This window comes from Sulfitobacter faviae (assembly GCF_029870955.1).
GTDB lineage: Bacteria > Pseudomonadota > Alphaproteobacteria > Rhodobacterales > Rhodobacteraceae > Sulfitobacter > Sulfitobacter faviae.
The window spans coordinates 1,413,154-1,470,473 of the sequence record NZ_PGFQ01000001.1; the positions used below are offsets into that span (position 1 = coordinate 1,413,154).

A 57,320-nucleotide genomic window follows, 5' to 3' on the forward strand; every position below is an offset into this window, starting at 1 on the left:
ACGACTACCAAGGCATCGTGCTGCCCGGTGGCCAGATCAACCCCGACCTGCTGCGCGCCAACGAAGACGCGGTGGCTCTGATCCGCAAGTTCCACGACAGCGGCAAAACCGTCGCCGCTATCTGCCACGCCCCGTGGCTGCTGATCGAGGCGGGCATCATCAAGGGCCGCAAGGCGACCTCCTTTTCCTCCATCGCGACGGATGTGAAGAACGCCGGTGCGCATTACGAAGACAGCGAAGTGGTGGCCGACCAAGGCATCGTGACCAGCCGCTCGCCCGAGGATCTCGACGCTTTCGTCGCCAAGATCGTCGAGGAAATTGAAGAGGGCAAACACGACCGCAAAGCGGCCTGAGCCTTGCCTCTGTGACGAGATTTACCCCCGGTCCTGTGGCCGGGGGTTTTTCATGCGCGGTCGCGCGGCAGACCAAGTTCGGCCAGCACCGCATCGGTATCCGCGCCGATGGCCCGTGGGGGGCTGGGCATCTGTGGCGCGGCACCGTCAAACCGCGGCGCTTGGCCTGATTGCAACACGCCATCGACCCTCATCACATTGCCCCGCGCCGCCATCTGCGGATGATCCGGCGCTTCGGAAAAGCTGAGCACTGGGGCCACGCAGGCATCTGAACCGTCGAAATGCGCCGCCCAGTCGTCCCGGGCGCGGGTGGCAAAGATCGCGGAGAACTCGGCGATACGCGCCTCCCATGTCGTCCTGTCGTTCTGGCTCTCGGCAAGCTCCGCAGGCAGGCCCAACTTCTCTAACAGGATCGCGTAGAACTGCGGCTCCAAAGCCCCGACCGAGATGAATTTCCCATCCGCACAGGTGTAGCAACGGTAAAACGGCGCGGCCCCGTCAAGCCAATTGGCGGCACGCTCTTCGGTCCACGCGCCTTGGGCCAGCATGCCATGGATCAGCCCCATCATCGCAGGCACCCCATCGACCATCGCGGCGTCGACGACTTGGCCCTTGCCTGTCACACCGCGTTCGATCACAGCCGCAAGGATGCCGAACAGCAAGAACATCGTTCCGCCGCCGTAATCCGCCACCATGTTCAAGGGCGGCACCGGGGGCGTATCGGCGCGGCCCATGGCATGGAGTGCCCCTGTTAGAGCCAGATAGTTGATGTCATGCCCCGCCGTCTGCGCCCATGGGCCGGTCTGGCCCCAGCCGGTCATGCGGCCATAGATCAGGGCCTCGGGGCAGTCGTCGGGGCCAAGGCCCAAACGTTCCATCACGCCGGGGCGAAACCCTTCGATCAGCACATCGGCAGAAGCAATCAGCGCCTTCGCCGCGGCGATCCCTTCGGCCGCTTTCAGGTTCAACACCACCGACCGCTTGCCGCGCCGGTTGATGTCCGACGGCTCCGCCGGGGCGGCTTTGCGGTCAACCGTGATGACATCCGCGCCTAGATCGGCCAGCAGTTGCCCCGCCAGCGGCGCGGGGCCAAGGCCGGAAAACTCCACCACCCTGAGCGAGGCCAGCGGCCCTTTGCGCGCCGCCCCGCTCATGCCGCCCCCGGCACCAAGACCTGCCGCGCCCCTTCGGTGAAATCCGTCAGCGACAGCGCCCATGTCGTGCCGGGCCAGCGCAACTCCATCTCGCGTTTGCGCGGACGGTAGACGGCGGTGTAAAGCGTGCCAAACCCGGCGTTGAAGGCCGTGGAATAGAGCGGCGGCTTGAGGAAGGCGCCGATGAACTTCTCCTCCGGGTCGCGGTGCAGACGCAGACGTTGCAACAGGTAGCGCTCACGCTCGACCGTGGCGGTAAAGCGGGCGTGGCTGATCCACTCCACATTCTCTTGATGATTGGTCGCCACCGCGGCGCGGGTGATGACAGCGGGGCGATCAGGGGCCATCATGGCTGTCAGGTAACTGCGCTTTCGGTCGAGTACGGTGACGTTGTAGCTCATATGCGTGGGCACCCGCGCCAGCACCTCGCCCGCCTCCTGCGCGGTTTCGCAGGTCTGCAAGACATAGCGCAGGATCAGCGGCACGCCGAAGCCTTCGCCCACCACACGCCGCCCGCCAAAGGTGAGCGAGATCGACAGCCCTGCATCATTCACCCCGTCGACCAGCCCCCAAAGCCCATCGGAGGTGCCCATGACCTGCCGCCCCTGCCAGCCCGTGCGTAGCACCATCGCGTCAAAGGCATTGGGGTTATAGTCATAGTTGCGCACCATGACCGGCTCTTTCCCCGCCCAGATCGCCTGCGAACAGGCCGACAGATAGGGCGGCGGGCAATAGAAACTAAGGAAGCGCGCCGCGTGATCGCCGCCGCCTGCAAGACTGCAAAGCTGGTCATAAAGCGGCAGCATCTCAGGCATATGCTGGGCCAGCGCACGGCGGCATTGGGCATAGGTCGGGCGCGCGGCCTCCCCTTCCTTCAGCCACCATGCGTGGTAATCAGGCCAATAGGCCGCGAAGAGACCGGCCCATTTGGGGCCGGGCTCGTCTTCGGACAATGCGCGCCAGTACATCGCGGCCTTTCATCTCGTTACAGGATCTTGAACGCCGGATCAGAAAGCTCTGGACCGGCCGAGGCGGTGGGCAAGGGTTTGCCATCCACACTGCGTTTGATCCCATGAATCCACTTTTTCGCGCGTTCGTTCAACTGGAAAGACTTGGTCATCGACCGACCCCGCGTCACGAGGATGCCGATATCGGCCCCTTCGTAGCGATAGTCCCCCGGTTGCAGGATGCGCAGGAAGAAGGCCTCGTTCTCGCTTTCGACCGCGCGGCGGTGATAGTCGAAACGATCAAAGACGACGGTGCCGTCCTCCTTCATCTTATAGATCCCGGTCTCGGGCGCCTCGGTGCAGATGTCGACACTGTCTTCGGTGTGTTTGATGACCATCTGGCTCCAGCCGTCGATATTGTCCGGATCGGCCCAGCGGGCATTCAACTCATCCACGTCGAGGGTGAACTTCTTGCGGCTGAACTCCAGCAGATGGAACAGGAACAGCGGCGCGTCGGCATGGGCGAAGGCCGCGTGGTTGGTCATGGAACTCGCGCCGGTGATCCGCGGGTTCAACTCGCCCAGCCACAAGTCGCCGGTCTTCTTGTCGATTAGGAAATCGAGCTCGAAATAGCCGCGATAGCCCTCTTTCCGCAACTGCTCGCCGAACTTGAAGGTCAGATCGCGCGCCTTCTCGCGGACCTTGGGCGGGAAGGCGGTGGCGAGGATCTCGTTGCCGCACCAGCCGCCGCGATAGGGGGTCAATTCCTTGAAGCCGACCAGTTCGGTCATCAGCGGGCCGACGATGGTGCCCTCCTTGGTGGCGCAGGCCTCGATCGCGGCACCGCGACAGTCGATCCGCTTCATGATCTTAATCTCGCCCTCGCCCACGATCTCGCTCTCGTGGCGGCGGAAATCGGCCTCGGACTTGATGAAGAAGGTGGTATGCCCGCTGTCGCCATAGGCCGATTGCAGCACGAGGTCATGGCCCAGATCGGCTTTCTCGCAGATCTCGCGCAGGTGGTCGTAGCTTTTCACCTCGCTCAGCGTGTTGGGCACGGAAGGCACGCCGGCCTTGTTGCCGATGCGCACCGTCTCGATCTTGTTGTCCATCGACTGGCGCAGCTTGGCTTTCGGGAACCAGACCTCGGCGCCCAGCTCCTTGCTCAGGCGCTCGGTCTCTTCGTCGAACATCAGGAAGACGAACTTGGGCTTGCCCCCGCGGCGCTTGATGAAGTCGATGACCTCCTTGTGCTGCAGCAGGTAGTTGTTGATGTCCTCGATGCTCTGGAACTCCGCATGGGGCTGTTCCGAGGGGCAAAAGACGTTGGGATGCTTGCCGCCGTAGCAGTCGATGTAGCAGATGTACTTGAAATTCTTTACCCATTCATCGAGGCCCAGCAGATTGAAGTTGGTGGCCGAGATGAAATAGACCGGGTCCTCGTTTCGGTGAAAGAACCGGCGGATTTCGGAGATATTCTTGAGAATTTTTGCCATGTCGTAGGTCCTTTTGGTCAAACGGGTGAAGAAGAAAGGTCTTTGCGGCGCACGCGTTTCAATGCCTCCGCGGTAAAGACGCGCAGGCCCAGATCGGGCCGGTATCCGTGGATCTCGCTCACATCGAGCGCGCGCATGAAGTCGAGAATTTCCTGACTGACGACCTGTCCGGGGACGAGGATCGGAAAGCCGGGCGGATAGGGGATGATGAAGCTGGCCGAGACCACCGTGTCGCCCGCGTCCATGACCTCTTGCAAGGATCCGTTCAGGTCGAGGTAGTCACAGTTCTTCTCATCATAGGCGAGGAAGAAGGGCGTGCGAATGTCGCCCTCGGGCGTGTCAGCGGCGCGGAAGGCTTCGTGGAAGCAACTGAAATCCGGCAGCGGCGGGTAGTTCTCCATCAGATTGGTGACGCGCCGGTCGAATGACAGCCGCTCCATCCGGCTGGCATCGTCCAAAAGATCGTCGAGCGATTTGGCGATCTCCACCAGCACTTCGATCAGATAGGCCACGGACGAGCGCGTGGTGCCGATGTTGGTCATGAACAGAACGGTATTGCGCGAGGTCTTGTTGATCTGGATGCCGTATTTGTCCATCAGGATCTGGGTCTTGAAGGTATCGCCATCCCAGCCTGTGCCGCCCACGGCGAGGGTCACGCGGGTCGCGTCGAGCACGAATTCATCCTGCTCCCAACAATCCCACATGTCGGTCCAACCCTGCTCAACGTCATAGTAGCTGGTGACGCCGCTTTCGCGGTGCTGTTCGGGGATCATGTCCCCGGCGGAGAGCACTTTGAAATACTTGCGTAAGAGAGGGTGTTCGCTGATCGCGCGGCGCATCGACATTGCCGCTTCGACCTGCCGTTGGACAAACTCGAACCCTTCGAGTTCGACCTGACGCCGCCCCACGTCGAGCGAGGCGATGATCTGATAGTTCGGCGAGGTCGAAGTGTGGGTCATATAGGCTTCGTGGAAGCTCTGCTCGACCTCGCCTTTGAAATCCTGATCGTTGACATGAATCATCGAGCCCTGCCGCAGCGAGGTCAGCGTCTTGTGGGTCGATTGCGTGGCATAGGCCCGCACCCGCGCCTGCGGCGGGGGATCAGCCGGGTGTTGAGCAGGGTCTCATCATCCGCGTCCTTCAGGGTCTTTTGCTGGGCCTCATAGGCGGCGGCATGGGCCTCGGACTTGAACTTCGCCCGCAGGGTATTGGCCGCGTTCATCGCGGTGCGCTGGCGATATGTGGGACTAAACCGTGCAAAAGCGAACCATGCCTCGTCCCAGAGGAAGATGAGGTCGGGCTTGATCGCCAGACATTCCTCCATCACCCGCTCGACGTTGTAGACCAGACCATCGAAGGTGCAGTTGGTCAGCAAGAGCATCCGCACCCGGTCGAGCTTGCCCGCCGCCCTCAGCTCCAGCAACCGCTCCTTGATCTCGCGCAGCGGCACCGCGCCGTACATCGAGTATTCGTTGAGCGGATAGCTGTCGAGGTAGCTGACCTGCGCGCCCGCGAGCACCATGCCGTAGTGGTGGCTCTTGTGGCAGTCGCGGTCGACCAACACGATGTCGCCGGGCCGCACCAGTGCCTGCACCACGATCTTGTTGCAGGTCGAGGTGCCATTGGTGGCGAAAAACGTCTGTTTAGAGCCAAAGGCGCGGCTAGCCAGTTCCTGCGCCTCTTTGATCGGTCCATGTGGCTCTAGCAGGCTGTCGAGGCCGCCCGAGGTCGCCGAGGTCTCTGCAAGAAAGATATTCGGCCCGTAGAACGCCCCCATGTCCTGAATCCAGTGACTCCGGGTGATCGACTTGCCACGGCTGATCGGCATGGCATGGAAGACGCCGGTGGGCTGTTTGGAATATTCCACCAGCGCGGTGAAGAAGGGCGACTTGTTGCGCGCCTGCACCCCGCGCAGGATATTGAGGTGCAACTCCATGAAGTCTTCCTGATTGTAGAAGACCCGCCGACAAATCCCCAGATCGAGCCCGGCGATATCCTCGACCGAGCGTTCGGTGACCAGATAGGCATCAAGCTCGGGCCGGACCTTGGCGATCATCCGGCAAAGCTCTGGGCCATAGCTCTCAGGCTGAAGCGCGTCGATCTCATCCTGCCCGCCCGCGCGGGCGAGGTAGCGGGTCAGGATCTGTTGATCGACTTTCGATTTCAGCGTCAGGCCGGGGCGGACGACGATGGCTTGAATATTGTGGTTGAACATCACCGCGATCAGCGCGTCTTCGAGGCTGGGCACCACGACGGCTTCGTAGATGAACGGGTCTTCGGTCCGGCGCATGCGGGTGACATTGCTGCGCAGCCAGCGTTCTTGCTGTTCATTCACATTGTCGACGATCAGCACTTCGAAATAGGGTTTCGCCAGCGCTCGCGCCTCGGGCGGCAGCATCGCCTCGTCGTCATGCTCGTCCTGATCCAGACTGTCGCGTTCCAACGGGATGGTGCGGCGGCGGTAAGCGCCGGTGGTCAGCGCACGAGTCACCCGGTTCACGGCAAAGGCCAGATCCTCGAAATTGCCATGGGCGAACTGGCGACGCATGTGGTCAAAAGCGGACATGCCCGGAAAGGCCCAATAGGGCTCAATCAGGGCCAGTGACTCAAACAGCGCCTCGATTTCCTTGCGCCCCTGCGCCGCGTTCTTGCCTTTCGGATCGCGCGACATGGCGGCGGCGGCGGCGCGCAGGGCGCTCCACCGATCCGACCGCAGTTGAATGGCCGAGGAATAGTCGTTCATAGAATGCATCAGTCGTCCTCTGCTGGAGGGCCGACCGATGCGTCAGGTAGCGCTTTGCGCGAACCTAACCCCGGCCTAGCCGCTGGTATTGTCGTTCTGCCCGGGTGTGTCGGGCGTTGTCTGTGGGTCGGGCGTGCCCGCAGCCGGGGCCACGGGCGCCGGTGTCTGGGCCACCTCGGGCGCCGTCCCGGCGGTGGGGCTGGCAAGCGGCTCAGGCGGGAAACCGTTCTTGCCCTTATAGGTCGGGATCTCGGCAGGCACCTGCTGGGCGGGCACATCGACATGCAGCCCCGCGCGGCTGCCCTGTTGCGGGATTTCAAGCGGGCCAAGGGTGTGCAGGAAGGCATCCGCGCCGCTGTCACGGTCATAGACCGGGAAGTCTGTCGGGCGGTCGCGGAAGGATTTGAGCAGTTGGCCCAAGCCCTTCATCCCCGTCTCACGCTGACGGCGCACCATGTTGAGGTCGATCTCGATCGGGAACATATCCTCTTGCCCCGCCGATTGGTGCAGCACCATCGAAGTCGGGTCGACCACGCAGGAGCGGCCCACGCCCCCGGCGCCGAGGCCATTCACGTCGAAGATATAGCACTGGAACTGCGCCGCCGTGGCGCGCGCGATGGCAAGTTCCGCATCGCGGTCGGTGGTGCCGGTCAGCACCGGGTGCAGCAGCACCTCGACCCCTTGCGAGGTCAACTGCCGCGTCGTTTCGGGGAACCACATGTCATAGCAGATCGACAGGCCAAAGCGGCCCACGTCCGGTACGTCGAAGATGCAGAACTCGTTGCCCGCCGCGATCCCGGCCTCATAGGGCCGGAAGGGGAACATCTTGGCATAGCGGCGGACCACTTCGCCTTCGGGGTTGATGACGACCGAGGTGTTATACACGCGGCCATCCTCGGGATGCTTGAGGAACATCGAACCGGGGATCAGCCAGACCCGGTGCCGCCGCGCAGCGGCCTGAAACTGTTCGATCGTCTCATTCTCGGGCGGCAGGGCAAACCGGTCAAGCGGGCCGAAGGGCGCCAGTTCGGAGAACAGCACCATCTGCGTCCAAGGGAAACGCGCCATCAGAATGTCGAGCCGCTGGATCATACCCTCGACATTGGGCTGCAAGGCATTGACGTACATCTGCACGCCGGCAATCGCGAAAGGGGTCATGCGTGAATACTCCGAACTACGCGGCGCAATGGACCATTTCCTTGCCTATCTCCGCGAAGCACCTGTCTTACGCCCTCACGACCAGAACGGAAACAGGGGAACGACGCACAATGCGGTCGGCGTTGGAGCCGACGAGGAATTCGCGCAGGCTGTCGGGGTGCTCGGACCCCATGACCACCAGATCGGCGTTTGATTTCTTTATCGTTTTCAGCGCCTCGCGGTGGATCTTGCCGAATTTCAGGTGCTGCTTCACCTTTACGTCATCAGGCACCTCACGCTCGACCAGCTGTTCAAGCGCCTTGGCCGCGCGGCCCGTGGCCTGTTTCTCGTAATCCGCGGGAAAGAACCCTTCGACCAGCGGCGTGCCCATATCCGGCACGACCGAGAGGATATGCAGCGTGCCTTTGGAGAGGCGGATCATATCAATCGCCTGCGGCAGCGCCTTTTCCCATGATTTCGGGTCGCTCAGATCAACTGTCAGCAGAATGTTATCGAACATGATGCGCCCTCCTCAGGCTGTCGCGGGCTTACGGGGGGCCTGCGCGGCACGGCCCCGTTGCAAGAAGACCACCAGCGCCAGAAGTAGCAGGGCGGGGATGAACATCCAGTACTTGCTGGGTTGCGGCATCGGTTTCAGCACCCGCAGTACCTCTTGATCCCAATCGAGGCCCGCGCCCTGCGCCGGGCTGTCATAGAGGACATCGTCGATGATCATCTTGTCGCCATCCTCGCGGAACATGAGACCCGCGGCCTCCAGCTTCTCGGCCCCAGTCTCACCTTCGCCGATGGGCAGCAGCGCCACGAACTCCAGCGGATCGCCCAGATCGTTCACGCCCGAGATGCGCAGCCGCAGCCGTTCGCCCGCGGGGGTCTCTTCAGCGGCCTGAACGATCTCGGTCGGGGCTTCCTCGCTATAGGGGGGATAGATCATGTCCATCCAAAAGCCCGGGCGGAACAGGGTAAAGGCGATGAGCAGCAGCGCGATAGTCTCGTAGAAACGGTTGCGGGCCAGAAAGAAGCCTTGGGTCGCCGCCGCGAAAAGCAGCATGGCCACGGTCGCCACCACAAAGATGAACAACCCCTGCCCCCATGTGACCCCGATCAGCAGCAATTCCGTGTTGAAGATAAACAGGAACGGCAACGCCGCGGTGCGCAGAGAGTAGAAGAAGGCGACAAGCCCAGTGCGGATCGGATCACCGCCCGAAACGGCGGCGGCGGCGAAACTCGCCAGACCCACGGGCGGGGTCACATCCGCCATGATGCCGAAGTAGAAGACGAAGAGATGCACCGCGATCAGCGGCACGATCAGCCCGTTCTGCTGGCCCAGCGTCACGATCACCGGCGCCAGTAGGGCCGAGACGACGATATAGTTCGCCGTGGTGGGCAGCCCCATGCCAAGGATCAGCGACAGCACCGCGGTCAGGAACAGGATGGCAAGGATATTGCCGCCCGAAAGCACTTCGACCACATCCGCCAGCGCCGAGCCGACACCGGTCTGGCTAACCGCGCCGACGATGATGCCCGCCGTGGCGGTGGCGATGCCGATACCGATCATGTTGCGCGCGCCGGTGACCAGACCGTCGATCAGGTCAAGGAACCCGGCTTTGACATCGTTGACGAACTGGCTTTCACCCCGGAACATCGCCATCAGCGGGCGCTGCGTCAGCAGGATGAAGATCATATAGGCCGCCGCCCAAAAGGCCGAGAGGCCGGGCGACAGGCGGTCGACCATCAGCGCCCAGACCAGCACCACGACAGGCAGGATGAAATGCAGACCGGACCGCGCAGTTGGCCCCGGCATCGGCAGAGTGGTCACCTCGGCGTTGGGGTCTTCCATCTCAAGGGGTTCTTCCTTGCTCGCCACATAAAGCAGGCCGACATAGACCGCCGTGAGGAAGACAAAGATGATATAACCCGCCGTTTCGGGGAAGGCCGGGCGGATCCAGCCCATCAGGTAGTAAACCGCGAAGGACAGCGCGCAGATCGCGATGATTGCAAAGGCGATGCCGATAAGCTGCTGCACCAGCGGCTTGGGCGTATAGGCCCGCGGCAGACCCTGCATCCCGGCTTTCATCGCCTCAAGATGCACGATGTAGACCAGCGCGATGTAAGAGATCACCGCAGGCAGGAAGGCGTGTTTGACCACGTCGAAATAGGGAATGCCGACATATTCGACCATCAGGAAGGCCGCAGCCCCCATGACGGGCGGCATGATCTGGCCGTTGACCGACGAAGCCACCTCGACCGCGCCTGCTTTTTCGGAGTTGAAGCCCACCTTCTTCATCAGCGGGATGGTGAAGGTGCCCGTGGTCACGACGTTGGCGATCGAGGAGCCCGAAATCAGGCCGGTCATGGCCGAGGCCACGACCGCCGCCTTGGCCGGGCCGCCGCGCATGTGGCCCATGAGGCTGAAGGCGACTTGAATGAAGTAGTTACCCGCCCCCGCACGGTCCAAAAGAGAGCCGAAAAGCACGAAGAGGAACACGAAAGAGGTCGACACACCAAGCGCGATGCCAAAGACGCCTTCGGTCGTGATCCACTGGTGGTTCACGATCTCCGACAGGCTGTTGCCCTTATGGGCGATGATGCTGGGCATATAGGGGCCAAGCACGGTGTAGAAGAGAAAGACGCTCGCCACGATCATCAGCGCGGGACCGAGGGCGCGGCGGGTCGCTTCGAGCAGGATTAACAGGCCGGTCACCCCTGCGATATAATCCGGCAGGATCGGCGCGCCGACGCGGTTGGCGATGTCACGGTAAAAGATAAAGAGATAGAGCGCGCAGAAGGTGCCGACGATGGCCAAGGCCCATTCCCAGATCGGAATGCGGTTCTTGGGCGACCCGAGCAGCACTGTCGCGACCACAAAGGCCGCCGGGATCGGGATCCACCAGACCGCGGTGGAATCCTTCGTACTGACCATAAAGAGCGCGGCAAGAACGATGGGAACGATGACGCCAAGCGCCACCTGAAAACTGGTGCGCGTGGCCGGAAACACCATGATGCCAAGGAATACGGCAAAGCCAAGGTGAATGGAGCGGGCCAGCGTATCGTTGAAAAGGCCGATGGGCGAGGCGATGTAGAGTTGGAATAGGGACCAAGCCAAGGCCACCAGCAGCAGCAAGGTGCCCATCAACCCGCTGACAGAACGCCCACCCGTATCAGAAGAAGCGACAAGTTCGTCCAGCTCCGCTTGGCTCAATCCGCCCCGGTCACCGGTCGCGGCGGTTTCAACAGCCGCCGCCTTTTGCTGGTCCTTCTCAGACATATCGTCCCCTGTCGGCTCCACCTTGGGGCGGATGCGCATATTGTTCTTCGGGCCTCTGACGGCAGCGTACCGCCGCCAGAGCTATCATGTCACGGATAGATTACTCGAGCCAACCTTGCTCTTTGTAATACTTCTCGGCGCCGGGGTGCAGCGGCGCGGAAAGACCGCCCGAGATCATTTCCTCTTGGGTCAGGTTCTCAAAGGCAGGGTGCAGACGCTTGAAACGGTCGAAGTTGTCAAAGACCGCCTTGACCACCTGATAGACGACTTCGTCGTCAACATCGGCGGAGGTCACGAAGGTGGCTTTCACACCAAAGGTTTTCACGTCTTCGTCGGTGCCCTTATACATGCCGCCCGGCACGGTGGCCTCGGCATAATAGGGGTTGTCGTCGATCAGACCTTGGATCGCGTCACCGTCCACGGGGATCAGCTTGGCGTCGACGGTCGACACGGCTTCTTGGATCGAACCGTTGGGGTGGCCCACGGTGTAGATGATCGCGTCCACCTTGTTGTCGCCCAGAGCGGCGGCTTGCTCAGCCGGTTTCAGCTCGGAAGCCAGTGCGAAATCGTCCAGCGTCCAGCCTTTGGCGTCCATCACGACTTCCATGGTGGCGCGCTGACCGGAACCGGGGTTGCCAATGTTCACGCGCTTGCCTTTGAGGTCGTCGAAGGACTCGATGCCGCTGTCGGCACGGGCGATGACGTTGAAGGGCTCACCATGCACGGAGAAGACCGCGCGCAGGTTGTCGAACTTGTCACCCTCGAACTGGGAAGAGCCGTTGTAGGCGTGGAACTGCCAGTCGGACTGGGCCACGCCCATGTCCATGTCGCCCGCTTTAATCGCGTTGATGTTGGCGATGGACCCGCCGGTCGACGGCGCGGTGCATTTCAGGTTGTGATCCGCGGTGCCGCGGTTCACCAGACGGCAGATCGACTGACCGACGACAAAGTAAACGCCTGTCTGACCACCGGTGCCGATGGTGATGAACTTTTCCTGAGCCATGGCCGCAGTGCCGGCCACCATGGCACCGGTCATCGCGAGCATTTTGAACATTTTCATAAGATGTCTCCCATTGTTATAATTGGCGGACCACCCTTTAGGCCTCCGCCATTGCATGCACAAGTAGAGCGCCGCAGCCTTCAGGCAATTGACTGGGCAGGGAAATTTCAAACGCGCCGTTCGGGCCGCGAGCAGACATGCCCCTGTGGCGGGAATCCCCGATTTCACGTTAGGTCGGTTTTTCATCGCAATCAATGCGGCTGACACGAAGGGCCGCGAAGCCTACCCGACGGGCTGGGGCAGGTCAGGCAGAACCGGCGCGGCGGCGATCAGCGATTTAGTATAAGCATGCTGCGGCGCGTCAAAGACCTGCGCGGTCTCTCCGGCCTCGACGATCTTGCCAGACTGCATCACCAACACCCGATCCGTCACCGTGCGCACCACCGACAGGTCATGCGAGATGAAAAGATAGGTCAGGTCATAATGGCTGCAAAGATCGGCCAGCAGATCAAGGATCTGCGCCCGGACCGAGACATCAAGCGCGCTGACGGCCTCATCGAACAGGATCAACTCAGGCCGGATGATCAGCGCCCGGGCAATGGCGATCCGCTGGCGCTGACCGCCGGAGAATTCGTGAATGTATTTCCGCGCATCCGCCGGGCGCAGTCCCACGGCGGTCAAGGCTTCGTCGATCGCGCGGGATCGGTCGGCCCCCTGCGGCGGGTTGTCGAGCAGGTGAAACGGCTCGGTCACCAAACGGTCGACCCTGTGGCGCGGGTTGAAGCTGCCGAAAGGGTCTTGAAACACCACCTGCATCTTGCGGCGCACGGCGAGGTTCGGCTGCGTCCCGGTAAAGACCGGCTGGCCATCGACAGTGATACTGCCCTCTTGCACCGGCTCCAGACCCAAAATCGCCCGCGTCAGGGTCGATTTCCCGCAACCGGATTCCCGACCAGCCCCAAACGCTCCCCCGGTTCAGGGTAAAGCTGAGGTGGTCCACCGCGCGGAACGTGCCGGGCGCGCCGAAGAGTGTCTTGCGCGGCAGATGGTAGTCGCGGCAGACGCCTTTGACCTCTAACAGAGGCTGAGGCGCGGGCGGTGCGGGCAGGTTCACCTCATGGCGTGAGGCGTCGAAAAGCATTTTGGTATAGGGATGCTGCATGTTGTGCAGCAGGGCCTGCGTCTCCCCCTGTTCGACGATCTGCCCCTTGCGCATGACGATGATCCGGTCGGCCATATCCGCCACGACGGCAAGGTCGTGGGTAATCATCAACAGCCCCATGCCGTCTTCGCGCGCCAAACGGGTCAGCAGGGCGAGGATCTGCGCCTGTGTGGTGACATCCAGCGCGGTGGTCGGCTCATCGGCAATTAGCAGACGGGGGCGCAGGGCGATGGCGATGGCGATCACCACCCGCTGGCGCTGCCCACCGCTCAGCTCATGCGGATAGCGCGACAGGGGGAAGCGGTCTTGGGGCAGGCCGACGCGGGTCAGCGTATCGGCGGCACGGGCCTCGGCCTCGGCCCGGGAGACGCTGGGTTCATGCACCCGGATGGTCTCAGCCACTTGGCGACCGATGCTCTGCACCGGGTTGAGCGCGGTCATCGGCTCTTGGAACACCATGCCGATGTCATTGCCGCGCATATCGCAAAGCGCTGCCTCGTCCATCTGGGTCAGATCGTCCTCGCCCAGCATGATATGCCCGGTCGTCGTCGCGCCCTTGGGCAAGAGTTGCATCGCCGCCAGCGCGGTCATCGACTTGCCCGAGCCGCTTTCCCCGGTCACGGCCACAATCTCTCCCGGTGCGACGGAAAAAGTCACCCCGTCTAGGATGCGCAGCCCGTGGATCGAGAGCGAAAGATTGGAAACGGTCAGAAGCGTCATGTGCGTGCCACCCTCAGACGGGGATCAAGCAGATCGCGCAGCCCGTCACCCATCAGGTTCAGCCCCAGCACCGTCAGGATGATCGCGAACCCCGGCATCAGGGCCATATGCGGCGCAATGCTGACCATGGTCTGCGCATCGGCCAGCATCCGGCCCCAAGACGGCACCGGCGGCTGCGCGCCGAGGCCGACATAGCTCAGCCCCGCCTCGGCGAGGATGCCGAGAGAGAATTGGATGGTCCCCTGCACGATCAGCAGATTGGCGACATTGGGCAGGATATGCTCGAACGAGATCCGCGCCGCGGATTTGCCCGCCACCCGTGCCGCCATGATGAACTCCCGCTGCCACAGCGACAGCGCCGCACCACGGGTGATCCGAGCGAAAACGGGAATGTTGAAGATGCCGATGGCGATAATGGCATTGATCGCCCCCGCCCCGAAAACCGCCGTGATCAGAATGGCGATGACGATGGCCGGAAAGGCAAAGACCAGATCATTGCCGCGCATGATGACCTCATCCACAAGGCTGCCGCGCCGCGCCGCGGCCCAAAGCCCCAACGGCACACCCACGCCCATGCCAATGCCCACCGCCACCAGCGCCACGGCGATAGAGGTGCGCGCACCGACCATGATCATGCTCAGAATATCGCGGCCAAAGTGATCCGTGCCCATCGGATGCGCCAGCGACGGGCTGCGCAGCTTGTTCGCAATATCAAGCCCGGCATAGTCATAGGGCGTCCAGACAAAGGAGATCAGCGCGGCCAGCAGAAAGACCGAGGTCAGCACGGCCCCAAGAAACAGGTTGCGGTTCATGTGCGGGCCCTCAACCGGGGATCGACGGCGGCATAGGCCAGATCGACAAGGAAGTTCACCAAGATCACCGAAAAGACCAAGAGCATCACGACCGACTCGACCACGATCAAATCCCGCGCCGAGATCGACTGAAACACCAGTCGCCCCAACCCCGGCAGGTAAAAGACCTGTTCGATAATGATCGACCCGGCCAGCAGGAAGGAGAATTGCAAGCCGATGATGGTCAGCACCGGGATCAGCGCATTGCGCAGCCCGTGCCGCCAAAGCGCCTGCCGCGCCGTCAGCCCCTTGGCCCGCGCGGTGCGCATGAAATCTTCGCCCAGCACATCCAACAGGGCCGAGCGCATGACCCGCGCAAGGATCGCCGCCTGCGGCAAGGCCAGCGCGATGGCGGGCAGGGTCAGCGCGTGCAGCCCGACGAAAAGCCCCTTGTCCCATCCGACGAAACCGCCTGCCGAAAACCAGCGCAGGTTGATCGAAAAGATCAGCACGAGGATCATTGCGAACCAGAAGTTCGGCACCGCCACGCCCAATTGCGTCGCCCCCATCACGCCCACATCCCCCGCCCGACCGCGGCGCGAGGCGGCATAGATGCCCGCCGGAAAGGCCACGATGACAGAGAGGAAAAGCGCATAAAGCGCCAAGGGTACAGAGACCCAAAGCCGGTCGCCGATCATCTCGGTCACCGGGGTGCGATAGGTGTAGGAGGTGCCGAAATCCCCCTGCAACATGCCACCGACCCATTCCAGATAACGCTCTGGCCGGGACTGATCGAGCCCCAGTTCACTGCGCAACGCGGCCAGTGTTTCGGGCTGGGCATTCAAGCCCAGCATAAAGGAGGCCGGATCGCCGGGGGCGACCTCGATCACCATGAAAATCACCAGCGACGCGACTGCGAGACTGATGAGCAAGGAGAGAAATCTTTTCAACGCATAGCGCAACATAGCGCGGAGGTTAGGCGGCACGCTCGGAGGGTCCAGAGCCCGCGTGCAGTTTCCCCCGCGAGAAAGAAAAAAATGATCATTTTTTGGATGTTCGGCAAGCTGCGCCCCGAATGATCGCCGAAAGAATCCAGTCAAGGCATGCCCTTAGCCACTCTGGGAGCGGTTTTCGCGGGGCTTATTGCTATGCGCTGGAACCATATCGGTTATGCGGTGTTGTTTTCGGGAGAACAGACAAAACTGGAGAATGAAAATGAAGACGACTTTGAAAACACTTGCGATCGCCGGCCTTTTGGGCACCGTTTCCGCACCCGCTTTTGCCGCCGCTCACATGGACATGGCCACCATGACCTGCGCCCAGTACCAAGAACTGAGCGATGACGACAAAATGAAAGTCGCATCCATGGCAATCGCCGAGCTGGAAGATGGCGGCCACGGTGGCTCCCTGATCACCGAAACCAAGAGCGACGGTTCCGAGCCGAGCGACATCTCCGCTGAAGAAGCGACAGATTCCGAAGAGACCGAAGATTCCCTGATCGACAACACCAAAGCCGTTGAAGATTCCGAAGACGCCGACGTGATGGCCGACACGGACATGCAGCAGGAAATGGAAGACTTCATGGTCGTCTGCAACCAGAACCCTGACGCGCTGGTAAGCGAAGCCGCTGCTGGTATGCGCGGCAAAGACTAATAGGTCTTCGCATCTAATTATAAAGGGCGCGCCTCACGGCGCGCCCTTTTTGGTGTCTCAACATGATCCTTTCAGATCACTCCGCCCAGCTGACGCCGGTCAGATCGGTCGCCTGTGTCGGTGCGTTCACCCAAAGCCCTTCGACCCCAGCCTTGGCAATCGTCGGGAAGGCGAGCTGGAACAAGTAACCGTTCACATAGTCTTCGGCGATGATACGCTGCGCCTTGGCCAGCATCTCGCTCCGTGCGGCGGGGTCTGCCGTCTTGTTGAACTCGGTCATCAGCGACTGGAATTCGGCATTGTCATACTGGAAGTAATAGTCCGGGTTGGCATAGATGTTGATGTCCATCGGCTCGGTATGGCTGACGATCGACAGGCCGAAATCCTTGCCCTTGAACACGGTTTCCAACCACTGCGCCCATTCGACATTGGTGATCTGCGCCTTGATGCCAACCTCGGCCAGCTGCGCGGCGATGATCTCACCCCGCGGCGGGCGTAGGAGGGGGCGGCAGGTGCAATGTCGTCTCGAACCCATCGGGGAAACCGGCCTCGGCCAGCAGCGCCTTGGACTTTTCGGGATCGTAGCTGCTCATCTCCGTCAGGTCGACGTAGTCCGGGTTATGCGGTGCGAAATGGGTGCCGATGGGCGTGCCATAGCCGAACATCGCGCCGTCGATGATCGCTTGCCGGTCGATGGCATGGGCCACGGCCTCACGCACTTTGACGTTATCAAAAGGTTCGCGCTGGTTGTTGATCGACAGGATCGTTTCCCCTTCGGTCGAGCCGATCAGAACCTGAAACCGCGGGTCGGCTTCGAACTGGGGGATATTCTCGGGCGCAGGGAAGCCGGTGAAAACATCGACATCTTCAGCCATGACGGAGGCGAAAGCCGCTGTCGGGTCCGAGATGAATTTGAACGTCGCGCTGGCCAGCGCGGGCGCTTCGCCCCAATAATCTTCATTCCGAGTCAGGGTGATCTTGTCGCCTTGGTTCCAGTTCTCAAATTTGAAAGCGCCGGTGCCGATTGGGGTCTGTTTGATCGTCTCGACAGACTCTGGCGCCACGATCACCGCATCGCCCCAAGCGAGGTTGAAAAGCATGTTGCCGTTCGGCTCGCTCAGTTTGACCTCAACGGTCTGCGGGTCGATGACATTCACCTCGGAAATCGCGGAGTAAAGTGCCTTTTGCGCGTTGGCGCTGTCTTCGGCATTGATCCGGTCGAGGGTGAATTTCACATCCTCGGCATCCATCGTGGTGCCATCGTGAAAGGTTACCCCCTCGCGCAGCTTGAAGGTATAGGTGAGCCCGTCTTCGGAAATCTCCCAAGATTCCGCCAGCCCCGGCACGACAGAGCCGTCGCCCATGAAGCGGGTCAGCCCTTCGAAAACATTGGTATATAGCACCGAGTCGATGGCGCCCGCAGCGGCGGAAGTCGGATCGAGGTGCGGCGGCTCAAGCTGCATGGCGACGGTGATGTCGTCCTTGGCAAGGGCCGTTGTGGCGGCAGCGACCAATGCGGCGCTGGCCACACCGGTCATCAAGCGGTTCAAACGGTTCATGAAAGTCTCCCATATTGGTGTATTTTTTGCGAGGCTAGCCAAAAGCCACGCGGCACGCCAGCCTTCGTTGCCAAGCGCGCGCGAGAAGGGTATCGCGGGTGCTTTGCACGAGCGCGCCGCGCATCGGGGCGACCGTGAAAAGGCATCAGGAGAACATCATGGCCACGCTGGGGATTGATTTCGGAACCTCCAACACCGCGGCGGGCATTGCCGTTGACGGCACGCCGCGTCTGATCCCGCTGGAGGCTGAGGCGCAGACCCTTCCGACGGCGGTCTTCTTTGATTTCGAAGCGCGGGAAATGCGGATCGGTGCCGCGGCATCCGACGCGCTGCTGGCCGGGGCCGAGGGCCGCTATATGCGCGGGTTAAAAAGCCTGCTTGGCACCCGGCTGATGCGCGAACGAAGGGTGCTTTTGGGCGAAAGGCTCGACTTTATCGACATCGTGGCGCGGTTTCTGGCGCGGGTCAAAACGCAGGCCGAGGCCACCACGGGACTGCACTTCGACAGGGCGCTCTCGGGCCGTCCGGTGCGCTTTCATTCCGCCGATGATGCTCGCGATGCACAAGCCCTGACAGACCTGCGCGAGGCCTATGGTCGGGCGGGTTTCGATCATGTGGACTTTATGAACGAACCCGAAGCCGCCGCGATTGCCAATCGCGCGGCCTTGCGTCCCGGGGATCTGGGGCTGGTCATCGATATCGGCGGCGGCACCTCGGATTTCACGCTGTTCCGGCAGCGCGGGAATGATGAGATCGACATTCTGGAAAGCCACGGCATTCGGCTGGGCGGGACCGATTTCGACCGGTCCCTGTCGATCGGGCGGGTGATGCCGCAGCTTGGCATGGGCAGCGAAATTCGCCACGCTTTCGGGGGTGACACCCATATCGCGCCCAATGCGATCTTTAACGACCTGGCCACTTGGGCGAAGATTCCGTTTCTCTATGGGCCGGAGACCCGCAAGGCGGCGGCGGAACTCCATAAGTTCGCCGAACATCCCAAACATCTGGCTCGCTTGGTTAAAGTACTCGACGAAGAGCTTGGCCATGACCTCGCCTTTGCTGTCGAAGCGGGCAAAATCCGTGCCAACGGGGCGGGGGGCGCGGGGGATGCTGATCCGGTGATCGACGTGTCGATGCTCAAACCCCGCGCGACCTTGCCCCTGCCCCGCGATTGGATGCGCAAGCGGCTGTCGAAACTCGGCGTGCAGATGGGGGATGCGGCAGAGGCGACGGCGCAGAAGGCAGGCCTCGGGCCCGAGGCAGTGGACCGGCTGATCTTTGTCGGCGGGTCGAGCCTGATGGCGGTGGTCGAAGAGGAGATGCGGGCGCGCTTTCCACGGGCGGAACTGCATCGCGGGGCAGCGCTGACGGCGATTGTTGAGGGGTTGGCCTTGCGGGCCGGTGGGGATGAACACGGCTGATCCGGCAGGTTGAGAGTGCGGGATCGGTATTTGAGAAAGGATGAAGGTGAAGGGGGGCTCGAAAGGGCCGCTGGTGATGCGGCATGGGGCTGCGGTCTTTTTACTGTGCAGATGGTGGGGGCGGGCTATGTTCATCATGTCCATAGTTTTTAGGAAGAACGCGCATGGCCCCACTGATCCAGAAGAAACCCCGACCTCTGCTGTGCAGGAGGAAGCGGAAGAACGCTCTGTCAGTGATGCGGCGGCGCTGTCGCCCAAGCTGATTTATGAGGTGATCCGCCGCGAGGGGCGCGATGAGTTGAACCGCACCAACCGGTCGCTGATCTGGTCGGGGATTTCCGCGGGGATGCTCATCAGTCTTTCTGTCTTGGGCGAGGCGATTTTCCGGACCTATCTGCCGGATGCGGAATGGCGGTTCCTGCTGGAGAACCTTGGCTATTCCTTGGGTTTCATCGCGGTCATCATGGGCCGGATGCAATTGTTTACCGAGAACACCATCACCACCGTCTTACCGCTGATGCAGGAGCGTAGTTTGGGTGTCTTATGCAGCCTATTGCGGCTTTGGGGTGTTGTATTGGGGGCGAATGTTGTCGGGGCTTTTGCGGCGGCCACGCTGTTTATTTATACGCCTGCGATTCCAGAAAACATTCTGCCCGCCATTATCAGCCTTTCGGAACATGCCACCGGGATGGGGGTGTCGGAGGCGTTCTGGCGGGGCATTCCGGCGGGCGTGATCGTGGCGCTGATCGTTTGGATGCTTCCGCAGGCGGATGAGGCGGCGTTTTTCCTGATCCTGACCTTTACTTGGCTGATCGCGGCGGGGGATTTCACCCATATTGTCGCCGGGTCGGTCGAGATGGCGGCGCTGCTTTTGCATGGCGGCTTGGGGGTCGGTCAGGCGATCTTTGGCTTCTTCCTGCCGGTGCTTGTGGGCAACATCATCGGCGGCACGGTGGTCTTCACCCTTGTTGCCTGGGGCCAGGTCCGCGACGATGTGGAGGACAGTTGAGGCAAAGCGGTCCCGATCAATGGCGGGGCCGAATTGAGAGGAATGGCATTCGTGTTGCGCAGACCCCCGACCCGACCGGCAATCTATTGGGATGCTTTCAAAGCGAGCCTGAAACAGGCGGCGGAGGACAACCTTGCGCTGATCTCGGCCGGGGTGGCGTTTTTCGCCATGTTGTCGCTGTTTCCGGCGCTGGCGGCATTGATCGCGCTTTTGGGGCTGATTTCAGACCCTGTCGTCGTCGTCGCCCAATTGGAGGAAGTGCGCGGGCTGCTGCCGGATGATGTCTATGACATCATTAATACGCAGGTGACCGGCTTGGTCACTGCGCGGGCCGATACGCTGGGTTGGGCCGGTATCGTGTCACTGCTGGTGGCGCTTTGGTCCGCCCGGGCCGGGGTGGGGGCGATGGTGATCGGATTGAACGCCGTTTACAACGAGCGCAACCGCAATGCCGCGAAACACTACCTTCATGCCCTGCTTCTGACGGTGAGCCTTGTGGCGGTGGGCATCGTGGCGCTGCTGGCGGTGGTGATCGCGCCGATCATTCTGGCCTTCATCCCGCTTGGCCCCTTTGGCAATGCGGTGGCCGACCTTTTGCGTTGGACCGTGGCAACGGTGGTTTTGTTTGCCGGGGTTGGGGTGCTTTACCGCTTTGGCCCGAACCGGCGGGCGGCGCGGCTGCCGTGGCTCAGCAGCGGGGCGATCTTGGCGGTGCTGTCTTGGGCGGTGCTTTCCATCGGTTTTTCCTATTATGTGGCCAATTTCGGCAACTACAATCAGGTCTATGGCTCGATCGGGGCGGTGATCGCGATGTTAATCTGGCTTTGGATCAGCAGCTTTCTGATCTTGTTTGGGGCCGCGTTGAACGCGCAGGTGGAGCGGCGGACGCGGCCTGACAGCACCGTTGGCCCGGCCAAGCCGCGCGGGCAGCGCGGGGCGGAGGCGGCGGATACCTATATCGATGTGGCGCAGGACTGACGGTTAGAGCAGCGGGCGTTTTTGGCGGCTTTCCAGATCGGTCATCCCCTCTTTCGCCAAGGCGGCGAGATCGTTGATTTGCAGCACCCTGTCGGACCATGACAGCAACTGACGCTCTTTCAGGGCGCCGAGGGTCTTGTTGGTGTGCACCACCGAGAGGCCAAGCGCATCGGCCAGATCGCGTTGCGAATAGGGCAGCAGCATTTGGTTGTGGGTAACCATCCCGAGCGACTGGCCGCGTTCGAAAATCTTGACCATCGCCCAAGCGATGGCCTGCATCGCGCTGCGTTGGCCGATGGTTGCGAGGACTTCGCCCATGAAATGCTCTTCGATGGCCGCCAGCCAAGTGATGTCAAAGGCGCGTTCGGGGTGGGATCTGAAGAAATTCCAGAACTCACTGCGGTTAAAAACGCAGAGCCGCATATGGGTCCGGGCTTCGACGGAATGGCCCATTTCACCCATGATGCCAGCCTGTAGCCCGATGAAATCGCCGGGGAAGACAAAGCTGATGACCTGCCGGCTGCCGTTCTCTAGCGTCTTGTCGCGGATGCCCATTCCGGTGAGCGCCGTGTAAAGCTGGGGCGAGTTCGACCCTTCCAGCAGGATCGGCGTGCCCGGTTCGACGGTCAACTCACCTGACTTGAACTTCTCCATGAAGCTCACTTCTTCTTTCGACATCGGCAGGAAGGCATCCTTGCGCCGAAGGGGCAATAGCGGCATTGTGTCGTCATTAGATAAAATTTGCCTTCATATGTCTTAGTTTAATGCGCGTGTTTTGCGCACCCCCTACACCGACGACTTTGCTTACCCGGGGGAAGACCATGTCGATCTTGATCTACGAACCGGACCCATTGGTCTGTTCAGACATAAATGAAACGCTTTCTGCCGCGTTTCCGCAATCTCAAATTGAAGTATTGGAAAGCTTTGATCTCAACGCCTTGGTGGACAACGTCAACGACACGGAATTCGCGGTCCTGTCGCTGCGGCGCGAACAGTTGCATCAGCATCTGTCGGAACTGTCGAACTTGCAGGAGTGGTTTCCGATCATCTGCATCATGAACGATACGCCACGGCTGGCAAAGGTAGGCGAGCGGCTGAAATTCATCACCCGCCCGTTTTCCAGCAGCAACCTGCTGGCGGCTGTTAACGGCGCGCTTTCTGACCCGCGGTTATGCCAGCCAGAAATGCCATGACCAGGTTCTTCAGGCCATCCTGATCGGAGGCGGCGGGATCTTCTTGCCGGGACGGCTGCGCAGCGGCCGCACCGTCTGATCCGGCGATGGCGAGCAAGAGAAAGCCCATCCCGAAATAGACAGCGCCGAGGATCAGCGCGGCGGTGAGCGCTGTGGTGACGGTGATGAGGTAAAGCCATGCCGCCAGCGTCAGAAACAGCAGGCCGATCAGCAGAAAAAGCGCGGCCCCGGCGCTGAGCATGGCGGTACGCAGCGCCCGTCGCAGGGAGCCGCGCAGATGTTGCATCACCGAAGACAGCATTTAGCGGCGGGCCGTCACAAGACCGACGAGGAAACCGATGCCTGCGGCAATCCCCAAAGCGGTTCCGGGCTGGGCCTTGAGGAATTCCTCGGCCTGTTGCTGAACTTCCATCGCCTTGAGGCGCCCCGTATCGGCGAAATCATTCGCCGCGTTGCGAGCATTGTCGCGCATCTCTTCCGACTTGGCCTTGCCATAGTCGCCCAGGGTTTCGGTCAGCGATGCGATGTCTTTTTTGAGAAGTGCGATCTGATCCGAAAGATCGTCAATCGTCACCTCTTTTGCGGCAGCGGTTGTGGTCTTGGCCATGCGGACCTCCTGAATGTTTGGGTGATGTTAGGCGGCACGCGCTTATAATGCAAAAGGTTCCCGGCGCGACGTTGCGCGCGGGGAACCCTGTTTTCGTGGCTCAGCTTCAGGCGTTGAGCGTTTCCGTGGAGGAAAAGAACATCGCTTGCGACACGGCCGAGACGACCTGATCCACCGAATAGGGTTTGGAGATCAGGAAGGCAGGCTCGGGCTTGTCGCCGGTCAGCAAACGTTCGGGGAAGGCGGTGATGAAGATCACCGGACGCATGCCCAGCTCGTTCAGCAGGTCGTTCACTGCGTCGATGCCCGAAGAGTTGTCGGCCAGCTGGATATCGGCGAGGATCAGGTCCGGCACATCGGCCTTGCCCAGTTTCACCGCCTCTTCACGGGTGCGGGCGATGCCGGTCACCCGGTGGCCCATCTCGGCCACGATAGATTCAATGTCCATCGCTATGATGGCTTCGTCCTCGATGATCATCACCGAACCCGAGGTGCTGTCGGCCATTTCGCGATGGGCGATCTGGATCAACTCACCCGCTTCGGCCTCATCCACACCGATGATCTTGGCGATTTCCCCGTGAGAGAAGCCTTCGATCGTGTGCAGCAAAAGCGCTTCACGGCTGTTGTTCGTGAGGCTGGAAAGATGGCGCTGTGCCTTGGCCCGTGGGCCGCTTTCGCCCTCTTCCACCGGGGCGCCTGCGCTGGCCCAAATACCGTACAAAACCTTGAAAAGACCCGTCTTTGTATCTACTCCATCGAGCACCGAGCGATCAACCAAGATGGCTTCGAGGGCTGCCGCGGCAAAGGTGTCGCCACTGGTCTGGCTGCCTGTCATCGCCCGCGCGAACCGGCGAAGGTAGGGGATGTTGGCTCCCAGTTCATCGCTGATGCTGGTCTTTTGTGTCGCATCGTTCATCTAGTCGAATCCTTTTTACTTTTCTTGGAACCAAACACGTCGACATTGTGTTTGGTTCCAGTATGCATGCATAATTATTCAAACGAGACGACGATGCCAGAGGTGATGTTAGTGAATTCAGGAAACAAGGACGAGCGCGAGCGCGTCATCGACGACAACCTCAAACGGGTCTTCGATGAGACGCTCGAAGAAGGCATCCCTGATCGTTTCAAGGATCTGCTTCAGAAGTTGAAGGAACAGGATTCAGAAAAAGGAACGTCATGATGACCCGTCCCGATCCGCGCGACGAGCTGGTAGAACATCTGCCGGCCATGCGGGCCTTTGCCATCAGCCTGACACGCAATGGTGCCACGGCAGACGACATGGTGCAGGACACCTTGGTCAAGGCGTGGACCAACATCGAAAAGTTCCAAGAAGGCACAAATATGCGTGCTTGGCTCTTCACGATCCTGCGTAACACCTACTATTCCTCGCGCCGCAAGGCGAAGCGCGAAGTCTCGGATGTGGATGGCGTGCTGACCGATGGGCTGGCCGAAAAGCCCGCGCACGATGGCCACATGCAGATGACCGACTTCCGCAAAGCGCTGGCCCTTTTGAAGGACGAACAACGCGAAGCGCTGCTTCTTGTCGGAGCCTCCGGTTTCTCTTACGAAGAGGCTGCGGAAATGTGTGGTGTCGCTGTTGGCACCATCAAAAGCCGCACCAACCGGGCGCGCGCCCGCCTTGCCGAACTGCTGGGTCACCATGACGACGAGTCGCTTGAAATGACCGATGACGCAACAATGTCTGTCCTATCCGCATCTAAAGTTTCCTCTTTTTAAATATGACATCTGGCTTCTTCAGCGGTGATCTGATGCGTGGGCTGACGATCCGTATCCTGCTGTTTCTGTCTCTCGCGCTTTTGCCCATCGGGCTGATCGCGGTTGTACAGACACGGCAGATCGCGGATCAGAGTCGCCAAAGCGCGGAGCTATCGCTGATCGCCGTGACGGAACAAGCCTCCGCGGCGGAACGCCGGGTGATCCAAGAGGCTTTTGGCGCGGCCGAAGCGCTCACCGCCATTGTGCGGCTCAGGCGGGAAGATCCCGAGGAATGCACGGCCTTCCTTAGGGAATACAAACAGGCGTCAGACATCTATTCGCTTGTGGGTTTCATCGGGCTAGACGGACAAATGACCTGCTCCTCCACGGGGCAGGATCATGACTTTTCGCAGGATGAGAATTTCCAGACCCTGCTGGAAAACCCGGTCCGCCGCGCGATGCCAGTGTTGCAGGGAGCGGTCAGCAACCAAGTGGTGACGCTGATCAACGCGCCGGTCTACGAAGAGCGCGAGTTGATCGGCTTCATGGCACTTAGCATCCCCGAGGATGCGATCAACGCGATCCGCGAGCCCAAGAGCAAACACAGAAGCGTCGCGATGATGACCCTCAATAAGATGGGTCATATTCTTACCACCGAAAACGGGCTAGAGGTGGCCAAGACAGAATATCCCAGCGATGTCGCCCTGTCGCTCTTGACCACCAAAGAGCCCAATGTCTTTCTTTCGCAAAATTCCGACGGCCAAGAACGCGCCTATGTGATCGTGCCGATCGTGCCCGACACGGTCTTCGCGCTTAGCGTTTGGCCCAGCAACACCCCGTTTTTGGACACCGGCGTTTCGACCCGCCTCAGCGCGCTTTTGCCCATCGTCATGTGGCTGGCGAGCCTTATCGTGGCCTTCTGGGCGCTGAACCGTCTGGCGATCAACCATATCCGCAAGCTCGGGCGGCAGATGCGGCGCTTCGCGCTGAACCGTACCCTGCCGCGTGGGACACTCGGCCCCTCGGTTCCCACCGAATTGGTCGAGATGGAGGCTGCTTTTGTCGGCATGGCGGAATCCATCCTACGGGACGAGGCGACGCTGGAAGACAGCCTTCGGCAGAAAAATATCCTGCTGAAAGAGGTGCACCACCGGGTCAAAAACAACCTGCAACTGATCTCTTCGATCATGAACATGCAAATCCGGCAGGCCAAAAGCGAAGATGCGCGTTTCGTGTTGCGCCGGTTGCAAGACCGTATCCTCAGCCTCGCCACGGTGCATAAGAACCTCTATCAGAATGATGATCTGGTCCGTGTCAACGCCAGTGAGTTGTTGACCGAGATCGTGGGCCAGATGCTCTCCGTCGGCCTGGCTTCCGGGTCTGGCGTGAAGGTGGAACAATCCTTTGAGCCGATCAAGATCGACGCCGACGATGCCGCGCCGCTGACCCTGCTGGTCTCTGAGGCGCTGACCAATGCGCTTAAATACGTCTCGACGGTCGAACATGGCAAAGGCTTCATTTCGCTCAAACTGATCCAAACCGGACCAGAGCAGGCGATGCTCGAAGTGCGCAACACCATCGGCAACCCCGAAGAGGTGAAGTCCGGCACCGGGCTAGGCTCGCGTCTAATCCTCGCCTTTACCCGCCAGTTGAACGGCCAGGTCGAGGTCGAAACCAACGACGACATCTATCAGATCAGGGTGAACTTTCACGTCCCGACGGACAGTAAAATGATCTACGATTACTGAGGCCCCAAAGCCCCAATGGAATCTGGCCCGAAACGTGGCGGACCGATCACAGACTCGTCATAGGCGAAAAATTTGTCGGAACCCTTTGGCCTGCGCGCGGTTGAGCACCTGAAACGCAGTGCTAAAAAGGAACACGGAGATGACCACGGAGCTTTTTCTCGGCGGTCTGACCATCCTGACCTTAGCGGCGGTCATCATCTTTGCCCTCACCACGGGCCGAAGGGAACTTCACCCGGATGAGGACCGCGCCGGGCGCGAAAAACAGCAACCGGAGACCCAAAGGTCGAACTACCGGTCAGACTACTAAGACCTGACACCCCCTATCGACCGCCCCGAGCAGAATGCTCGGGGCGGTCGATATTTATGGGGCACCTTTTCTAGAAACTGGGCGGGGTACAGGCGCTGACGATCTCACAACTCTCGGACCCGGTGTTGCGGAACCGATGCGGCAGGCGGCTGTCGAACAGATATCCATCCCCGGCATGAAGCAGGCTGACCGCGCAATCCACCGTCACTTCGATGCTCCCGCGCACCACGACCCCGGCCTCTTCGCCCTCATGGCTCAGAAACTCAGGTCCGGTATCTGCGCCGGGCTCATAGGTTTCATGCAACACCTGAAGCGCGTGATGCGCGGCACTGCCCAACTGGCGCAGGGACACGCCGCCCTGATGGCTTGGCGAGATTTCGGTCAACTCCTCCGCGCGGTAGAAGACTTTGGCGCTGTCGTCTTCTTCCAAAATCGCAAAAAACTCGGCCATGCTGATGGGAATCGCGTCCAACAGGCTTTTGAGCGAGGCTACCGAGGGGCTGGTTCGGTTCTTTTCGATCAGCGATATCGTGCCATTGGTCAGCCCGGCCTTGGCCGCAAGCTCCCGTTGGGAGAGCCCATGTTTCTTGCGGATCGCTCTGAGTTTATCGCCGACGTTCAATGGCTTGTCCTTTGTAGGCCCCCGCGCCGCCGCCACGGGGCACGGCCTTGGGTCAACCGGGGGTCACGGGAATTGTTAGATAGAGGCTGCGATCGCGATTGACAATTATATTAAACGGAATATGGATTTTTTAAACGACACGTCACTGCCCCCTCTCTTTCGCAATAAGGTATCTGTTCCATGCCCAGCACCGTCAAGAAATCACCCCGGAAATCCGCGGCCAAGGCCAAAGCCGCGCCGCAGATCTCCGTGGTCGAGACCAACCCGCGACCCAGCCCGACGGTCAGACCAACGCCGATCTCATCGCGCGCCGCGATGCCGCCGTGCCGCGCGGCGTCGCCTCCGCCGCGCCGATCTACGCGAAATATGCCGAGAACGCCGAGCTGTGGGACGTGGAAGGCAACCGCTACATCGACTTCGTCGGCGGCATTGGCGTGCTGAACACCGGGCACCGTCACCCCAAGGTGGTCGAGGCCGCCAAGGCGCAGGAAGATCACTACACCCACACCAGCTTTCAGGTCGTGCCCTATGGGCCTTACGTCGACCTGGCCGAGAAGCTGAACGCGCTCGCCCCCGGTGACGCGCCCAAGAAGACGCTGCTGGTCACCACTGGTGCCGAAGCCGTCGAGAACGCGGTGAAAATCGCCCGCGCTGCCACCGGCCGCCCCGGCGTCATCGCCTTTACCGGCGGCTATCATGGCCGCACCCTGCTGACGCTTGGCATGACCGGCAAGGTCACGCCCTATAAGAAAGATGTCGGCCCCTTCCCGCGGATGTCTTCCGCGCGCCTTTCCCTTCTGTGCGCGACGGGATCACCGTGCAGGACGCGCTGACCGGGCTGAAAAACCTCTTCCTCACCGATGCCCAGCCCGAACGTGTCGCCGCGATCATCATCGAACCGGTCCTTGGCGAAGGCGGCTACACCCCCGTGCCTTTCGAGATGATGCAAGAGCTGCGCGCGATCTGTGACCAGCATGGCATTCTCCTGATCGCTGACGAGGTGCAGGCGGGCTTTGGCCGCACCGGCACATGGTTCGCGATCGAGCATTCCGGCGTGGTGCCAGACCTGATCACCGTGGCGAAATCCATGGCAGGTGGCTATCCGCTGGCCGGTGTCATTGGCCGCGCCGATGTGATGGACGCGATGGCCCCCGGCGGCTTGGGCGGCACCTATGGCGGCAACCCTGTGGCCTGCGCTGCGGCACTGGCAGCCATCGAGGCGATCGAAGACGAAGGTCTGCTGGCCCGTTCGACCGCGATGGGCGACACGCTCAAAGCCCGCTTTGCCGAGATTGGCGAGCGTTCCGCGCCCTTCCGGTTCTGGGACATCCGCGGCCTTGGCGCCATGGTCGCCGTTGAATTCGTGACCGACTTCGACAGCGCCAAGCCCGATGCCGACTTCACCAAACGCGTCATCGCCCATGCGCTGAAGCGCGGCCTGCTGCTGCTGAGCTGTGGCATGTATGGCAACGCCGTGCGCGTGATGGTCCCGCTGACAGCTTCCGACGCCATCGTCGAAGAAGGGCTCGCTATCTTCGAAGAGGCCGTCGCCGCCGCTGTCGCCGAAGAGCAGAAGTAAACCAAGCGGTCACACCGGACGGATCCGGCGCGCGGGGCAATCTGCGCGCCCATTTTTATGGCGTGCCTCCGGCGGGGGCATCCTGTCCCACCTCGGCCCTTGGCATCCGCCGAGCAAGCGCGCAAACTCCGCCCGAAATCAACGCCGGAGTGACGATGCCCTTGTTAGCCCCCTGCCCCATGTGCACCCTTGCGGGGATGTTTCACGTGAAGAGCCTGCCATGAGCGCGCCGATGCGTCCCGGCCCGCGCAACCTGATCACCGATGTGGCGGGGCTGAAGGTGGGCAATGCGCAGGATGCGCGGTTGAAATCCGGCAGCACCGTGCTGATCGGCGATGCGCCCTTCACCGCCTCTGTCCACGTCATGGGCGGCGCGCCCGGCACGCGCGAGACAGACCTGCTGGCCCCCGACAAGACCGTCGCGGCGGTCGATGCGCTGGTGCTCTCGGGCGGCTCTGCTTATGGGCTGGATGCCTGTTCGGGCGTGGTCGATGCCCTGCGTGCACAGGGCCGCGGCTTCCGCGTGGGGGACGCGCTGATCCCGCTGGTGCCCGGCGCGATCCTCTTCGATCTGCTGAACGGCGGCGATAAGGATTGGGCGCAGACCCCCTATGCCGATCTTGGCCGCCAAGCCTTGGAAGCGGCGGGCGAAGATTTTCAGATCGGCTCGGTCGGCGCGGGCACCGGCGCGCTGAGCGCGATGGTCAAAGGGGCCTCGGCTCCGCCAGTTTGCAATTGCCAGATGGCAGCACGGTCGGCGCGCTTGTCGGGGCCAATCCGGTGGGCGCCGTCACCACCCCGGCGACCGCTACTTCCACGCCGCCCCCTTTGAGATCGACAAAGAGTTCGGCGGGCTGGGGCCGGACCCATCCGCCGGGCTGGGGCTAAGCTTCGAGAGCCGCAAAATGGCGGCCATGTCGGCCCGCGCCAATACCACCATCGCCATCGTCGCCACCGACGCCACGCTGACCAAGGCCGAATGCCAGCGCGTCGCCGTGGCGGCCCATGACGGCATCGCCCGCGCCGTGGTGCCTGCGCATATGCCCAATGACGGCGATCTGGTCTTCTCCCTCTCCACCGCAGCGCGGCCTGCGGGGGATGTGGCGATGATCGGCCATGCCGCGGCGCTCTGCCTGTCGCGCGCCATCGCCCGCGCCATCTATGCGGCCACCCCCGCCGATGGGGATCTTTTGCCTTGTTGGAGCACGTTGAATGCCTGATCTGCCCCTCTCCGATATTTCACTTCATTACGAGGTCGACGGGCGCGGCCCGCCGCTTTTGATGCTGGCCGGGATGCTGAGCGACAGCGCGAGTTGGGGCGCTCTCGCCCCTTTGCTGTCCGATCACTTCACCCTGATCCGACCCGACAACCGCAGCACCGGGCGCACGACCCCTTGGGATGCGGAAACCTCTGTCGCGCAGATGGCGCGGGATGCGCTGGCGCTGATGGATCATCTGGGGCATGACACCTTTCACGTCGTCGGCCATTCGATGGGTGGGCTGATGGCGATGGAGCTTTTTGGCCTCGCGCCGGGTCGCATCCAAGCGCTCAGCATCCTCGCCTCTGCCCCGGTTCGCGCCCCCGGACCATGGCAGTCTTCGATGCGCTGCTCGCCGTGCGCCGCGCGCCGGAAGGGGAGCAGCTTTGGCTGCGCGCGCTCTACCCTTGGATCTTCGCCCCCGGTTTCTTCACTGATCCTGACAATACCGAGGCCGCCCTCGCCGCAGCGCTAGCCTATCCCCATGCGCAGAGCGCGGATGCTATGGCCCATCAACTCGAAACGCTGCGCGGGTTCCGCCCCACGGTACGGCCCTCTGATCTGACCTGCCCGACCAAGGTGCTCCACGGGGCCGAAGACCTGCTGATCCCCCGCGCCGCCGCCGAGAAGGCTTTTGCAGAAATTCCCGATGTGACCCAGACCACCCTGCCCGATGCGGGCCATTCGATCCATTGGGACGCAGCCCCTGCCGTTGCCCAACACCTGCGCCAGTTCCATGACACCGCCGGAGACCCGAGATGAAACAAGACCTTTACGGATTGGAAACTTCTACCGACCGCCCGGAAACCTTGCAGGCGATCAATGACTTCATCCACGGCTTCTTGTCCTACCAACCCAAGGCCGCGGGCATCATCGCCGCCGCCGATGCCGACCCCGACGGCCCGCTGGTCAATGCCTATGCGGCGCTCTTGTGGATGTTCCTCGAACACCCCATCGCCCCCGAGAAGGCCCGCCCCTATCTGGACCGCGCCAAGGCAGCCCCCGGCGCCAATGCTCGCGAACAAGAAGTGATCCGCGCCGTTGGGCATTGGATCGACGGCGATGTGCCCGCCCTCGTCGCCACCTGTGATGCCATCACCGATCAATGGCCGCGCGATCTGGCGATGCTGAAACTGGCGCAATACCACCTGTTTAACACCGGCGATGCCGCAGGCATGCTGCGCATGGCGTTGAAATCCCTGCCCGAGGCCGAAGACATCGCCTATACCCACGGCATGATCGCCTTTGGTTATGAACAATGTCATCTGCTCGACCGGGCCGAGGCTGCTGCCCGCCGGGCGATGGAATTGCGCCATGATGAGCCTTGGGCGCACCACGCCCTTGCTCATGTGATGCTAACGCAAGGCCGTGTCGCCGAAGGCGCGCGTTTCATGGAAAGCGTGGCCGAGACGTGGAGCGATCTGAACTCCTTCATGCGGAGCCACAATTGGTGGCATCTGGCGCTGTTCTACCTGTCGCAGGGCCGTCACGACGATGTGCGTGCCGCCTATGACCAGCATATCTGGGGGCTGGAAAAGGACTATTCCCAAGACCAAGTCGGCGCTGTGTCCCTGCTGGCGCGGATGGAATTCGCGGGTGTCGATGTGGGCGATCGTTGGGGCGATGTGGCCGACCATGTGGCGGCCCGGGGGCGGATACGGTGAGCCCCTTCCTGACGCTTCAATATCTCTATGCCCTTTGCCGCACCGGGCGTCCCGAGGCGGCAGAGATGCTCAGCGCAATCGACGCCCGCGCGAGTGAGACTGCCGCCCATGACCATGCCGCATGGGCCGAGGTCGCACTGCCCGCCGCCCGGGGCATCGCCGCCCATGCCAAGGGGGAGTGGACTACGGCGATCCGCGAGCTTGGCATGGCCCTGCCGCGCATGGGCGAATGTGGCGGCAGCCATGCGCAGCGTGACCTGTTCGAGCAAATCCACCTCGACACGCTGGTGCGCGATGGACGGGCCTCTGCCGCGCAGCAGGTGCTTGAGATGCGCCGCACCTATGACCCCGATGGCGTGCCGCTGAACCTGATGCTGGGCGAGGTCTATGAAAAGACCGGCCTGCCGGATCTGGCGGCCCAAGCCCGCGCGCGGGCCGAACGCACGCTGGCCGGGGCCTAGACCGAGCCGCGCGCTTTAGGCGCGCGGGCCGACGGTGACTTCAAACTCGGAGATGCCGTCGACCCCCCGGTGATCACATCGCCGGGCTGCACCGCCGCGACACCGGCAGGCGTGCCGGTCATGATGATGTCACCCGGCGCCAAGGTCACGGCCTGCGACAGGGTGGCGGTATGCTCCCGCACCGACCAGATCATCTGCGACAGATCGGCCTCCTGCTTCATCTCGCCGTTCACCGCGAGCCAAAGGCGGCCCTTCTCGACCGAGGGGACATCGGCCATGGGCAGGATTGGCGCGATCGGCGCGGAGTTGTCAAAGGCCTTGGACCAGTCCCACGGGCGGCCCATCTTCTTGGCCTGCGCCTGAAGATCGCGGCGGGTGAAATCGATGCCCACCGAGGCGCCCCAAATGTGATCCATCACATCGGCTTCCGCGATATTCGCGCCGCCCTTGCCGATGGCGATGACAAGCTCTGCCTCGAAGTGGAAATCCTCCGTCAGCGGCGGATAGGGCACGGTACAGGGTGTATCCAGCGTGGCATCGGCGGGCTTGGTGAAAAAGAACGGCGGGTCGCGCATGTCATTGCCCATCTCAAGCACATGCGCCTCATAGTTGCGGCCCACGCAAAAGACACGGCGCACCGGAAAACGGTCGCTGGTGCCTTGAACGGCAAGGCTGCTTTGCTTGGGGGGATCAATCACATACATCACGGGTGTTCCTTTTGGCATAATGCCGCCAAGGAACACCCGCGCTTTGTAACAGTCAATGACCCCTTGCGCTTATAAGCCTTTGAGCGGCCACTCTTTCACAGTTCGGCGCCTTTGCGGATGGCCTCTTGCACCTCGGCGATCTCCTCGGCGCTCAGACCATAATCCGCCGCCGCCACCTCGGCGCTGATGTAGCCGCGCAGAAAGTCGCGTTTGACCTGCGCCTTGGGGCGTTCCTCGGCGGGGCCGTAGCCGGCGCCGCCCGGGAAGGCCATCATCACCTTCGCCCCATGTGGCACGAACTGTTTGCCCTTGCCGCGCATCGGCGTGCCGTCATCGCGGGCGATGGTGGTGGGCGCGCCGGGCTTGCCGCCCTGTCGCCCGCGCGCCGGGTGATCGACGCGGTCAAACATGGCCTGCATGTCGAACTCATGCCCCTCGCGTGCGCCGACCACCATGTATTGCCCCAGCCCGCCGCGCTGGCGGCCCGCGCCGCCGCTGTCGGGGCGCAACTCCTTGCGCCAGATGACGACGGGACCGGCATGTTCCGTGGCCTCCACCGGCATGGTCATCACGCCCGAGGGGAAGGCCGTGGCATTGAGCCCGTCATGCTGCGGCCGCGCGCCCGAGCCGCCGGAGTTGAAGGTCAGCACCTCGGCCCGGCGCGCGCCTGCGGGCGCTTGCGCATCGGTGCGGGGGCGCAGGCTGACTTGGAAGTTGCACAGACACCCTGCCCCCTCGGCCGGCACGAGGTTCGGCAGGATCTGATCCAGCGCTGCATAGACCGTATCGGGCACGAAGTGACCCACGATATGCCGCAGCGCCACCGGCGCGGGGTGGACGGCGTTGACGATGGTATCTTCGGGCGCGGTGATCCGGAACGGCTCCAGCGAGGCGGCGTTATTAGGAATTTCCGGCGCGATGGCGCATTTCAGCGCGTAGCAGGCATAGGCCTTGGTATAGACCAGCGGGCAGTTGATGCCCTTCTTGTCGATCCCGCTGGTGCCCGCGAAATCCGATAGGATGTGATCCTCGGCGATGCTCACGGTGACCTTCAGCGTGATCGGCGTGTCGAACCCGTCAATGGTCATCTCGCCTGTCGCCCGCTGGCGCGGCAGGGCGGCGATGCGCTCCAGCGTGGCGCGGCGCGAGTTGTCGAGGATAAAGGCGGCGATGCCGGTGAGATCGTCGAGGGCGAACTCTTCCATCATGTCGATGAGGCGGCGATGGCCGATCTCGTTGCAGGTGGTCAACGCGTAGATGTCGCCGATCAGCTGATCCGGCTCGCGCACATTGCCACGGATGATCCGCACCAGCGTCTCGTCGACCTTGCCTGCATCGGCGAACTTCATGATCGGTAGATAGAGCCCTTCTTCGTAGACGCTCGCCGCATCCGCGCCGAACCCGCGCCCGCCGATGTCGACGATATGCGCGGTGCAAGCGAAGAACCCCACGAGTTTGCCGCGGTGGAAAGAGGGCGTGACCATGGTGATGTCATGCAGGTGGCCCGTCCCCTCCCAAGGGTCGTTGGTGATATAGACGTCGCCTTCGAGGATGTTCTGCCGCCCGATGCGTCGGATGAAATGCGCCACCGCGTCGGCCATGGCGTTGACATGGCCCGGCGTGCCGGTGACCGCCTGCGCCAGCATCCGGCCATCGGTGTCATAGACCCCGGCCGAAAGGTCGCCCGCCTCGCGCACCGAGGTCGAAAAGGCGGTGCGCACCAGCGCCTGCGCCTGCTCCTCGACCACCGAGATGAGGCGGTTCCACATGACCTGATAGGCGACGTTGGAATGTGTCTGTGCCATGGGCTTACCCTTTCACGGTGATGTCGATGCAGCCGTCGGGCTGGCAGATCGCCCGGCGCGAGGCGGGCAGGATGATCGTCGTCTCATCCTCGGTGATGGCGGCGGGGCCTTCGGCGGTCTGGCCCGGGGCCATCTGACCGCGCAACACGACGTCGGCCTCGCAGTATTCAGAAAGCGCCGGGTCGAAAATGCGCCGTGTTAGAGCCACATCCGCCGCATTCCCCGGCGTCTCTTCCGCGACCCGCGCGACTACTTCGGGCGGGGTGGTGGCATTGACCGACCAAACCGTGATCTCGATGTCCAAGCCCTCGACGGTGCGACCGAAAAGCTTGGCGTAATCGGCCTCAAACAAGACCTCGAAACGCGCGGCATCGGGGTTCAGCGCGTCCGCCTCGTCCAGCACGATGGGGATCTCCCAGCCCTGCCCGCTGTAGCGCATGTAGACCTTGTATTCCGACAGGATCTCGGCCCCGGCATCGCAGTTGCGGACAAAGCCCCTGGCCTCGTCGCGCAGTTCCGCCAGCAGCGTCTTGATGCGAGTCGCGTCGAAATCCGACAGCTTCATATAGACCGAGCGGTTGGCCTCGAAGCTGAAGGGCGCGCGCAGGAAACCGATGGCCGAGCCGACCCCGGCCCCGGGCGGCACCAGCAGGCGCTCGACGCCGAGCTTCTCGCACAGCCGCCCGGCATGCAGCGGGGCCGCGCCGCCGAAGGCGATCATTGTGTAGTCGCTGGGGTCCTCGCCGTTCTCCACCGCATGGACCCGCGCGGCATTGGCCATGTTCTCGTCCACCACCTCGGCCAGACCGAAGGCGGCGGTGGCAGCGTCCATGTCGAGTTCCTGCCCGATGACCTGATGCAGCGCAGTCTCTGATTTGGAGGTTTCGAGCCGGATCGAACCGCCGGCGAAATTGTCGGGATCGAGTTTGCCCAGCACCAGATCGGCATCGGTCACTGCGGGCTTCTGACCGCCGCGGCCATAACAGGCCGGTCCCGGCTCGGAGCCCGCGCTTTCCGGCCCCACGCGGATCTGCCGCATGGCGTCCACATGGGCAAGGCTGCCGCCGCCCGCGCCGATCTCCACCATGTCGATCACAGGGATCGAGATCGGCATGCCGGAGCCTTTCTTGAAGCGATAGGTCCGCGCCACCTCGAAGACCCGGCTGGTCTTGGGTGTCTGGTTCTTGATCAGGCAGATCTTGGCCGTGGTGCCGCCCATGTCGAAACTCAGCACTTTGTCGAGCCCATAGCGCGCGGCAATATTGGCGGCAAAGACCGCCCCCCTGCCGGGCCGGATTCCACCAGCCGCACCGGGAATTCGGCGGCGCTTTCGATCGAGATGATGCCGCCGCCCGAATGCATCAGGAAGATGTTGCAAGAAACCCCTCTTCCTGCAGCCGCCCTTCGAGCCGTCCGAGGTAGCTCTTCATCAACGGCTTGATATAGGCATTGGCGACCACGGTGTTGAACCGCTCATACTCGCGCATCTGCGGCGAGACCTCGGAGGAGATCGAGATCATGACGCCGGGCAGACGCTCTTCCAACACCTCGCGGACCATGCGCTCATGCGCGTCGTTCAGATAGCTATGGATCAGCCCGACCGCGACACTTTCATAGCCCGCTTCGGCAATGCGGTCCGCCAGCGCCTCGACCTCGGCACGGTCGAGCGGCAGCAGAACCGCCCCCGTGGCATCGACACGCTCGCTCACCGTGTAGCGCATCTGGCGCGGCAGCAGCGGTTCGGGGAGGTTGAGGTTCAGATCATATTGCTCGAACCGGCTTTCGGTGCGCATCTCGATCACGTCGCGGAAGCCCTGGGTGGTGATCAGCGCGGTCTTGGCCCCGCGCCGTTCGATCAGCGCGTTGGTCGCCAGCGTGGTGCCGTGGATGATCTGCGTGAGATCGGCGGGCGTGATCCCGGCCTTGGCGCAGACCTGATGCATCCCGTCGATGATCGCGTTCTCGGGCGCGGCATAGGTGGTCAGCACCTTGGTCGAGAAACTCTCGCCGCCCTTTTCCAGCACCACGTCGGTGAAGGTGCCGCCGATGTCTACGCCCAGTCGGATGGTTGATGCCATGTCTCACTCCTGTTTGGACGCAGGATAGGGGTGGGCACAGCATCGGTGCAAATTATTATATTCTATGGGTGTGAAAGATTTTTTCGATCCTCAACATCGAAGCTTCGGGCGCAATCCCGGGCCAGTTCGGCAGCGCGGGCGACATAGGCGGGGGTGCGATCCGCGTGATAACGCGCGGCGACTTGCAGCGGGCGCGGGTGCCATTCGGCGGGCAGAATCCGCAGCGCCCCATCGGCCAGCGCGGCTGCCACCATCACACGCGGCATCACCGCCACACCCATCCCGTCGAGCACCATGTTCATCGCCGCCGACAGGCTGCTGGAGGGCACCAAACGGGCCTTGGGGGCGGTCGTGCCGTCGAAATGGCCGATAAGATCGGAATGGGCCTGCGTGTGGCGCGCATGGCCTAGCACCGGATGGCGCAGCATCGCGGAAAAATCGGGTGCGGGGCCGATCTGGGCGGCCAATTCCGGCGCGGCCACCCAGATGTAGTCATAGGTCGCCAAGTCCAGCTGGCCACTCGCCGGGGTCGAGAAGGGTGCGGTTTGCAGGGTCAGGTCGAGCGCATGGGCGGCAAGCTCCTGATCCAGATCGCGCGACAGATCGACGGTAAGTTCGACAGTGAGATTGGGATAGACCTCAGCCAGAGCGCGCAGAAAGGGGCGCAGCCATGTGCTGGCAACCACTTCGGTCACCCCAAGGCGGAGGCTGTCGTCGATCAGGTCGGGCCGCGCGGCGGTCTCGACCAGCGCTTCGGCCTCGCGCAGGACACGGCGGGCTTGGGCCAGCAGGGCGGTGCCCTTTTCGGTGAGCCGGATCGACCCGGCATCGCGCTGCATCAGGGTGACGCCCAAGGTTGCCTCCAGCCCGGAAATCCGGGCCGAGATATTGGGCTGTGTCGTGTTCAGATGCGCGGCGGCGCGGCGGAAACTGCCGAGGTCTGCGACCCAGATCAGCGCTTCAAGCTGTTTCAGCGTGAAGAGATTGCCGATCATTCGCGCCAGTCAAAGAAACCCGGTCCGGCTTCGGCCAGTAGCTTGCGGGCCATCGCCTCACCCGCCGCGGCGCCGTCGGAAATGGCGCAGGTCACGTCATCGCCGATCGCATCAGACCCGTCGGGGCGCAGCACCTGCCCGCGCAGGCGCATCTCGCTGCCGTTGAGTTCGGCCAGACCGGCGATGGGCGTCTCGCAAGAGCCATCGAGCGTGGCGAGGAACGCGCGTTCGGCAGCAAGCTGTTCGCCAGTCTTGCGGTCATGGATCGCCGAGAGCATCTCGGCGGCGCGGCTGTCGTCCTCGCGCCGCTCAACCCCAATGGCCCCCTGCGCGATGGCGGGCAGCATGTCGTCGGGGTGCACGGCGGCCTGCGGCACGTCGTCCATTTGCAAGCGGTTCAGCCCGGCCATGGCGAGGAAGGTCGCCTCGGCCACACCGTCATCCAGCTTCTTCAACCGGGTTTGCAGGTTGCCACGGAATTCGACGACTTCCAGATCCGGGCGGCGCAGTTTCACCTGCGCGCGGCGGCGCAGGCTGGAGGTGCCGACGACCGCGCCTTCGGGCAACTCGCTAATGGATTTCAGATGTGGCGAGATGAAAGCATCGCGCCAATCCTCGCGCGGCAGATAGGTATCGATCAACAGCCCCTCGGGTTGGAGTGTCGGCATGTCCTTCATCGAATGCACCGCGATGTCGATGGAGCCGTCCAGCAGCGCGGCCTCGATCTCGCGGGTGAACAGCCCCTTGCCGCCGATCTCTTTCAGCGGGCGGTCGATGATCTTGTCGCCCGTGGTCTTGATCACAACGATGGTGAAAGCCTCGAACGGCAGATCGAAGGCGGCGGCGAGCCGGTCGCGCACCTCATTCGCCTGCGCGAGCGCCAGAAGCGATCCGCGTGTGCCGATGTTGAGGGGCCGGGCCGGGGTGGGAAGCTGATACGTCATGACGCATCCCTACCCCCGTCGACATGAACTGACAACTGCTGTACCTGCGCTACCTACGGGTTTGCCACAAATAGGAACGCCATAATGACTGCGAACAAGACCATCCTGCGCGCCCTTGCGGGCGAAACCCTGCCGACGCCGCCGATCTGGATGATGCGGCAAGCCGGGCGCTACCTGCCCGAGTATCGCGCAACCCGGGCCGAGGCGGGCGATTTCCTGTCGCTGTGCTACAACCCGGAACTGGCCGCCGAGGTGACGTTGCAACCGATCCGCCGCTATGGTTTCGACGCTTCGATCCTTTTCGCCGACATCCTACTGGTGCCACAGGCGCTTGGCGCCGATCTGTGGTTCGTCACCGGAGAGGGGCCGCGTCTGTCGACGATCACCACCAAGGCCGAGATGGAAGCGCTGAAACCGGCGGACGCCATTCACGACCACCTTGCCCCGATTTACGAGACCGTGCGCATCCTGTCGCGCGAACTGCCCGAAGAGACGACGCTCATCGGTTTCGCAGGCGCGCCTTGGACGGTGGCGACCTATATGATCGCGGGCAAAGGCACGCCGGATCAAGGGCCAGCCCACGCGCTGAAGGACGAGAACCCCGAGGTATTCGATGCGCTGATGGAGCGGATCACGCTGGCGACGATCGAATACCTCGACATGCAGATCAAGGCGGGGGCCGAGGTGGTAAAGCTCTTCGACAGTTGGGCCGGATCGCTGGAAGGCACGGATTTCGACCGCTATTCGACAGAGCCGCTGCGCCAGATCATCAGCGCGCTGAAGGCGCGTCATCCGGGCGTGCCGGTGATCGCCTTTCCGCGTGGAGCCGGGGCGCGTTTCGCCAATTTGCATGCCGCCACCGGGGCCGATTGCATCGCCGTCGATGACGGGCTGAGCGCCGAGTGGGTGGCCGAACATGTGCAGCCGCATGGCTGTGTGCAGGGCAACCTGAAGTCCTCGCATATGGTGACGGGTGGGGATGCGCTGGTGCAGGAGACGCGGGCGATTTGCGATGCGCTGTCGAAGGGGCCGCATATCTTTAATCTGGGGCATGGGATCACGCCGGATGCGGATCCTGAGAATGTGCAGTTGATGATTGATACGGTGCGCGGGACGCGGGGGTAACTAGCCTCATTAGACAAGGGCCATCGCCTGCCCGCGGGTGGGCGATCTGACGGCTGGCATAGCCACTTTATGTTTCAGCCTTGATGTGCGCCCTCGAAGTCACGCCAAACCTTACCAAATCGCCTACCCGGTGGGGCGGGCAGGCGATGGCCCGGCGCCTGCGGCTTGACTCCGGGCCGGGATGGTAACCGTCACCGAAGGGTCAGCGCCTGACCGCGGGTTGGCGTACCGGAGGCTGTCAAAGCCACTTTATGGTTCAACCATGATGTGTGTCCGACACGGGGCGCCCAGCCTAACCAAATCGCCTACCCGTCCGGGCGGGCAGGCGATGGCCCGGCGCCTGCGGCTTGATTCCGGGCCAAGGTGGTAACCGTCACCGCTCGGTCTCGCCGAGACTTGGTTCCGGGACTAGGTTCTGCTTACACCCACTTCGCCATCGGCGGCAGGCTCATCAGAACCGCATCCGGATCATGCCCCGTCTCCAGACCAAACTTCGTCCCCCGGTCATAGACGAGGTTATACTCGGCATAGATCCCCCGGTGGCGCAGTTGCACGTCCTTGTCGTCCATGTCCCACGGAATCTCGCGCCGTTTGTCGACCACGGGCACATAGGCGGGCAGGAACGCGCGGCCCACATCCTGTGTCAGCGCGAAATCCGCCTCCCAATCGCCGCTGTTGCGGTCATCGTAAAAGATGCCACCCACACCCCGCGCGCGTTTGCGATGGGGATGTAGAAATACTCATCCGCCCAAGCCTTCAACTCATCATAGAGCGTGGCCCCATGCGGATCGCAGGCGGCCTTCATCTCGGCATGGAAATGGTCGGTGTCCTCGTCATACTCGATACAAGGGTTCAAATCCGCACCGCCGCCAAACCACCATGCATGGGGGTCCAGAACATGCGGGTGTTCATATGCACCGCTGGCACATGTGGGTTTTGCATATGCGCGACCAGACTGATGCCCGAGGCCCAAAAGCGCGGTTCTTCGGCCATGCCGGGCAACCCCTTGCGCGCGGCCATGGCGGCCTGCGCCCGCTCGCCCAACTCGCCGTAGACGGTGGAGATATTCACGCCCACCTTCTCGAACACACGCCCCCCGCGCATGACGGACATTTCACCGCCACCGGCGTCCGATCCATCGGGGGCAGTACGGGTGGTGTTGCTGACCACGAAACGCCCGGCCTCTTCCTCGCCCACATGACGCGCTTCGATGTGGTGAAACGCCTGAACGATGTCATCGCGAAGCTTGCGGAACCAATCCGCCGCGCGTGTCTTTTGATCTTGCATGTCGTCGGTCATCTCTGGCCCGCCTTTCTGTTATTCCATCGCCCCGCCGCCAAGGATCAGACCTTCGTGTTCGGCCATGTAAATCCGCAGCCAAGGCGTATATGCATCGGGGTGCTGCGCGAGGTCGGCATGTAGATCGCCGAGGGTGATCCAGCGCGTCGCCATCACCTCATCAGGATTTTCCATGATCGTCAGATCCGGCGCGGCATGGGCGAGATAGACCTCAACCACCTCATGCTCGATCAGCCCGCCGCCGACATCGGCACGGTATTCGACCCGGCCCCGGTGCTGCAAGGTCAGCCCGGTGATCCCCAACTCTTCGTCCAAACGCCGCGCGGCGCAGTCCTCGGACGGCTCATCCCAATGCGGATGCGTGCAGCAGGTGTTCGCCCAAAGACCGGGGGTGTGATATTTGCCAAGCGCGCGCTGCTGCATCAGCAGCTTGCCGTTGGAGATGACGAAAACGGAAACCGCCATATGCCGCAAACCGCGTTCATGCGCGGCGAGCTTTTCGACCGGTTGCAGGGTGCCGTCGACCCAGGCGGGGACCATGATCTCCATCAGATGCGGCTTACCGTTGTGTTCATCTCACCCTCGGCGCAGAAGAAATTCACCGGCAGTTATCGGGGGATTTCCCCCTAGTCTCAACCGCTAACCGGCCCGCCCTGCGCCCGTGCTACCTTTTGGCGCAGTGAGCATCCTTTACCCCTTCGCCCCAAACGCTAGTTTCAAGCCAGACAGACAAAGGAACTCACAATGAACATGCGTATCGCGTCGATCTTCGCCATCTACCTTGGGGCCACCCCCTTTGGGCGGAAAGCCATGCCTCCGGTGACGCCGAAGCCGGGGAAAAGGTCTTTCGTAAATGCAAAAGCTGCCACATGATTTCGGATGATGAGGGCAACGATATCCAAAAAGGGGGCCGTACGGGGCCGAACCTTTATGGGATCTACAACCGCGTGGCGGGGTCCGTCGAAGACTACCGCTATGGCGATTCCATCGTGGCTGCGGGCGAGGCCGGGCTGACATGGGACGAAGAGAGTTTCACAGGCTACGTCGCCGACCCCAAGGGGTTTCTGGCCGAGTATCTTGATACGAAACGGGCCAAGTCGAAAATGTCTTATCGTCTGAGAGACGAGGAAGACGCGAAAGACGTATGGGCCTATCTGGTCTCCGTCGGGCCGGAAGTGACCGAGACTGAAGAAGCGGCAGAGCCGACCGAGTAATTCGCGCATTCAGCGCAATGCGAAAGGGGGCCATCTGGCCCCCTTTTTTGTTTTGGATCAGAAGCAGTCGCGCAGCAGTTGCGTGACGTTCTCTTTGTTAAGCTCAATGGGGTTGCCACCGCAGCTGGGGTCTTGCAGGGCCGAGGCCACCAGCGCGTCGATGTCGGGGTCGGTCACCCCAAGGGCAGTCAGCGAGCTGGGGATGTTCAACTCTTCGTTCAGCTTGCCGACGAAATCGTAGAACCCGTCAGAGCCGCCCACGATATCAAGATAGGCCGCCGCCTTGGCCAGCCGCTCCTCGATTGCGGGGCGGTTCATGCGCAGAACCGGCTGCATGACCACGGCGTTGGTGGTGCCGTGATGCGTGTGATGCACCGCGCCGATCGGGTGGCTGATGGCATGGATCGCACCCAGCCCCTTTTGGAACGCCGTAGCGCCCATGGCGGCTGCGGACATCATATGACCCCGCGCCTCAAGATCACTGCCATCGGCATAGGCGCGGGGCAGGTATTCCTTGACCAGACGCATCCCTTCCAGCGCCATGCCTTGGCTCATCGGGTGGTAATGCGGCGAGCAGAAGGCTTCGAGACAATGGGCGAAAGCATCCATCCCAGTGCCTGCCGTGATCATCGGCGGCATGCCGACGGTCAGTTCTGGGTCGCAGATCACGACGGCGGGGAGCATCTTGGGGTGGAAGATGATCTTTTTCTCATGGGTCTGGGAATTGGTGATGACGCTGGCACGCCCCACTTCCGAGCCTGTGCCGGCGGTCGTCGGCACGGCCACGATGGGCGCGATGCCGCCGGCGTCGGCGCGGGTCCACCAATCGCCGATATCCTCGAAATCCCACAGGGGGCGGGTTTGGCCCGCCATGAAGGCGATGACCTTGCCCAGATCGAGACCGGAGCCACCGCCAAAGGCGATCACACCGTCATGGCCGCCGTCGCGGTAGACCTTGATGCCCGCCTCGGCGTTCATCTCGGTCGGGTTCGGGTCAACGTCTGAGAACATCGCGCGGCCCAGACCTTCGGCCTCCATCAGGTCCAGCGTGGACTGGGTGATGGGCAGATAGGCCAGCCCCTTGTCGGTGACCAGCAGCGGCTTCTTGATACCCGCGGCGGCGCAGGCCTCGGCAATCTCTTTAATCCGGCCCGCGCCGAAACGGATGGCGGTAGGGTAAGACCAATTGGCAGTCAGGGACATGTCTCAGGCTTTCTTGAGGTGGTAGGATTTGGGGCGTGTCAGCGCGTGATAGCCCAGTTCAGACAGGCCCGCGCCGCGCCCGGTTTGCTTGCAGCCGGTCCAGCACAGCGCCGGGTCCAGATAGTCGGCACGGTTCATGAAGACGGTGCCGGTTTCCAACCGCTGGCCGATGGCCTCGGCGGCCTCGGCATCGGCGGTAAAGATCGCGGCGCTGAGGCCAAACTGGCTGTCGTTCATCAGCGCAATGGCTTCTTCGTCGTCCTTGACCGGCATGATGCCGACAACGGGGCCGAAGCTTTCGTCACGCATGACGCGCATCTCATGGGTCACATCGGTGAGCACCTGCGGGGTCAAATAGGCACCGCCATCGTCGGCGGGCATTCTATCGATGTGCGCCTTGGCACCAGCGGCGACGGCCTCATCAATCTGCGCGCGAACCTCATTGGCGAAACGCACATTGGCCATCGGGCCGAGCGTCGTGGCCTGATCCAGCGGATTGCCGAGGTTGAGGTTATTCACCCATGCCACGGCTTTCTCGACAAAGGCGTCATAGAGGCTTTCGTGCACATAGATCCGTTCGATCCCGCAGCAGCACTGGCCCGCGTTGAACATCGCCCCGTCCATCACGCCATCAACCGCCGCGTCGAGATTGGCATCGGCCCGGACATAGGCGGGGTCTTTGCCGCCCAACTCGGTCGCGACGCCGGTGAAAGTGCCCGCCGCCGCGCGCTCCATCGCCTGACCACCGCCGACAGAGCCGGTGAAGTTGACGAAATCAAAGGCGTTGTCGGCGATCAACGCCGAGGTGGTCTCATGGCTCAGCACGACGTTCTGAAACACATCCTCGGACACGCCGGCGGCGCGGTAGGCATCGGCGAGGTGTTCACCGACCAGAATGGTCTGCGAGGCATGCTTCAGGATCACCGAATTGCCCGCGATCAGCGCAGGCGCGATGGTGTTGTTCGCGGTCATATAGGGGTAGTTCCACGGTGCCACGACGAAAACCACGCCATGCGGCTCACGCATAATCTTGCGGCTGAAGGCGGCGCTGTCCTCGATCACCTTGGGCGCCAGCGCATCGGCGGCGATCTTGGCCATGTGGCTGGTGCGCTCCTGCAGCCCGCCGAACTCACCGCCGTAGCGCACCGGGCGGCCCATCTGATGGGCCAGTTCCTCGGTCATCCGGTCGGTGGAATTCTCAATCTCTTTCAGCGCGGCCATCACCAGATCGACACGCTCCTGCAAGGGGCGCGCAGCCCATGCCTTTTGCGCGCGGCGCGCGCGGGCGACAGCCTCTTGCGCTGCTTCCGTGCTCAGGGTTTCGCGCTCCGCATAGACCGAACCGTCAATCGGAGAGATACATTTTACCGTCGTCATTCTCAGGCCCTTTCAAAGCCGCGGGCGATTTCCCAATCGGTCACCACCCGGTCATATTCTTCCTGCTCCCATTCCGCCGCGCGGGTGTAATGGGTCACTACATCGTCGCCCAAGACCTCGCGCAGGAACGTCGAGCCGCGCAGGGTCTCGGTCGCTGCCCGCAGGGTCTGGGGGATATCGACAGCGTCGGACTCGCCATAAGCATCGCCGCGTGTGGGCGGGGCAAGCTCCATCTTGTCTTCGATCCCTTTGATTCCGGCAGCCAGCATGACCGTCTGCGCCAGATAAGGGTTTAGGTCCGATCCGCCAATACGGCATTCGACCCGCACGCCCTTTGTCCCTGCCCCGCAGAGGCGGAAACCCGCGGTGCGGTTGTCGACGGACCAGACGGTCTTGGTCGGGGCGAAGGTGCCTTTGGCGAAGCGCTTGTAGCTGTTCACATAGGGGGCGAGGAAATAGGTATATTCCGGCGCATAGGCGATCAGACCGGCCATATAGTGGCGCATCAGGTCGGACATGCCCAACTCGCCCTCGCTATCAAAGAAAGCCGCTTCGCCGTCTTTCCACAGCGACTGATGGACGTGGCTGGAAGAGCCGACGCGGTCCTTGTGCCACTTGGGCAGGAAGCTTGCCGCATGACCCTGCTGCCAAGCGATCTCCTTGACCGCATGTTTGGCAATCGTGTGATAATCGGCGCAATCAAGCGTCTTTGAATAGCGGATGTTGAGCTCTTCCTGACCGGCCTCGGCCTCGCCTTTGGAGTTCTCAATCGGCAGACCGGCGGCGAAGAGATGGTTGCGCAGCGGGCGCATCACGTTCTCTTCCTTGGTGGTCTGAAGGATGTTGTAGTCTTCGTTATAGCCGCTGATCGGCGTGAGGTCGCGGTAGCCGCCCTTGCGGATCGCGTCAAAGCTCTGCTCGAAAAGGAAAAACTCCAGCTCGGTCGCCATCATCGCGTCGAAACCCAGTTCCTTCAGCCGCGCGATCTGTTTCTTCAGCATGGCGCGCGGGGAATGCGGCACCGGCTGGTGGGTGTCGTGATCCAGCACGTCGCAGAGCACCATCACCGTGCCCTCGAGCCACGGCACCGGGCGGATCGTGTCGAGGTCCGGCTGCATCACATAGTCGCCGTAACCCGTCTCCCACGAGGTGGAGGCAAAGCCTTCGGGCGTGGCCATCTCAAGGTCGGTGGCCAGCAGGTAGTTGCAGCAATGGGTTTCTTTGTAAGAGGTCTCGACGAAGTTGACGGCATGGAAGCGCTTGCCCATCAACCGGCCTTGCATATCCACAAGGCAAGCAAGAACCGTATCGACGGATCCCTCTTTGACCAGTTTTTTCAGCGCGTCGAATGTCAGTGTGCCGGGCATGTTCTGTCCACTTCAGGGGTAAGGCGGGGGCGCAGGCAGCGCGCCCCCGGTTGTCGGTTCAGCCGTTGGTGTAGGGCGGACCGGCTTTGTTGATGACTTCGTTATAGTCGCGGAAGATTTGCACAATCTTGGCGTGCACTTCGCCTTCTTCGGCGATCTCTGTCCAGAAGTCCTTGGCCGCGTTTTCAACCTCGGCCCATTCGTCGGCAGGCACGGTGCTGAGCTTGAGCTTGTCGCCCTGCGCCCGCAGACGCGCCTCGCCGCCCCAGTACCACTGGTTGCGGTAGGTGTGGCCTGCTTCGATCCCCGCCATGACCAACTGTTTGAGGTGATCCGGCAAATCGGCCCACTGCTGCTGGTTGACGAAGAACGACCCGATCCAAGCACCTGAGATGTTGTTGGTCAGGAAGTAGTCGGTCACATCGGCCCAGCCGACGGTGTAGTCCTCGGTGATGCCGGACCACGCCATGCCGTCGAGCTCGCCTGTTTGCACGGCGACCTCGGCGTCCTCGTAGGGAATGTTCACCGGCACCACGCCGAACTTCGACAGGAAGCGGCCCGCGGTGGGGAAGGTGTAGAGCTTCAGACCGTCCAGATCGGCGACCGATTTGATCTCTTTGGTGGTGTTGAAGTTGCAGGGGTCTTGGCCCGCAGCCGACAGCCATTCAACGCCGACCTTGGCGTATTCCTCTTTCCAGATTTCGGCCAAACCGTACTGGTTGAACAGCACCGGCACGTCGAGGATGTGCTTGGTGGCAAAGGGGAAGTAACCGCCGAATTGTTGCAGCGGCGTGGGCGAGGCCATGGAGTCGTCATCGGAATGCACCATGTCGATGGTGCCGCGCTGCATGGCTTGGAACAGCTCACCGGTGGGCACGATCTGGTCGGCGTAGAACAGTTCGATCTCCATCTCGCCATTGGCGGCGGCATTGATGTAATCGACCGCGGGTTTGGTCACCTGCTCACCCAGAGCGGCGCCGGCATAGGTCTGCATGCGCCATTTGATCGGCGCTTGGGCATGCACGATAGAGGGCGCGGCGAGGGCCGCAGGGGCGGCGACGGCGGCCCCGGATAGAAACTTTCTGCGAGTGGTCATACGTCTCTCCTTTGTTGAAATGTCAGGCCGTCTTTGCGCGGCTCTCATTGTTATTTGTCGTAGATGTAATCGGGCAGCCATGTCGCGATCTCGGGGAAGACCATGACAAGTATCAGCGCCAAGACCATCACCAGCACGAAGGGCGTGATCGACGCATAGATGTCGCGCAGGGTGATCTCGGGCGGGGCCATGGCGCGCATGAGGAACAGGTTATAGCCGAAGGGCGGCGTCATATAGGCGATCTGCGTGGTGATCGTGTAAAGGATACCATACCAGATCAGATCAAAGCCCAGCGCACCGACCAAGGGCACATAGAGCGGCGCCACGATCACCAGCATCGCCGTATCATCTAGGAAGGTGCCCATGATGATGAAGCTAAGCTGCATCATGATCAGGATCATCCAGGGGCTGAGGTTCATCTTTTCGGTGAACAGGCTCTCAATCGCCTTCACCGCGCCCAGCCCGTCAAAGACCGCGCCAAAGGCGAGGGCGGCGAGGATGATCCACATGAACATGCAGGTGATGCCCAAGGTGTTGCGCACGGAGTTCTCGAAAACTTCGCGGGTCATGCGGCCCTTGAGAACGGCAGCAAAAAATGCCGCCGCAGCCCCGATGGCCGAGCTTTCGACCAAGCTGGTCCACCCGTTGACGAAAGGCACCATCATCACCGCAAAGATCACCAGCGGCAGGATGCCCGCCCGCAGCAGACGCAGTTTCTCGGCACGGGGAATGTCGCGATCCTCGGCCGAGAGGATGGGACCAAGTTCGGGATTCATCCGGCAGCGGATGACGATATAGGCGATGAACATCGCTGCCATCATCAACCCCGGGATGACCCCGGCAAGCCACAACTGCCCCACCGGCTGCCGCGCGATCATCGCGTAGAGCACCAGCACCACCGAAGGCGGCACGAGGATGCCAAGGCTCGACCCCGCTTGGATCACCCCCGTGACCATCCTTTTGTCATAGCCGCGTTTCAGCAGTTCCGGCAGCGCGATGGTCGACCCAATCGCCATGCCCGCCACGCTGAGCCCATTCATCGCCGAGATCAGCACCATCAGGCCAATCGTGCCAATCGCCAGCCCGCCGCGCACCCCGCCCATCCAGACGTGGAACATGCGGTAAAGGTCATCGGCGATGCGGCTTTCGCTGAGGACATAGCCCATGAAGATGAACATCGGCAGCGTCAGCAGCGGATACCATTTCATCAGCTTCATCGCGGCGGCGAAACCGATGTCATAGCCGCCCTTGTCGCCCCAGAGCAGCAGCGCCGAAACCACGGCGATAAAGCCGATGGCGCCAAACACCCGCTGGCCGGTCAGTAGCATCAGCATCATTGACGAGAACATCAATGTCGCAATCATTTCATAGGACATCAGATGGCCTCACCCTTGAGCCGCAGCACGTCTTTCGCGAGCTCGGACAGACATTGCAGCAGCATCAGAAAGATGCCGACGATCATCACGACCTTGATCGGCCAGAGATACGGGCGCCATGCGGAACTGGATTGCTCCATATGGCCAACCTCTTCACTACCGGTGATCAAGCCACCGAAAAAGCTGAACGGCTCTGTCCCCCAGTAGCCCAGCGAATAGGCGGTAGAGCTTACCGCCCCATAGAGCAGCACGCAGAGATAGAAGATCAGGAAGAAAACGGTGAATAGGTCAAACCATGCTTTGCGGCGCAGCGACCAATCGCCATAGAGCAGATCCATCCGCACGTTCGACCCCAGTTGGATCGAATAGGGACCGCCCAAGATGTAATAGCCCACCATGACAAACTGCGCCATTTCCAGCGTCCAAAGCGAGGGGACGAAGAAGGCTTTGCTGACGGTGGACCACAACAGCACCCCCATCAGGACAAATATGCCATACATCATGATCCGCCCGATCCGCCGGTTCATCGCGTCGATGCCCCGGATATAGCCCCGGATGAACCTCATGGTTTGACCTCCTCCATCTCGGGCCGAGCCATGGCGGCACGGAGCCAATTGCTGATCATCTCGGCCATCTGCCGCTGTTCGGCTTCGGTCGTGATGAGGTCGTTACGGATCTCTAGCATGACATGGGGATGACCATGGGCCAGCCCATGCTCTTTCAGCGTATGGGTCACCCCGTCCTGCGGGCCGTAGGGCTCATTTCGTTCGACATTCAGATCCGTGAACTCGGACGCCACCGCGAGCATCGCATCGGCAAGGCGCGTGTCGCTGTCATGCAGAATGCCGATCTCAACGCTGCGCGGTTTGCCATGGTAGATCGGCGTGAAACTATGCACCGTGACGATCGCAGGCGCATTGACCCGTTTGATCGTTGCCGCCAAAGTCTTGCGGAATGGCTCGTAATAGCGCGCCACCCGCTCGGCCCGGCCAGCCTCATCAAGCGTGGCATTGCCGGGGATCGCGAAAATCTCGCTCTGCGCTGGCATCGCGCCCGGGGCTTCGGGCGGGCGGTTACAATCGTAGACCAGACGCGAGACGCGCCCCGCCACCAGCACCGCATCCAGATCCTGCGCCATGGCCCGGGCCACGCCCAAGGCACCGGGATCCCAAGCCACATGGCTTTCGCGGGCCGCAGCATCCAGCCCCAGACCGTCGTAGCAGGCCGGTATCTCACGCGCCGCATGTTCGCAGACCAACACCAGCGGGGCCTGTGCCCCGGCGTTGATCACCTCGACGGCTTCATTCGAAAGATCTGACTGTTCTGACACCCTGTCCCCCTCAGTTAGATCAAACCTCATTCGGGCGGGGGCTTCTGTCAACAGAATAATGTCAAATTTATTACAACGCCGTTCAGTTTGTGTTATTACTCGTCAAAAGAGGGGCATCCATGGCTGAACCGACGCTGACCATTTCCGACCGTATCCAGCAAGAACTGGACCGGCTAACCCGTGCGGAACGGCAACTCGCCCATTCGATTCTGGAAAACTACCCCGCCTCCGGCCTAGGCCCGCTGACGGCGCTGGCGAAGGATGCCAATGTCTCCACCCCCACCGTGGCGCGGATGGTGCAAAAGCTGGGGTTCAAGGGTTACCCCGAGTTTCAGAACGAGCTGCGCGAAGAGCTCAAGGCCAAGGCCAAGAACCCCATCGCCAAACATGACAACTGGACCGAAGGCGCGCCCTCGGGCCATGTGTTGAACCGGTTCACCGACGCGGTGATTGACAACATCCGCCACACGTTGGGCCAGATCGAGCCTGCCACCTTCGACCGCGCCTGCGCGATGATCGCCGACACCGCGCACCCGCTCTATATCGTGGGGGGCGCATCACCCATGTGATGGCCGAATATCTGTTCCTCCACGCTCAGATCATCCGCCCACGGGTGACACATATTCAATCCACATCAAACGCTTGGCCGCATTACCTGCTGGACGTGGGCGAAGGCGATGTCTTCGTCATTTTCGACGTGCGGCGCTATGAGAACAACACGCTGAAACTGGCAGAAATGGCCCATGCGCGGGGGGCCAAGATCATCCTCTTCACCGATCAATGGCGCTCTCCGGTGCATAGCCTGGCCGATATCTGTTTCTCCAGCCGGATCGTCGCGCCTTCGGCTTGGGACAGCGCGGCGGCCACGCTGCTGCTGGTAGAAAGCGTGATCTCGGCCATGCAAGACATCAACTGGGCCGATACGAAGGACCGGGCCGAACGGCTGGAAGACATGTTCGACCAGACCCGTTTGTTCCGCAAATTCACCTAAGCCCCCAGCAAGAAACGCCTTGTCATAAAGGGTATTGGCTTGCCCAAACCCCGCCAGTCGTCTATGGCCAGCACGCCGGGTGTGGTGTCCAGCGCGGTGCCGTGACACGCGCCAAGGCCGGAGGGGGACCGACCATGCGTGATGAAATCTTTTCGCCCAGCGAGCTTGAGCGCCATTATGACCTCGCGCCATCGCCAGCGCTGGCGGCTGAAATGGCCGATATCTACGCCAAGATGGACCGTGTCGTCTCGCCCCCCGATTGGGCCATTCACGCGCCCTATGTCGCCGCGATCAACAAGCTCAAGAAAGAGCGCAACGCGGTCATCCTCGCGCATAATTACATGACGCCCGACATCTACCATGGCATCGCGGATTTCGTCGGCGACAGCCTCCAACTGGCCATCAAGGCGACCGAGGTCGAGGCCGATGTCATCGTGCAATGCGGCGTGCATTTCATGGCCGAGACCTCGAAGATCTTGAACCCCGCGAAAACCGTGCTGATCCCCGACATGGAAGCGGGTTGTTCACTGGCCGAAAGCATCACCGCCGAGGGCGTCGCACAGATGCGCGCGCAGTATCCCGGCGCGCCGGTTGTCACTTACGTCAACACCACGGCCGAGGTGAAGGCGGCGTCGGACATCTGCTGCACCTCGTCGAACGCGGCGCAGATCGTGGCGGCGCTTGAGGCCGAGACGATCATCATGACGCCCGACAAATACCTCGCCCAGAACATCGCCAAACAGGTGCCGCAAAAGCGCATCGTCTGGTGGGACGGCGCCTGCATCGTGCACGAACGCTATACCGCGAAAGACATCGCCGACTACCGCGAGTGGAACCCAGACACCCGCATCATCGCGCATCCCGAATGCCCGCCCGACGTGGTGGCAGAGGCGGATTTCTCCGGCTCGACCAGTGGCATCCTTGACTATGTGCACCGCGAGAAACCGGCCAAAGCGATGCTGGTCACCGAATGCTCCATGGCGTCGAACATCGCCGATGAATTGCCCGAGGTCGATTTCGTCGGCCCTTGCAACATGTGCCCCTACATGAAGAAGATCACGCTGGAGAAGGTGCTCTGGTCGCTGCACACGATGTCCGGCGCCGTCGAAGTGGAGGCCGAGGTTGCCAGCAAGGCGCGGGTGGCCGTGCAACGGATGATCGACCTCTCCCGCGAACTCGGCCTCTGAAGGGCGCGCGCGTGGAGCAGATCACAACCGGCAGGATCATCATCGTTGGGGCCGGTCTGGGCGCGCTCTATGCCGCGCTTTGTCTTGCGCCGCGTCCGGTTTTGCTGATCTCGCCCGATCCTCTGGGGTCAGGGGCCAGTTCCGCTTGGGCGCAGGGCGGCGTGGCCGCCGCGATGGCGCAGGCCGACAGCCCCGAGGCCCATGCGCTCGACACCATCAAAGCCGGGGCGGGTACGGTCGAGCCGCGCGTCGCCGCCACCGTAACGGATGAGGCCCGCGCCCATATCCTCACCCTGACCGATTTCGGCACCGCCTTCGACCGCAGCGCCGATGGCGGCTATGTCATGTCGCGCGAGGCGGCGCATAGCTTTGCCCGCGTCGTGCGCGTGCAGGGCGATCAAGCGGGAGCCGAGATCATGCGCGCCCTGATCGAAAAGGTGCGCGAAACACCCTCGATCCAAGTGCTCGAAGGGGTGCTGGCCCGCGGTTTGGAAAGTGACGGTACCAAGGTCACCGGGGTCGAGATCGAACTGGCACGGCCCGAAGGCTCCGCCCCCGTGATGCTGCGCGGCGCGGGGTCTTGCTGGCGGGCGGCGGGTCTGGCGGGCTTTATGCGCTGACCACCAACCCGGCCCGCATTCGCGGGCAGGTGATCGGCATGGCCGCCCGGGCGGGCGCTCTTACTGCCGATGCGGAATTCGTGCAGTTTCACCCCACCGCCATCGACTGCGGCGAAGACCCCGCCCCCTTGGCGACCGAAGCACTGCGCGGGGCCGGGGCGCATCTGATCAATCGCGAAGGCGCGCGTTTTATGGAGGCGGTTCACCCCCTCGCCGAGCTTGCCCCGCGCGATGTCGTGGCCCGCGCCATCTTTGCCCAGACCCAGACGGGGCTGCGCCCCATGCTGGACACCCGCGCGGCCTTGGGTGCGGCGGTGCTGACCGACTACCCCGCCGTCGCAGCCGCCTGCGCGCGCAATGGCATCGACCCGGTGACCCAGCCCATCCCCGTCGCCGCCGCGGCGCATTACCATATGGGCGGTGTGGCCACGGATGCGCATGGGCGTTCCAGCCTTGCCGGACTGTGGGTCTGCGGAGAGGCGTCTTCGACCGGGCTGCACGGCGCGAACCGTCTGGCATCCAACGGGCTGCTCGAAGCGCTGGTCTTTGCCCGCCGCGCGGCGCAGGACATGCTTGAGGAATGCGAGACGGGCGAGGATGACGCCGTACAACTGCCGGATTTGCCTGCTGGTGAGACACCGAACGAGACCCTCGTCACCCGCCTGCGCGAAACCATGACCGCAGAGGTCGGCGTGCTGCGGGATGCGGCGGGCTTACAACGCGCCTTGACGGCCATCGCCGAGATTGAAGCGGCGCAACCCGATTGTGCCCAGTTGCAAAACATGACCGCCACCGCGACGCTCATCGCCGCCGCCGCCCTCGCCCGCCGCGAAAGCCGGGGCGCGCATTGCCGCACGGACTATCCCGAAACGCTCCCCGAAGCCGCCCGCAGCTTCATGACATTGGCCGAGGCCACGGCCCACCGCTCCAACCCCGAGGACGCCTGAAGATGACCACCGCCCTGCCCGACCTGATCCTTGAGCCGCTGGTCCGTGCCGCTTTGATGGAAGACCTCGGCACCTATGGCGATGTCACGACCCGCAGCGTGATCCCCGAGGGCACGACCTATACCGCCCGGCTGCGCGCCCGCGCCGAGGGGGTCGTCTCTGGCATGCAAATCGCGCGGCTGGCCTTTCACCTTGTCGACCCCACGCTTGAGGTGCGCACGCTGAAAGAAGACGGCAGCAAAATCGCCAAAGGCGACACGCTGATGGAGATCGAAGGCTCCGCCGCTGCGATCCTCTCGGCGGAACGTGTGGCGCTGAACTTTTCCGGGCGGCTCTCGGGCATTGCCACCCTCACCGCGGCCTGCGTGGCCGAGACGAAGGGGACTGAGACCCGGATCACCTGCACCCGCAAGACCACGCCGGGCCTGCGCATGGTCGAGAAACAGGCGGTGTTGCATGGCGGCGGGTTCAACCACCGCTTCTCCCTCTCCGACGCGATCCTGATCAAGGACAACCACATCGCTGCCGCCGGGGGCATCCGGCCTGTGTTGCAGGCGGTCAAGGCCAATGCCTCGCATATGATCCGGGTCGAGATCGAGGTCGACACGTTGGCGCAGCTTCAAGAGGTCTTGGACGAAGGCGGCGCGGATGTGGTGCTGTTGGATAATATGGATACGCCGACGCTCACGCAGGCGGTCGAAATGGCACAGGGCCGCATCGTGCTGGAGGCCTCGGGCAACATGACCCTGCCGCGCTTGGCCGAGGTCGCGGCAACGGGGGTGCACTATATCTCTATGGGCGCGCTCACACATTCTGCGACAACGCTGGACCTTGGGCTGGATTTCTGAACCAACTGGGGCAAATATCGCGCAGCCAGCGAAGGGAGCCCGCCATGTCCGACCTTACCATCCGAACCGTGAGAGACCATGACCGCGCCGATTGGGAGCGGCTTTATCAAGGCTATGCCGAATTCTATAAAGTCGAGCAGACGCCGGAGATGCGCGCGCGGGTCTGGTCTTGGCTGCATGATCCGCTGACCGAGGTCGAAGGGCTGGTCTGCGAAGATGCTGAAGGGCGGGTGATCGGACTGACCCATTTCCGGCATTTCGCCCGCCCACTCGCTGCGGCGACGGGCTGTTTCCTCGACGATCTTTTCGTGGCCCCCGAAGCCCGCGGCAGCGGGGCTGCCGATGCGCTGATCGGAGAGGTGAAGAAGATCGCCCAGAAGCGCGGCTGGAGCCTCGTCCGCTGGATCACGGCCGAGGATAACTACCGCGGCCGTGGTGTTTATGACAGGCTGGCCACCCGGACCAACTGGGTCACCTACGACATCAAGCTGTAGGGTCCGGCGCTTTCTTGGGCGTCTCGGGATCGGTCGGCTTTTCCGGTTCGGTCACCAGTTCCGCATCTTCGATATCCTCCGTCCGCGTGGTCAACGCCCCCTCTGTCGGGGTCGTTTCCGGCGCGCCGACGATCAGGGGCAGCATCTGAACACCGCTCGGCATGGCCACCTCCGACAGCGGCGGCGTCTTCCATTCCAGCGTGTCAAAGCTCTTGCAGTTTTCGCAGATCGGCACCCATTCGGCATGGATGTGGTGGCAGTTCTCGCAAATCCACTGCGGCCCGCGTGAGACGTTCAGCGCGCGGGTCAGCCAGCCTTTAACCACGGTGTCCGGCGCGCCCTCGCCCCGCTCGATCGCCGCCATCAGGGTGACGGACCGGGCCGAAGGATCGGTCTCAACCAGATTGCCAAGCGCCCGGCGCGCTTCGGGGAAGTCTTCGTTGGCGATGTGGAGTTCGGCCAGCAGCATCTTGGTCTCGGGATGGTCGGGCTGAGATTTGGTCAGCGCGCGGAACCGTTTGATCCGCTGGGGCGGTGTCTCATCCGGCTGAATCTCGGCAAAGGCGGCGGCAAGATCGGGGTGCGGCTGCACGCTCCACGCTTTTTGCAGCACTTTGGAAGCATTGCGCGGCTTGTCCTGCGCGATATAGCTGCGCGCGGCCATCACGGCGGCGGGCACCAGATCAGGCGACAGACGGTTCGCTTCAATCGCGGCCTCGCGGGCTTCGACACTGTTGCCCTCGTCAATGACCTCGCGCGCCTCGGAGAGCGCCAGAACGGCGTCGCGGCGCTTGTGCACATCGCGCGGCAGATGGCCGTTTTTATACTTGGCCTGCAGAGTGCCACGCGCACCGGTCCAATCATGTTTCTCGGCCTGCAACTTCAGGAGCGTGTCGCCGGTTTCCTCATGTTTGGGCTTCAGCGCAAAGGCCTTTTCGGCCAGTTTCAGCGCCGTTTCGGTATCTCCGTCGGCCAGCTTCTGCTTCATGATGCCGCGCACACCGACGAAACGGGTCTTTTCGTCTTCGACCAGCTTGCGATAGGTCCGTTCGGCCTTGCGACGGTCCCCCGCCAGCTCTGCCGCCTGCGCGGTCAGCAGATTGGTCAGTGCCGGGCGTTTGAGATAGCGGTCGGCCTTGGCCGCCTTGGCCATCGCGACCTGTCCCTCGCCGCTGGCCAGCGCCATCAACCCGTCCGACAGTGCTTCATAGCCCTTACGCTCGCGGTTGCGGTCAAAGTAGCGCGACAGCGCCGTCTCATCGCCATTCAGAAAATGCCAGACTGCCGAGAGCAGCGACACGATCTTGAGCAACACCCAAACCGCAAGCATCAGCAGCAAAACGGCGATCACCGATTGCAGCGGCCCAAGGGTATATTCCGTGCCCGCCACGGTCAGCTGAATGCCACCTTCGCTTTCCAACAGGAAGCCTGCACCCCAAGCCAGAGCGGCGACCAGCACGACGAAAAGAACGATTTTAATAAGAGACCAGAGCATTTTTCGTTCCTCAGTTGGCCGTCAGGCGTTGGGAGAGTTCATTGGCGGCGGTTTCAGCCGCCTGACGCGCGCGGGCATCGGCGAGCCATTCCGCCATCGCATCCTGCGCGGGGGCTGGCAGCGTGTCGATCTCAGCCAGCGCATCGGTCAAACGGCCATCGCGCACCGCCGCTTCGGCGCGAGACAGGACAGCATCGGCATCCGTCCCTTCGCGCGGCGCGACCGAGCGGGCACCCAGTTGACGTTTCAGGAAGTTG

General features: G+C 62.3%; 45 protein-coding genes and 11 pseudogenes (2 of these 56 only partly in view). 23 read left to right on the forward strand and 33 right to left on the reverse strand.

Annotated elements, in window-relative coordinates:
- Positions 1 to 353 carry the 3' portion of a type 1 glutamine amidotransferase domain-containing protein gene (locus CUR85_RS07345; protein WP_067268192.1) on the forward strand. Its footprint begins 208 nt before the window's first position, so the window shows 353 of its 561 coding nt (coding positions 209-561); its start codon lies off the left edge, out of view; the stop codon is at positions 351 to 353.
- A gap of 50 nt (positions 354 to 403) precedes the next feature.
- Here the strand turns inward: CUR85_RS07345 and CUR85_RS07350 are convergent, their stop codons facing one another.
- The 11 genes and pseudogenes from CUR85_RS07350 to CUR85_RS07400 form a co-directional block, all read right to left on the reverse strand.
- A complete protein-coding gene (locus tag CUR85_RS07350; protein ID WP_067268194.1) occupies positions 404 to 1,507 on the reverse strand; it encodes a CaiB/BaiF CoA transferase family protein in 1,104 nt (367 codons plus the stop codon).
- On the reverse strand, positions 1,504 to 2,475 hold the full coding sequence (locus tag CUR85_RS07355) for a C45 family autoproteolytic acyltransferase/hydrolase (protein ID WP_067268196.1): 972 nt from the start codon (positions 2,473 to 2,475) through the stop codon (positions 1,504 to 1,506). The genes CUR85_RS07350 and CUR85_RS07355 overlap by 4 nt, the downstream gene beginning before the upstream one ends.
- 17 nt (positions 2,476 to 2,492) lie before the next feature.
- Positions 2,493 to 3,950, reverse strand: a complete 1,458-nt coding sequence (locus tag CUR85_RS07360; RefSeq protein WP_067268197.1) for a biotin carboxylase — start codon at positions 3,948 to 3,950, stop codon at positions 2,493 to 2,495.
- A gap of 17 nt (positions 3,951 to 3,967) precedes the next feature.
- Positions 3,968 to 6,702 (reverse strand): annotated as a pseudogene (locus CUR85_RS07365) (aminotransferase class I/II-fold pyridoxal phosphate-dependent enzyme).
- Positions 6,703 to 6,768: 66 nt separating this feature from the next.
- Positions 6,769 to 7,851, reverse strand: a complete 1,083-nt coding sequence (locus CUR85_RS07370) for a carbon-nitrogen hydrolase family protein (RefSeq protein WP_136720276.1) — start codon at positions 7,849 to 7,851, stop codon at positions 6,769 to 6,771.
- Positions 7,852 to 7,918: 67 nt separating this feature from the next.
- Positions 7,919 to 8,350, reverse strand: coding sequence for a universal stress protein (locus tag CUR85_RS07375; RefSeq protein WP_067268202.1), 432 nt, complete (start codon positions 8,348 to 8,350; stop codon positions 7,919 to 7,921).
- Between the two features lie 12 nt (positions 8,351 to 8,362).
- Positions 8,363 to 11,116: a TRAP transporter permease gene (locus tag CUR85_RS07380; protein WP_067268203.1), complete on the reverse strand. Its 2,754-nt coding sequence runs from the start codon at positions 11,114 to 11,116 to the stop codon at positions 8,363 to 8,365.
- Between the two features lie 100 nt (positions 11,117 to 11,216).
- Entirely contained in the window at positions 11,217 to 12,176 is a 960-nt protein-coding gene (locus CUR85_RS07385) for a TAXI family TRAP transporter solute-binding subunit (RefSeq protein WP_067268205.1), read from the reverse strand.
- Positions 12,177 to 12,398: 222 nt separating this feature from the next.
- Positions 12,399 to 13,998 (reverse strand): annotated as a pseudogene (locus CUR85_RS07390) (ABC transporter ATP-binding protein).
- Entirely contained in the window at positions 13,995 to 14,810 is an 816-nt protein-coding gene (locus CUR85_RS07395; RefSeq protein ID WP_067268208.1) for an ABC transporter permease, read from the reverse strand. Before CUR85_RS07395 ends, CUR85_RS07390 begins: the two are co-directional and overlap by 4 nt.
- Positions 14,807 to 15,754 carry an ABC transporter permease gene (locus CUR85_RS07400; RefSeq protein WP_067268211.1) on the reverse strand — a complete coding sequence of 316 codons (948 nt, stop codon included), beginning with the start codon at positions 15,752 to 15,754 and terminating at the stop codon, positions 14,807 to 14,809. The genes CUR85_RS07395 and CUR85_RS07400 overlap by 4 nt, the downstream gene beginning before the upstream one ends.
- Positions 15,755 to 16,004: 250 nt before the next feature.
- On the opposite strand from CUR85_RS07400, the gene CUR85_RS07405 reads away from it, so the two are divergent.
- The gene (locus CUR85_RS07405; protein WP_067268212.1) at positions 16,005 to 16,442 is read left to right on the forward strand and encodes an HdeA/HdeB family chaperone; all 438 of its coding nucleotides are present in this window, start codon (positions 16,005 to 16,007) and stop codon (positions 16,440 to 16,442) included.
- Between the two features lie 76 nt (positions 16,443 to 16,518).
- Here CUR85_RS07405 and CUR85_RS07410 read toward each other — a convergent pair.
- Positions 16,519 to 17,980: pseudogene (locus CUR85_RS07410) on the reverse strand (ABC transporter substrate-binding protein).
- 179 nt (positions 17,981 to 18,159) lie between these two features.
- Here CUR85_RS07410 and CUR85_RS07415 point away from each other — a divergent pair.
- The 3 genes from CUR85_RS07415 to CUR85_RS07425 all read left to right on the forward strand — a co-directional run bounded on the left by CUR85_RS07415 (position 18,160) and on the right by CUR85_RS07425 (position 21,409).
- On the forward strand, positions 18,160 to 19,422 hold the full coding sequence (locus tag CUR85_RS07415; RefSeq protein WP_067268214.1) for an Hsp70 family protein: 1,263 nt from the start codon (positions 18,160 to 18,162) through the stop codon (positions 19,420 to 19,422).
- 136 nt (positions 19,423 to 19,558) lie between these two features.
- Positions 19,559 to 20,431: a formate/nitrite transporter family protein gene (locus CUR85_RS07420; RefSeq protein ID WP_280322507.1), complete on the forward strand. Its 873-nt coding sequence runs from the start codon at positions 19,559 to 19,561 to the stop codon at positions 20,429 to 20,431.
- Positions 20,432 to 20,473: 42 nt separating this feature from the next.
- Entirely contained in the window at positions 20,474 to 21,409 is a 936-nt protein-coding gene (locus CUR85_RS07425; protein WP_067264143.1) for a YihY/virulence factor BrkB family protein, read from the forward strand.
- A 3-nt stretch (positions 21,410 to 21,412) separates the two neighbouring features.
- Here CUR85_RS07425 and CUR85_RS07430 read toward each other — a convergent pair whose 3' ends face one another.
- Complete coding sequence (locus CUR85_RS07430) at positions 21,413 to 22,129, reverse strand: Crp/Fnr family transcriptional regulator (protein ID WP_280322509.1); 717 nt, start codon at positions 22,127 to 22,129, stop codon at positions 21,413 to 21,415.
- A gap of 101 nt (positions 22,130 to 22,230) precedes the next feature.
- On the opposite strand from CUR85_RS07430, the gene CUR85_RS07435 reads away from it, so the two are divergent.
- Positions 22,231 to 22,602: a hypothetical protein gene (locus tag CUR85_RS07435; protein WP_067264149.1), complete on the forward strand. Its 372-nt coding sequence runs from the start codon at positions 22,231 to 22,233 to the stop codon at positions 22,600 to 22,602.
- Here CUR85_RS07435 and CUR85_RS07440 read toward each other — a convergent pair.
- The 3 genes from CUR85_RS07440 to CUR85_RS07450 all read right to left on the reverse strand — a co-directional run bounded on the left by CUR85_RS07440 (position 22,553) and on the right by CUR85_RS07450 (position 24,125).
- On the reverse strand, positions 22,553 to 22,888 hold the full coding sequence (locus CUR85_RS07440) for a phage holin family protein (protein ID WP_169306059.1): 336 nt from the start codon (positions 22,886 to 22,888) through the stop codon (positions 22,553 to 22,555). The genes CUR85_RS07435 and CUR85_RS07440 overlap by 50 nt on opposite strands.
- Positions 22,889 to 22,903: 15 nt before the next feature.
- Positions 22,904 to 23,209 (reverse strand): ElaB/YgaM/YqjD family protein, encoded by a 306-nt coding sequence (locus CUR85_RS07445; protein WP_067264153.1) that lies wholly within the window; start codon positions 23,207 to 23,209, stop codon positions 22,904 to 22,906.
- Positions 23,210 to 23,315: 106 nt separating this feature from the next.
- A complete protein-coding gene (locus CUR85_RS07450) occupies positions 23,316 to 24,125 on the reverse strand; it encodes a response regulator (RefSeq protein ID WP_067264155.1) in 810 nt (269 codons plus the stop codon).
- Positions 24,126 to 24,218: 93 nt separating this feature from the next.
- Between CUR85_RS07450 and CUR85_RS07455 the strand changes: the two genes are divergently transcribed.
- The 4 genes from CUR85_RS07455 (at position 24,219) to CUR85_RS07470 (ending at position 26,980) form a co-directional block, all read left to right on the forward strand.
- Positions 24,219 to 24,389 (forward strand): NepR family anti-sigma factor, encoded by a 171-nt coding sequence (locus tag CUR85_RS07455; protein ID WP_197470876.1) that lies wholly within the window; start codon positions 24,219 to 24,221, stop codon positions 24,387 to 24,389.
- Entirely contained in the window at positions 24,389 to 24,946 is a 558-nt protein-coding gene (locus CUR85_RS07460; RefSeq protein ID WP_067264157.1) for an RNA polymerase sigma factor, read from the forward strand. The genes CUR85_RS07455 and CUR85_RS07460 overlap by 1 nt, the downstream gene beginning before the upstream one ends.
- 2 nt (positions 24,947 to 24,948) lie before the next feature.
- On the forward strand, positions 24,949 to 26,673 hold the full coding sequence (locus tag CUR85_RS07465) for a sensor histidine kinase (RefSeq protein WP_067264160.1): 1,725 nt from the start codon (positions 24,949 to 24,951) through the stop codon (positions 26,671 to 26,673).
- Positions 26,674 to 26,812: 139 nt separating this feature from the next.
- Positions 26,813 to 26,980 carry a hypothetical protein gene (locus CUR85_RS07470; protein ID WP_280322514.1) on the forward strand — a complete coding sequence of 56 codons (168 nt, stop codon included), beginning with the start codon at positions 26,813 to 26,815 and terminating at the stop codon, positions 26,978 to 26,980.
- A gap of 70 nt (positions 26,981 to 27,050) precedes the next feature.
- Here CUR85_RS07470 and CUR85_RS07475 read toward each other — a convergent pair whose 3' ends face one another.
- Complete coding sequence (locus CUR85_RS07475; RefSeq protein ID WP_067264163.1) at positions 27,051 to 27,602, reverse strand: cupin domain-containing protein; 552 nt, start codon at positions 27,600 to 27,602, stop codon at positions 27,051 to 27,053.
- 180 nt (positions 27,603 to 27,782) lie between these two features.
- Between CUR85_RS07475 and gabT the strand changes: the two are divergent.
- From gabT to CUR85_RS07505, 6 genes and pseudogenes are all read left to right on the forward strand, one after another.
- A pseudogene (gene gabT / locus CUR85_RS07480) lies at positions 27,783 to 29,181 on the forward strand (4-aminobutyrate--2-oxoglutarate transaminase).
- Between the two features lie 232 nt (positions 29,182 to 29,413).
- Positions 29,414 to 30,401: pseudogene (locus CUR85_RS07485) on the forward strand (P1 family peptidase).
- Positions 30,394 to 30,915, forward strand: coding sequence for an alpha/beta fold hydrolase (locus tag CUR85_RS07490; RefSeq protein ID WP_280322517.1), 522 nt, complete (start codon positions 30,394 to 30,396; stop codon positions 30,913 to 30,915). The pseudogene CUR85_RS07485 and the gene CUR85_RS07490 overlap by 8 nt, the downstream one beginning before the upstream one ends.
- 29 nt (positions 30,916 to 30,944) lie before the next feature.
- Entirely contained in the window at positions 30,945 to 31,202 is a 258-nt protein-coding gene (locus CUR85_RS07495; RefSeq protein WP_280322520.1) for an alpha/beta fold hydrolase, read from the forward strand.
- The gene (locus tag CUR85_RS07500; RefSeq protein WP_280322522.1) at positions 31,199 to 32,104 is read left to right on the forward strand and encodes a tetratricopeptide repeat protein; all 906 of its coding nucleotides are present in this window, start codon (positions 31,199 to 31,201) and stop codon (positions 32,102 to 32,104) included. Before CUR85_RS07495 ends, CUR85_RS07500 begins: the two co-directional genes overlap by 4 nt.
- Positions 32,101 to 32,565 (forward strand): tetratricopeptide repeat protein, encoded by a 465-nt coding sequence (locus CUR85_RS07505; protein WP_280322524.1) that lies wholly within the window; start codon positions 32,101 to 32,103, stop codon positions 32,563 to 32,565. Before CUR85_RS07500 ends, CUR85_RS07505 begins: the two co-directional genes overlap by 4 nt.
- A gap of 15 nt (positions 32,566 to 32,580) precedes the next feature.
- Here CUR85_RS07505 and CUR85_RS07510 read toward each other — a convergent pair.
- The 5 genes and pseudogenes from CUR85_RS07510 to hemC form a co-directional block, all read right to left on the reverse strand.
- Positions 32,581 to 33,269 (reverse strand): annotated as a pseudogene (locus CUR85_RS07510) (fumarylacetoacetate hydrolase family protein).
- A 98-nt stretch (positions 33,270 to 33,367) separates the two neighbouring features.
- On the reverse strand, positions 33,368 to 35,077 hold the full coding sequence (locus CUR85_RS07515; RefSeq protein WP_067262778.1) for a hydantoinase B/oxoprolinase family protein: 1,710 nt from the start codon (positions 35,075 to 35,077) through the stop codon (positions 33,368 to 33,370).
- A 4-nt stretch (positions 35,078 to 35,081) separates the two neighbouring features.
- Positions 35,082 to 37,155: pseudogene (locus CUR85_RS07520) on the reverse strand (hydantoinase/oxoprolinase family protein).
- Positions 37,156 to 37,217: 62 nt separating this feature from the next.
- Entirely contained in the window at positions 37,218 to 38,150 is a 933-nt protein-coding gene (locus tag CUR85_RS07525; RefSeq protein ID WP_067262773.1) for a LysR family transcriptional regulator, read from the reverse strand.
- Positions 38,147 to 39,094 (reverse strand): hydroxymethylbilane synthase, encoded by a 948-nt coding sequence (gene hemC / locus CUR85_RS07530; RefSeq protein ID WP_067262771.1) that lies wholly within the window; start codon positions 39,092 to 39,094, stop codon positions 38,147 to 38,149. The genes CUR85_RS07525 and hemC overlap by 4 nt, the downstream gene beginning before the upstream one ends.
- Before the next feature lie 84 nt (positions 39,095 to 39,178).
- Between hemC and hemE the strand changes: the two genes are divergently transcribed.
- Complete coding sequence (gene hemE, locus CUR85_RS07535) at positions 39,179 to 40,219, forward strand: uroporphyrinogen decarboxylase (protein ID WP_067262769.1); 1,041 nt, start codon at positions 39,179 to 39,181, stop codon at positions 40,217 to 40,219.
- A 419-nt stretch (positions 40,220 to 40,638) separates the two neighbouring features.
- On the opposite strand, the pseudogene hemF reads toward hemE, so the two are convergent.
- A pseudogene (gene hemF / locus CUR85_RS07540) lies at positions 40,639 to 41,518 on the reverse strand (oxygen-dependent coproporphyrinogen oxidase).
- Positions 41,519 to 41,536: 18 nt separating this feature from the next.
- The gene (gene idi / locus CUR85_RS07545) at positions 41,537 to 42,067 is read right to left on the reverse strand and encodes an isopentenyl-diphosphate Delta-isomerase (protein WP_067262764.1); all 531 of its coding nucleotides are present in this window, start codon (positions 42,065 to 42,067) and stop codon (positions 41,537 to 41,539) included.
- Between the two features lie 251 nt (positions 42,068 to 42,318).
- Here idi and CUR85_RS07550 point away from each other — a divergent pair.
- Positions 42,319 to 42,732: pseudogene (locus tag CUR85_RS07550) on the forward strand (c-type cytochrome); the annotation flags it as partial.
- 57 nt (positions 42,733 to 42,789) lie between these two features.
- Here the strand turns inward: CUR85_RS07550 and CUR85_RS07555 are convergent.
- Genes CUR85_RS07555 through CUR85_RS07585 form a run of 7 tightly spaced genes read right to left on the reverse strand, consistent with a single transcriptional unit; the run spans position 42,790 to position 50,481 of the window.
- Positions 42,790 to 43,935: an iron-containing alcohol dehydrogenase gene (locus CUR85_RS07555; protein ID WP_067262759.1), complete on the reverse strand. Its 1,146-nt coding sequence runs from the start codon at positions 43,933 to 43,935 to the stop codon at positions 42,790 to 42,792.
- Between the two features lie 3 nt (positions 43,936 to 43,938).
- Complete coding sequence (locus tag CUR85_RS07560) at positions 43,939 to 45,312, reverse strand: aldehyde dehydrogenase family protein (RefSeq protein WP_067262757.1); 1,374 nt, start codon at positions 45,310 to 45,312, stop codon at positions 43,939 to 43,941.
- Between the two features lie 2 nt (positions 45,313 to 45,314).
- On the reverse strand, positions 45,315 to 46,679 hold the full coding sequence (locus CUR85_RS07565; RefSeq protein ID WP_067262754.1) for a glutamine synthetase family protein: 1,365 nt from the start codon (positions 46,677 to 46,679) through the stop codon (positions 45,315 to 45,317).
- A gap of 58 nt (positions 46,680 to 46,737) precedes the next feature.
- Positions 46,738 to 47,775, reverse strand: a complete 1,038-nt coding sequence (locus CUR85_RS07570) for a TRAP transporter substrate-binding protein (protein ID WP_136720278.1) — start codon at positions 47,773 to 47,775, stop codon at positions 46,738 to 46,740.
- Positions 47,776 to 47,825: 50 nt separating this feature from the next.
- The gene (locus tag CUR85_RS07575) at positions 47,826 to 49,151 is read right to left on the reverse strand and encodes a TRAP transporter large permease (RefSeq protein ID WP_067268276.1); all 1,326 of its coding nucleotides are present in this window, start codon (positions 49,149 to 49,151) and stop codon (positions 47,826 to 47,828) included.
- Positions 49,151 to 49,717 carry a TRAP transporter small permease subunit gene (locus CUR85_RS07580; RefSeq protein ID WP_067268278.1) on the reverse strand — a complete coding sequence of 189 codons (567 nt, stop codon included), beginning with the start codon at positions 49,715 to 49,717 and terminating at the stop codon, positions 49,151 to 49,153. The genes CUR85_RS07575 and CUR85_RS07580 overlap by 1 nt, the downstream gene beginning before the upstream one ends.
- Positions 49,714 to 50,481, reverse strand: coding sequence for an N-formylglutamate amidohydrolase (locus tag CUR85_RS07585; RefSeq protein ID WP_231886450.1), 768 nt, complete (start codon positions 50,479 to 50,481; stop codon positions 49,714 to 49,716). The genes CUR85_RS07580 and CUR85_RS07585 overlap by 4 nt, the downstream gene beginning before the upstream one ends.
- A 119-nt stretch (positions 50,482 to 50,600) precedes the next feature.
- Here CUR85_RS07585 and CUR85_RS07590 point away from each other — a divergent pair.
- The 5 genes and pseudogenes from CUR85_RS07590 (at position 50,601) to CUR85_RS07610 (ending at position 55,568) form a co-directional block, all read left to right on the forward strand.
- Positions 50,601 to 51,472: pseudogene (locus CUR85_RS07590) on the forward strand (MurR/RpiR family transcriptional regulator).
- Positions 51,473 to 51,606: 134 nt separating this feature from the next.
- Positions 51,607 to 52,659 carry a quinolinate synthase NadA gene (nadA, locus tag CUR85_RS07595; protein WP_067268281.1) on the forward strand — a complete coding sequence of 351 codons (1,053 nt, stop codon included), beginning with the start codon at positions 51,607 to 51,609 and terminating at the stop codon, positions 52,657 to 52,659.
- A gap of 11 nt (positions 52,660 to 52,670) precedes the next feature.
- Positions 52,671 to 54,226 (forward strand): annotated as a pseudogene (locus tag CUR85_RS07600) (L-aspartate oxidase).
- 2 nt (positions 54,227 to 54,228) lie between these two features.
- A complete protein-coding gene (nadC, locus tag CUR85_RS07605; protein ID WP_067268283.1) occupies positions 54,229 to 55,074 on the forward strand; it encodes a carboxylating nicotinate-nucleotide diphosphorylase in 846 nt (281 codons plus the stop codon).
- Between the two features lie 44 nt (positions 55,075 to 55,118).
- Positions 55,119 to 55,568, forward strand: a complete 450-nt coding sequence (locus tag CUR85_RS07610; RefSeq protein WP_067268284.1) for a GNAT family N-acetyltransferase — start codon at positions 55,119 to 55,121, stop codon at positions 55,566 to 55,568.
- Here the strand turns inward: CUR85_RS07610 and CUR85_RS07615 are convergent.
- Positions 55,558 to 57,063, reverse strand: a complete 1,506-nt coding sequence (locus tag CUR85_RS07615) for a heme biosynthesis protein HemY (protein WP_067268285.1) — start codon at positions 57,061 to 57,063, stop codon at positions 55,558 to 55,560. The genes CUR85_RS07610 and CUR85_RS07615 overlap by 11 nt on opposite strands.
- Positions 57,064 to 57,073: 10 nt before the next feature.
- Positions 57,074 to 57,320 carry the 3' portion of a hypothetical protein gene (locus CUR85_RS07620; RefSeq protein ID WP_231886451.1) on the reverse strand. Its footprint extends 1,334 nt past the window's final position, so 247 of the gene's 1,581 nt are visible here — the last part of the coding sequence; the start codon falls outside the window, past its right edge; the stop codon is at positions 57,074 to 57,076.

Excerpts from the sequence above, each read along its gene's own strand:
- CUR85_RS07375 (WP_067268202.1), bottom strand. The coding sequence starts at position 8,350 with ATGTTCGATAACATTCTGCTGACAGTTGATCTGAGCGACCCGAAATCA.
- CUR85_RS07515 (WP_067262778.1), bottom strand. The coding sequence starts at position 35,077 with ATGGCACAGACACATTCCAACGTCGCCTATCAGGTCATGTGGAACCGC.
- CUR85_RS07455 (WP_197470876.1), top strand. The coding sequence starts at position 24,219 with ATGCCAGAGGTGATGTTAGTGAATTCAGGAAACAAGGACGAGCGCGAG.
- CUR85_RS07350 (WP_067268194.1), bottom strand. The coding sequence starts at position 1,507 with ATGAGCGGGGCGGCGCGCAAAGGGCCGCTGGCCTCGCTCAGGGTGGTG.
- CUR85_RS07395 (WP_067268208.1), bottom strand. The coding sequence starts at position 14,810 with ATGAACCGCAACCTGTTTCTTGGGGCCGTGCTGACCTCGGTCTTTCTG.
- CUR85_RS07575 (WP_067268276.1), bottom strand. The coding sequence starts at position 49,151 with ATGTCCTATGAAATGATTGCGACATTGATGTTCTCGTCAATGATGCTG.
- idi (WP_067262764.1), bottom strand. The coding sequence starts at position 42,067 with ATGGAGATCATGGTCCCCGCCTGGGTCGACGGCACCCTGCAACCGGTC.
- CUR85_RS07490 (WP_280322517.1), top strand. The coding sequence starts at position 30,394 with ATGCCTGATCTGCCCCTCTCCGATATTTCACTTCATTACGAGGTCGAC.
- nadC (WP_067268283.1), top strand. The coding sequence starts at position 54,229 with ATGACCACCGCCCTGCCCGACCTGATCCTTGAGCCGCTGGTCCGTGCC.
- CUR85_RS07440 (WP_169306059.1), bottom strand. The coding sequence starts at position 22,888 with ATGCAACATCTGCGCGGCTCCCTGCGACGGGCGCTGCGTACCGCCATG.
- CUR85_RS07380 (WP_067268203.1), bottom strand. The coding sequence starts at position 11,116 with ATGTCTGAGAAGGACCAGCAAAAGGCGGCGGCTGTTGAAACCGCCGCG.
- CUR85_RS07435 (WP_067264149.1), top strand. The coding sequence starts at position 22,231 with ATGTCGATCTTGATCTACGAACCGGACCCATTGGTCTGTTCAGACATA.
- CUR85_RS07465 (WP_067264160.1), top strand. The coding sequence starts at position 24,949 with ATGACATCTGGCTTCTTCAGCGGTGATCTGATGCGTGGGCTGACGATC.
- CUR85_RS07405 (WP_067268212.1), top strand. The coding sequence starts at position 16,005 with ATGAAGACGACTTTGAAAACACTTGCGATCGCCGGCCTTTTGGGCACC.
- CUR85_RS07360 (WP_067268197.1), bottom strand. The coding sequence starts at position 3,950 with ATGGCAAAAATTCTCAAGAATATCTCCGAAATCCGCCGGTTCTTTCAC.
- CUR85_RS07420 (WP_280322507.1), top strand. The coding sequence starts at position 19,559 with ATGTCCATAGTTTTTAGGAAGAACGCGCATGGCCCCACTGATCCAGAA.
- hemC (WP_067262771.1), bottom strand. The coding sequence starts at position 39,094 with ATGACGTATCAGCTTCCCACCCCGGCCCGGCCCCTCAACATCGGCACA.
- CUR85_RS07615 (WP_067268285.1), bottom strand. The coding sequence starts at position 57,063 with ATGCTCTGGTCTCTTATTAAAATCGTTCTTTTCGTCGTGCTGGTCGCC.
- CUR85_RS07430 (WP_280322509.1), bottom strand. The coding sequence starts at position 22,129 with ATGCCGCTATTGCCCCTTCGGCGCAAGGATGCCTTCCTGCCGATGTCG.
- CUR85_RS07370 (WP_136720276.1), bottom strand. The coding sequence starts at position 7,851 with ATGACCCCTTTCGCGATTGCCGGCGTGCAGATGTACGTCAATGCCTTG.
- CUR85_RS07385 (WP_067268205.1), bottom strand. The coding sequence starts at position 12,176 with ATGAAAATGTTCAAAATGCTCGCGATGACCGGTGCCATGGTGGCCGGC.
- CUR85_RS07570 (WP_136720278.1), bottom strand. The coding sequence starts at position 47,775 with ATGACCACTCGCAGAAAGTTTCTATCCGGGGCCGCCGTCGCCGCCCCT.
- CUR85_RS07565 (WP_067262754.1), bottom strand. The coding sequence starts at position 46,679 with ATGCCCGGCACACTGACATTCGACGCGCTGAAAAAACTGGTCAAAGAG.
- nadA (WP_067268281.1), top strand. The coding sequence starts at position 51,607 with ATGCGTGATGAAATCTTTTCGCCCAGCGAGCTTGAGCGCCATTATGAC.
- CUR85_RS07425 (WP_067264143.1), top strand. The coding sequence starts at position 20,474 with ATGGCATTCGTGTTGCGCAGACCCCCGACCCGACCGGCAATCTATTGG.
- CUR85_RS07450 (WP_067264155.1), bottom strand. The coding sequence starts at position 24,125 with ATGAACGATGCGACACAAAAGACCAGCATCAGCGATGAACTGGGAGCC.
- CUR85_RS07460 (WP_067264157.1), top strand. The coding sequence starts at position 24,389 with ATGACCCGTCCCGATCCGCGCGACGAGCTGGTAGAACATCTGCCGGCC.
- CUR85_RS07555 (WP_067262759.1), bottom strand. The coding sequence starts at position 43,935 with ATGTCCCTGACTGCCAATTGGTCTTACCCTACCGCCATCCGTTTCGGC.
- hemE (WP_067262769.1), top strand. The coding sequence starts at position 39,179 with ATGACTGCGAACAAGACCATCCTGCGCGCCCTTGCGGGCGAAACCCTG.
- CUR85_RS07445 (WP_067264153.1), bottom strand. The coding sequence starts at position 23,209 with ATGGCCAAGACCACAACCGCTGCCGCAAAAGAGGTGACGATTGACGAT.
- CUR85_RS07355 (WP_067268196.1), bottom strand. The coding sequence starts at position 2,475 with ATGTACTGGCGCGCATTGTCCGAAGACGAGCCCGGCCCCAAATGGGCC.
- CUR85_RS07495 (WP_280322520.1), top strand. The coding sequence starts at position 30,945 with ATGGCCCATCAACTCGAAACGCTGCGCGGGTTCCGCCCCACGGTACGG.
- CUR85_RS07525 (WP_067262773.1), bottom strand. The coding sequence starts at position 38,150 with ATGATCGGCAATCTCTTCACGCTGAAACAGCTTGAAGCGCTGATCTGG.
- CUR85_RS07415 (WP_067268214.1), top strand. The coding sequence starts at position 18,160 with ATGGCCACGCTGGGGATTGATTTCGGAACCTCCAACACCGCGGCGGGC.
- CUR85_RS07580 (WP_067268278.1), bottom strand. The coding sequence starts at position 49,717 with ATGAGGTTCATCCGGGGCTATATCCGGGGCATCGACGCGATGAACCGG.
- CUR85_RS07470 (WP_280322514.1), top strand. The coding sequence starts at position 26,813 with ATGACCACGGAGCTTTTTCTCGGCGGTCTGACCATCCTGACCTTAGCG.
- CUR85_RS07500 (WP_280322522.1), top strand. The coding sequence starts at position 31,199 with ATGAAACAAGACCTTTACGGATTGGAAACTTCTACCGACCGCCCGGAA.
- CUR85_RS07560 (WP_067262757.1), bottom strand. The coding sequence starts at position 45,312 with ATGACGACGGTAAAATGTATCTCTCCGATTGACGGTTCGGTCTATGCG.
- CUR85_RS07400 (WP_067268211.1), bottom strand. The coding sequence starts at position 15,754 with ATGTTGCGCTATGCGTTGAAAAGATTTCTCTCCTTGCTCATCAGTCTC.
- CUR85_RS07610 (WP_067268284.1), top strand. The coding sequence starts at position 55,119 with ATGTCCGACCTTACCATCCGAACCGTGAGAGACCATGACCGCGCCGAT.